Annotated in this window: 46 protein-coding genes, 1 tRNA gene and 2 pseudogenes (1 of these 49 cut by a window edge); 22 read left to right on the top strand and 27 right to left on the bottom strand. The window is 71.0% G+C overall.

Annotated elements, in window-relative coordinates; genetic code table 11:
* On the top strand, nucleotides 1-590 hold the 3' portion of the coding sequence (locus tag PUR26_RS25855) for a 5-formyltetrahydrofolate cyclo-ligase (RefSeq protein WP_329875545.1). 4 nt of this gene lie to the left of the window's left edge; 590 of the gene's 594 nt are visible here — the last part of the coding sequence; the start codon falls outside the window, past its left edge; the stop codon is at nucleotides 588-590.
* A gap of 52 nt (nucleotides 591-642) precedes the next feature.
* Here PUR26_RS25855 and PUR26_RS25850 read toward each other — a convergent pair whose 3' ends face one another.
* Entirely contained in the window at nucleotides 643-3,381 is a 2,739-nt protein-coding gene (locus PUR26_RS25850) for a penicillin acylase family protein (protein WP_329875543.1), read from the bottom strand.
* A 225-nt stretch (nucleotides 3,382-3,606) separates the two neighbouring features.
* Here PUR26_RS25850 and PUR26_RS25845 point away from each other — a divergent pair, with 225 nt between their 5' ends.
* From PUR26_RS25845 to mscL, 6 genes are all read left to right on the top strand, one after another.
* On the top strand, nucleotides 3,607-5,109 hold the full coding sequence (locus PUR26_RS25845) for a potassium/proton antiporter (RefSeq protein WP_329875884.1): 1,503 nt from the start codon (nucleotides 3,607-3,609) through the stop codon (nucleotides 5,107-5,109).
* 316 nt (nucleotides 5,110-5,425) lie between these two features.
* On the top strand, nucleotides 5,426-6,718 hold the full coding sequence (locus tag PUR26_RS25840) for an MFS transporter (RefSeq protein ID WP_329875541.1): 1,293 nt from the start codon (nucleotides 5,426-5,428) through the stop codon (nucleotides 6,716-6,718).
* Between the two features lie 68 nt (nucleotides 6,719-6,786).
* Nucleotides 6,787-7,146: an FmdB family zinc ribbon protein gene (locus tag PUR26_RS25835; RefSeq protein ID WP_329875539.1), complete on the top strand. Its 360-nt coding sequence runs from the start codon at nucleotides 6,787-6,789 to the stop codon at nucleotides 7,144-7,146.
* A 75-nt stretch (nucleotides 7,147-7,221) separates the two neighbouring features.
* On the top strand, nucleotides 7,222-8,091 hold the full coding sequence (locus PUR26_RS25830) for an S-methyl-5'-thioadenosine phosphorylase (protein WP_329875536.1): 870 nt from the start codon (nucleotides 7,222-7,224) through the stop codon (nucleotides 8,089-8,091).
* 521 nt (nucleotides 8,092-8,612) lie between these two features.
* Nucleotides 8,613-9,092, top strand: coding sequence for a hypothetical protein (locus tag PUR26_RS25825; RefSeq protein WP_329875534.1), 480 nt, complete (start codon nucleotides 8,613-8,615; stop codon nucleotides 9,090-9,092).
* A 111-nt stretch (nucleotides 9,093-9,203) separates the two neighbouring features.
* Entirely contained in the window at nucleotides 9,204-9,680 is a 477-nt protein-coding gene (mscL, locus tag PUR26_RS25820) for a large conductance mechanosensitive channel protein MscL (protein ID WP_329875533.1), read from the top strand.
* A 10-nt stretch (nucleotides 9,681-9,690) separates the two neighbouring features.
* Here mscL and PUR26_RS25815 read toward each other — a convergent pair whose 3' ends face one another.
* From PUR26_RS25815 to PUR26_RS25790, 6 genes are read right to left on the bottom strand one after another with little or no spacing between them, the layout of a single operon-like run.
* The gene (locus tag PUR26_RS25815) at nucleotides 9,691-9,933 is read right to left on the bottom strand and encodes a hypothetical protein (RefSeq protein ID WP_329875531.1); all 243 of its coding nucleotides are present in this window, start codon (nucleotides 9,931-9,933) and stop codon (nucleotides 9,691-9,693) included.
* Nucleotides 9,934-9,981: 48 nt separating this feature from the next.
* Nucleotides 9,982-10,350 (bottom strand): hypothetical protein, encoded by a 369-nt coding sequence (locus tag PUR26_RS25810; protein ID WP_329875529.1) that lies wholly within the window; start codon nucleotides 10,348-10,350, stop codon nucleotides 9,982-9,984.
* Entirely contained in the window at nucleotides 10,347-11,036 is a 690-nt protein-coding gene (locus PUR26_RS25805; RefSeq protein WP_329875527.1) for a Rieske (2Fe-2S) protein, read from the bottom strand. The genes PUR26_RS25810 and PUR26_RS25805 overlap by 4 nt, the downstream gene beginning before the upstream one ends.
* Complete coding sequence (locus PUR26_RS25800) at nucleotides 11,033-11,689, bottom strand: 4Fe-4S dicluster domain-containing protein (RefSeq protein WP_329875525.1); 657 nt, start codon at nucleotides 11,687-11,689, stop codon at nucleotides 11,033-11,035. The genes PUR26_RS25805 and PUR26_RS25800 overlap by 4 nt, the downstream gene beginning before the upstream one ends.
* A gap of 7 nt (nucleotides 11,690-11,696) precedes the next feature.
* Nucleotides 11,697-13,994 carry a molybdopterin oxidoreductase family protein gene (locus PUR26_RS25795; RefSeq protein WP_329875523.1) on the bottom strand — a complete coding sequence of 766 codons (2,298 nt, stop codon included), beginning with the start codon at nucleotides 13,992-13,994 and terminating at the stop codon, nucleotides 11,697-11,699.
* Nucleotides 13,994-15,166, bottom strand: a complete 1,173-nt coding sequence (locus PUR26_RS25790) for an MFS transporter (protein WP_329875521.1) — start codon at nucleotides 15,164-15,166, stop codon at nucleotides 13,994-13,996. The genes PUR26_RS25795 and PUR26_RS25790 overlap by 1 nt, the downstream gene beginning before the upstream one ends.
* A gap of 254 nt (nucleotides 15,167-15,420) precedes the next feature.
* On the opposite strand from PUR26_RS25790, the gene PUR26_RS25785 reads away from it, so the two are divergent.
* From PUR26_RS25785 to PUR26_RS25775, 3 genes are all read left to right on the top strand, one after another.
* Nucleotides 15,421-16,665 (top strand): low temperature requirement protein A, encoded by a 1,245-nt coding sequence (locus PUR26_RS25785; RefSeq protein ID WP_329875519.1) that lies wholly within the window; start codon nucleotides 15,421-15,423, stop codon nucleotides 16,663-16,665.
* A 38-nt stretch (nucleotides 16,666-16,703) separates the two neighbouring features.
* Entirely contained in the window at nucleotides 16,704-17,795 is a 1,092-nt protein-coding gene (locus PUR26_RS25780) for a P1 family peptidase (protein ID WP_329875517.1), read from the top strand.
* Nucleotides 17,796-17,966: 171 nt separating this feature from the next.
* A complete protein-coding gene (locus PUR26_RS25775) occupies nucleotides 17,967-18,773 on the top strand; it encodes a DUF6227 family protein (RefSeq protein ID WP_443077179.1) in 807 nt (268 codons plus the stop codon).
* Between the two features lie 236 nt (nucleotides 18,774-19,009).
* Here PUR26_RS25775 and PUR26_RS25770 read toward each other — a convergent pair whose 3' ends face one another.
* From PUR26_RS25770 to PUR26_RS25755, 4 genes are all read right to left on the bottom strand, one after another.
* Complete coding sequence (locus PUR26_RS25770; RefSeq protein WP_329875515.1) at nucleotides 19,010-21,325, bottom strand: PTS fructose transporter subunit IIABC; 2,316 nt, start codon at nucleotides 21,323-21,325, stop codon at nucleotides 19,010-19,012.
* A gap of 11 nt (nucleotides 21,326-21,336) precedes the next feature.
* Nucleotides 21,337-22,275 carry a 1-phosphofructokinase gene (gene pfkB / locus PUR26_RS25765; protein ID WP_329875513.1) on the bottom strand — a complete coding sequence of 313 codons (939 nt, stop codon included), beginning with the start codon at nucleotides 22,273-22,275 and terminating at the stop codon, nucleotides 21,337-21,339.
* On the bottom strand, nucleotides 22,272-23,033 hold the full coding sequence (locus PUR26_RS25760; protein ID WP_329875511.1) for a DeoR/GlpR family DNA-binding transcription regulator: 762 nt from the start codon (nucleotides 23,031-23,033) through the stop codon (nucleotides 22,272-22,274). Before PUR26_RS25760 ends, pfkB begins: the two co-directional genes overlap by 4 nt.
* A gap of 337 nt (nucleotides 23,034-23,370) precedes the next feature.
* A complete protein-coding gene (locus PUR26_RS25755) occupies nucleotides 23,371-24,843 on the bottom strand; it encodes an MFS transporter (protein WP_329875880.1) in 1,473 nt (490 codons plus the stop codon).
* A gap of 277 nt (nucleotides 24,844-25,120) precedes the next feature.
* On the opposite strand from PUR26_RS25755, the gene PUR26_RS25750 reads away from it, so the two are divergent.
* Entirely contained in the window at nucleotides 25,121-26,080 is a 960-nt protein-coding gene (locus PUR26_RS25750; RefSeq protein ID WP_329875509.1) for a helix-turn-helix transcriptional regulator, read from the top strand.
* A gap of 227 nt (nucleotides 26,081-26,307) precedes the next feature.
* Here the strand turns inward: PUR26_RS25750 and PUR26_RS25745 are convergent, their stop codons facing one another.
* Nucleotides 26,308-27,306, bottom strand: a complete 999-nt coding sequence (locus PUR26_RS25745) for a sigma-70 family RNA polymerase sigma factor (protein WP_329875507.1) — start codon at nucleotides 27,304-27,306, stop codon at nucleotides 26,308-26,310.
* Nucleotides 27,307-27,454: 148 nt separating this feature from the next.
* Between PUR26_RS25745 and PUR26_RS25740 the strand changes: the two genes are divergently transcribed.
* Nucleotides 27,455-27,994 carry a GNAT family N-acetyltransferase gene (locus tag PUR26_RS25740; protein WP_329875505.1) on the top strand — a complete coding sequence of 180 codons (540 nt, stop codon included), beginning with the start codon at nucleotides 27,455-27,457 and terminating at the stop codon, nucleotides 27,992-27,994.
* A 171-nt stretch (nucleotides 27,995-28,165) separates the two neighbouring features.
* Here the strand turns inward: PUR26_RS25740 and PUR26_RS25735 are convergent, their stop codons facing one another.
* Nucleotides 28,166-28,927, bottom strand: coding sequence for a dioxygenase family protein (locus PUR26_RS25735; RefSeq protein WP_329875878.1), 762 nt, complete (start codon nucleotides 28,925-28,927; stop codon nucleotides 28,166-28,168).
* Between the two features lie 145 nt (nucleotides 28,928-29,072).
* Here PUR26_RS25735 and PUR26_RS25730 point away from each other — a divergent pair, with 145 nt between their 5' ends.
* Nucleotides 29,073-29,585: a MarR family winged helix-turn-helix transcriptional regulator gene (locus tag PUR26_RS25730; protein WP_329875503.1), complete on the top strand. Its 513-nt coding sequence runs from the start codon at nucleotides 29,073-29,075 to the stop codon at nucleotides 29,583-29,585.
* Nucleotides 29,586-29,713: 128 nt separating this feature from the next.
* Here the strand turns inward: PUR26_RS25730 and PUR26_RS25725 are convergent, their stop codons facing one another.
* The 5 genes from PUR26_RS25725 to PUR26_RS25705 form a co-directional block, all read right to left on the bottom strand.
* Entirely contained in the window at nucleotides 29,714-30,829 is a 1,116-nt protein-coding gene (locus PUR26_RS25725) for a YeiH family protein (protein ID WP_443077163.1), read from the bottom strand.
* Entirely contained in the window at nucleotides 30,829-31,386 is a 558-nt protein-coding gene (locus tag PUR26_RS25720; protein WP_329875501.1) for a cysteine dioxygenase family protein, read from the bottom strand. Before PUR26_RS25720 ends, PUR26_RS25725 begins: the two co-directional genes overlap by 1 nt.
* 100 nt (nucleotides 31,387-31,486) lie before the next feature.
* Nucleotides 31,487-32,392, bottom strand: a complete 906-nt coding sequence (locus tag PUR26_RS25715) for a LysR family transcriptional regulator (RefSeq protein WP_329875499.1) — start codon at nucleotides 32,390-32,392, stop codon at nucleotides 31,487-31,489.
* 348 nt (nucleotides 32,393-32,740) lie between these two features.
* Nucleotides 32,741-34,300 carry an MFS transporter gene (locus PUR26_RS25710; RefSeq protein WP_329875497.1) on the bottom strand — a complete coding sequence of 520 codons (1,560 nt, stop codon included), beginning with the start codon at nucleotides 34,298-34,300 and terminating at the stop codon, nucleotides 32,741-32,743.
* A gap of 307 nt (nucleotides 34,301-34,607) precedes the next feature.
* Nucleotides 34,608-35,261, bottom strand: a complete 654-nt coding sequence (locus PUR26_RS25705; protein ID WP_329875495.1) for a TetR/AcrR family transcriptional regulator — start codon at nucleotides 35,259-35,261, stop codon at nucleotides 34,608-34,610.
* Between the two features lie 408 nt (nucleotides 35,262-35,669).
* Here PUR26_RS25705 and PUR26_RS25700 point away from each other — a divergent pair, with 408 nt between their 5' ends.
* Nucleotides 35,670-36,944: a M6 family metalloprotease domain-containing protein gene (locus PUR26_RS25700; protein WP_329875493.1), complete on the top strand. Its 1,275-nt coding sequence runs from the start codon at nucleotides 35,670-35,672 to the stop codon at nucleotides 36,942-36,944.
* On the opposite strand, the gene PUR26_RS25695 is transcribed toward PUR26_RS25700, so the two are convergent.
* Complete coding sequence (locus PUR26_RS25695) at nucleotides 36,917-38,533, bottom strand: class I adenylate-forming enzyme family protein (RefSeq protein ID WP_329875874.1); 1,617 nt, start codon at nucleotides 38,531-38,533, stop codon at nucleotides 36,917-36,919. The two genes, PUR26_RS25700 and PUR26_RS25695, sit on opposite strands and share 28 nt — an antisense overlap.
* A 262-nt stretch (nucleotides 38,534-38,795) precedes the next feature.
* Here PUR26_RS25695 and PUR26_RS25690 point away from each other — a divergent pair.
* Nucleotides 38,796-38,871 (top strand) — tRNA-Arg (locus PUR26_RS25690).
* A gap of 852 nt (nucleotides 38,872-39,723) precedes the next feature.
* Here PUR26_RS25690 and PUR26_RS25685 read toward each other — a convergent pair.
* Nucleotides 39,724-40,037 (bottom strand): annotated as a pseudogene (locus tag PUR26_RS25685) (tyrosine-type recombinase/integrase); the annotation flags it as partial.
* Between the two features lie 667 nt (nucleotides 40,038-40,704).
* Here PUR26_RS25685 and PUR26_RS25680 point away from each other — a divergent pair.
* Entirely contained in the window at nucleotides 40,705-41,328 is a 624-nt protein-coding gene (locus PUR26_RS25680) for a hypothetical protein (RefSeq protein WP_329875491.1), read from the top strand.
* A gap of 48 nt (nucleotides 41,329-41,376) precedes the next feature.
* Here the strand turns inward: PUR26_RS25680 and PUR26_RS25675 are convergent, their stop codons facing one another.
* Nucleotides 41,377-41,520: a hypothetical protein gene (locus PUR26_RS25675; RefSeq protein WP_329875489.1), complete on the bottom strand. Its 144-nt coding sequence runs from the start codon at nucleotides 41,518-41,520 to the stop codon at nucleotides 41,377-41,379.
* A gap of 389 nt (nucleotides 41,521-41,909) precedes the next feature.
* On the opposite strand from PUR26_RS25675, the gene PUR26_RS25670 reads away from it, so the two are divergent.
* Together PUR26_RS25670 and PUR26_RS25665 are read left to right on the top strand one after the other, a co-directional pair.
* Nucleotides 41,910-43,586 (top strand): Eco57I restriction-modification methylase domain-containing protein, encoded by a 1,677-nt coding sequence (locus PUR26_RS25670; protein WP_329875487.1) that lies wholly within the window; start codon nucleotides 41,910-41,912, stop codon nucleotides 43,584-43,586.
* 12 nt (nucleotides 43,587-43,598) lie between these two features.
* Nucleotides 43,599-44,324, top strand: a complete 726-nt coding sequence (locus PUR26_RS25665; RefSeq protein WP_030219063.1) for a PaeR7I family type II restriction endonuclease — start codon at nucleotides 43,599-43,601, stop codon at nucleotides 44,322-44,324.
* A gap of 1,144 nt (nucleotides 44,325-45,468) precedes the next feature.
* Here PUR26_RS25665 and PUR26_RS25660 read toward each other — a convergent pair.
* A pseudogene (locus tag PUR26_RS25660) lies at nucleotides 45,469-45,753 on the bottom strand (helix-turn-helix domain-containing protein); the annotation flags it as partial.
* 469 nt (nucleotides 45,754-46,222) lie between these two features.
* A complete protein-coding gene (locus tag PUR26_RS25655; RefSeq protein ID WP_329875484.1) occupies nucleotides 46,223-46,972 on the bottom strand; it encodes a dienelactone hydrolase family protein in 750 nt (249 codons plus the stop codon).
* 115 nt (nucleotides 46,973-47,087) lie between these two features.
* Between PUR26_RS25655 and PUR26_RS25650 the strand changes: the two genes are divergently transcribed.
* Nucleotides 47,088-47,822 (top strand): HAD family hydrolase, encoded by a 735-nt coding sequence (locus PUR26_RS25650; protein ID WP_329875482.1) that lies wholly within the window; start codon nucleotides 47,088-47,090, stop codon nucleotides 47,820-47,822.
* Between the two features lie 51 nt (nucleotides 47,823-47,873).
* Here PUR26_RS25650 and PUR26_RS25645 read toward each other — a convergent pair whose 3' ends face one another.
* The 4 genes from PUR26_RS25645 to PUR26_RS25630 all read right to left on the bottom strand — a co-directional run bounded on the left by PUR26_RS25645 (nucleotide 47,874) and on the right by PUR26_RS25630 (nucleotide 54,553).
* Nucleotides 47,874-49,034 carry a hypothetical protein gene (locus PUR26_RS25645; RefSeq protein ID WP_329875480.1) on the bottom strand — a complete coding sequence of 387 codons (1,161 nt, stop codon included), beginning with the start codon at nucleotides 49,032-49,034 and terminating at the stop codon, nucleotides 47,874-47,876.
* 316 nt (nucleotides 49,035-49,350) lie between these two features.
* Nucleotides 49,351-50,064: an adhesin gene (locus tag PUR26_RS25640; RefSeq protein ID WP_329875478.1), complete on the bottom strand. Its 714-nt coding sequence runs from the start codon at nucleotides 50,062-50,064 to the stop codon at nucleotides 49,351-49,353.
* 41 nt (nucleotides 50,065-50,105) lie between these two features.
* Complete coding sequence (locus PUR26_RS25635) at nucleotides 50,106-51,839, bottom strand: MFS transporter (RefSeq protein ID WP_443077178.1); 1,734 nt, start codon at nucleotides 51,837-51,839, stop codon at nucleotides 50,106-50,108.
* A 206-nt stretch (nucleotides 51,840-52,045) separates the two neighbouring features.
* Complete coding sequence (locus tag PUR26_RS25630; protein ID WP_329875476.1) at nucleotides 52,046-54,553, bottom strand: D-alanyl-D-alanine carboxypeptidase; 2,508 nt, start codon at nucleotides 54,551-54,553, stop codon at nucleotides 52,046-52,048.
* A 179-nt stretch (nucleotides 54,554-54,732) separates the two neighbouring features.
* Between PUR26_RS25630 and PUR26_RS25625 the strand changes: the two genes are divergently transcribed.
* The 3 genes from PUR26_RS25625 (at nucleotide 54,733) to PUR26_RS25615 (ending at nucleotide 57,115) form a co-directional block, all read left to right on the top strand.
* The gene (locus PUR26_RS25625) at nucleotides 54,733-55,461 is read left to right on the top strand and encodes a GOLPH3/VPS74 family protein (RefSeq protein WP_329875474.1); all 729 of its coding nucleotides are present in this window, start codon (nucleotides 54,733-54,735) and stop codon (nucleotides 55,459-55,461) included.
* A gap of 320 nt (nucleotides 55,462-55,781) precedes the next feature.
* Nucleotides 55,782-56,639 carry a helix-turn-helix domain-containing protein gene (locus tag PUR26_RS25620; protein ID WP_329875870.1) on the top strand — a complete coding sequence of 286 codons (858 nt, stop codon included), beginning with the start codon at nucleotides 55,782-55,784 and terminating at the stop codon, nucleotides 56,637-56,639.
* Nucleotides 56,640-56,914: 275 nt separating this feature from the next.
* Entirely contained in the window at nucleotides 56,915-57,115 is a 201-nt protein-coding gene (locus tag PUR26_RS25615; RefSeq protein WP_329875472.1) for a DUF397 domain-containing protein, read from the top strand.
* Nucleotides 57,116-57,494 lie beyond the last annotated feature (379 nt).

Genomic DNA, 57,494 nt, shown 5'->3' with positions numbered 1-57,494 from the left:
CTGGCGACATGCCCGAAAAGACTGTTCTGCGCCGCCACTTGCTGGCCGCGCGCACCCTCCTGACCAGTGAGGACGTCCGAAACGCGGCTTCGGTTCTCGCCCAGGGCGCCCTGGGGCTTCCGGAGCTCTCGACGGCCCGCACAGTCGCCGCATATGTGTCGGTCGGGAGCGAACCGGGCACGCGCGCGCTGCTCGACGCCCTGCGGGCGCGGGGCGTGCGTGTACTGCTGCCGGTCCTGCTGCCCGACAACGACCTCGACTGGGCGGCCTACGAGGGCCCCGAACGCCTCGTACGGGCCGGACGGGGCCTGCTGGAGCCCTCGGGACCCCGGCTCGGCGTGGACGCCGTGGTGGGCGCCGACGCGGTGCTGCTGCCCGGCCTCGCGGTGGACGCGCGGGGCATGCGCCTGGGCCGGGGCGGCGGTTCGTACGACCGGGTGCTGGCCCGCCTCGCACGGGCCGGGGCGGACCCGGCCCTGGTGGTGCTGCTCTACGCGGACGAGGTGGTCGAGCGGGTCCCCGAGGAGCCGCACGACCACCCGGTGCACGCGGCGGTGACGCCGAGGGCCACGCTCCGCTTCAGGGCGTGAAGCGGGGCGTGGCCCGGGGCGGACCGCCGCGTACGTCAGCGGCCGGGGCGTCTCACGGCTCCAGCACCAGGGTGTCGACGGTCTTCGCGTCCACCGCCTTGGCGCCGTAGGCCCAGTCCAGCAGCTCGCCCTTGGTCCACTTCTCCGTCTGGTCGGTGTAGTGCGCGCTGTAGGCGTGCCCGGAAGCGCCGCTCAGGTTGATCCAGCGGGACTTGTCCCAGTCGCCGACGTTGACCACCATCCGCATGGACGGGACCCAGATGACGCCGTAATCACTCGCCGCGTTCCAGCCGGTGGCGTTGACCGCCGCCTCGCCGCCGGACAGGTTCCAGGGGCCCCGGTTGAGCATGAGCTGGAGGAAGCCCGGGCCCTCGGTGCCGAGGGTCTGGTTCTTCAGCGTCAGCTGGTGCAGCCGGCCCCAGCTCCAGCTGGAGACGTCCTTGCCGAGCTTGGAGGTCAGCTCCCAGCGGGCGTCCTCCATGGCGCGGGCGAGCAGCTGGTCACGCGTCTCGGTGGCGGCGTCCGTACGGCTCGGGGCGGACGTCCACCACTCGCTCTTCTCGTTCTTCAGCAGCGGGCGGATCACCTCGTACCAGCGGTCGCCGCCGTCCGGCTGCGCCGTGTCGCCGTCACGCTGACCGCACTCCCGTACCAGCCTGTTCTGCTCGTCCACGGGGCCCGTGGAGTCGGCCGGACGGACGTTGAGGCACTCGCCCTCGACGCGCAGCTCCTTGGGGAGCTTGTTGCCGACGGACAGCTTGAGGACGTGGCGCCAGACCGCGTTGAAGTACGCGGCCGCACCGGAGTCCGCGTCCTGGGTGTAGTCCCAGCCCTCCAGGAGCTTCTGCGCCTCACGGACGTACGGGTCGGAGATGTCGATCTTCAGCAGGTAGGGCGTCAGCAGCTTGGCGATCTCGCTGCTGTTGTCCATCTGCATGGTGCGCATGTCATCGGTCGAGATCTTGCCGCCGTCCTTGATCTTCGACTCGATGAGGTCGTTGATCCGCTGGCTGCGCGAGCCGTAGCCCCAGTCCTTGGTCAGCAGGTGCGGATACTTCTCCTGGTCGACGACGGCCTGGTTGGCGGTGACGATGTAGCCGCGCTCCGGGTCCTCCTCGTAGGGAAGCTCGTCGAAGGGGACGGGGTCCTTCTTCCAGCGGAACTTCGGGTCCCAGCCGGGCGCCGGCATGGTGCCGTCGTGCCCGGCCATGCGGACCGGGATCCTGCCCGGTGCCTGGTAACCGATGTGCCCCTCGGCGCCCTTGGAGTCGGCGTAGATCAGGTTCTGCGACGGCACCTCGAAGTCACGGGCGGCCTCGCGGAACTCCTTGAAGTCCTTGGCCCGGTTCAGCTTGAAGACGGCGTCCATGGACTTGCCCGGGTCCAGCGCGGTCCAGCGCAGGGCCACGGCGTAGCCGTCACCGCGGTCCGGGGCGGAGTTGTTGACCGGGGCCTTCTCGCCGACCTTCTCCAGCTCCCCGCTGCGGTCGGAGACCAGGGGGCCGTTGTTGGTGGTGCGCACGGTGATGGTCCGGCTGGCGCCGCCCGCGACCTTGATGACCTCCTGGCGGGTGATGAAGGGCTGCTCCTTGCCACCGAACTGGTAGCCGCTGTCGGAGACCTTCTCCAGGTACAGGTCGCTGACGTCCGCGCCCAGGTTGGTGAAGCCCCAGGCGATGTCCTGGTTGTGGCCGATGACCACGCCCGGCATGCCGGAGAAGCTATAACCGGACACGTCGTAGTTGCAGGTGGCCGACTTCTCCCGGCAGTGCAGACCCATCTGGTACCAGAGCGAGGGCAGCTGCGGCGCCAGGTGCGGGTCGTTGGCCAGCAGAGGCTTGCCGGTGGTCGTGTACTTGCCGGAGACCACCCACGAGTTGGAGCCGATGCCGTTGCCGTTCGGGCCCAGCAGCGCCGGGATCTCGTCCAGGGTGTCCGAGAGCGCGGACAGCTGCGACTGGAGGCCCTGGGCCGCGCCGCCGGGGGTGCTCGACGACGCGTCCTGCGCGTCGGCGGAATCGCCGGACGGGTCGAACTTCCCCGCGCCCTTGTCGACGCCGCCCTGCTCGACGATCGGCCGGTGCAGGTCGTACGGATACGCCGGGTACAGGTCCTTGATCTGCTGGGCGCTGAGCCTGCTGGTCATCAGCGAACGGTCGATCTCGTCCTGCATGTTGCCGCGCAGGTCCCAGGCCATGGCCTTGAGCCAGGCCACCGAGTCGACCGGCGACCAGGGCTCGATCGCGTAGTCGTTGCCGAGGGCGAGGGCGGCGTACTCGACGGAGATGTCACGCCCCTCCTTGCCCTTCAGATAGGCGTTGACGCCGTCCGCGTACGCCTGGAGGTTCTTCTTCGTGGCGGCCGACAGCTTCGTGTCGTACTCCTGCTGGGCCACCCGGTGCCAGCCGAGGGTGCGCAGGAAGGAGTCGGTCTCGACCTGGCCCTTGCCGAACATCTCGGAGAGCCGGCCGGCCGTCATGTGACGGCGGACGTCCATCTCCCAGAAGCGGTCCTGCGCCTGGACATAGCCCTGGGCGCGGAACAGGTCCTCGTCGGTCGACGCGTAGATCTGCGGAATGCCGTAGTCGTCGCGTTTGACGTCGACCGGGGCGGAGAGGCCGTCCAGCTTGAGCTTTCCGCTGGTCTGCGGGAACGACGCGCGGACCGTACTGACGCTCCAGTAGGCCCCGTAGCCGACGCCCGCGACCAGCGCCAGCACCAGCAGGATCACGAGCAGGCGGGCGCGTCGCCCCTTCTTCTTGGTGGAAGCGGCGGTGGTGTTGGCGGGCATCGCTGTCCTTCGAGGCGCAGGCTGGTCCTGGAGTGCTGGAGCAACCATAGGCGCAGCGCTCACCCGGCCCGGACGCGGTGTCAGTAAGGGGGGCCCTTACTGCTCGCTCAGAGGGCCGTCGTACAAATGAACAAGAGCGTCAAGAAAGCGTTAAAGATTAGGTAAGGTAACGAAGTACCGCCAAGCTGGAACGATCCGGCAGCGCGTGAGGGGAAGGATCGGCCACTGACTGTCCACCAGCTCAATGAACTCCTGTTCATCTGCTCGCTCGTGCTGCTCGTCGCTGTCGCGGCGGTGCGCATCTCGTCCCGCAGCGGGCTCCCCAGCCTGCTGCTGTACCTCGGGATCGGGATCGCCATCGGGCAGGACGGCATCGGCAACGTCGCCTTCGACAACGCCGAGCTGACGCAGGTGATCGGCTATGCCGCGCTTGTGGTGATCCTGGCCGAGGGCGGCCTGGGCACCAAGTGGAAGGAGATCAGGCCCGCACTGCCCGCGGCGGCCGTGCTGTCGACCGCGGGGGTCGCGGTGAGCGTGGGCGTCACGGCCATGGCCGCGCACTACCTGGTCGGCCTCGACTGGCGCCAGGCCCTGATCATCGGCGCGGTCGTCTCCTCGACGGACGCCGCCGCCGTCTTCTCCGTCCTGCGCAAGGTGCCGCTGCCCTCCCGGGTGACCGGCGTCCTGGAGGCCGAGTCCGGCTTCAACGACGCGCCCGTCGTGATCCTGGTGGTCGCCTTCTCCACGGCCGGACCGGTCGACAGCTGGTACCTCCTGGTCGGGAAGATCGCCCTGGAGCTCGCCATCGGAGCCGCCATCGGCCTCGCCGTGGGCTTCGTCGGCTCCTTCGGCCTGCGCCATGTGGCACTGCCCGCCTCCGGTCTCTACCCGATCGCCGTCATGGCCATCGCGGTGGTCGCCTACGCGGCCGGCGCCATGGCCCACGGCAGCGGCTTCCTGGCGGTCTACCTCGCCTCGGTCGTCCTCGGCAACGCCAAGCTGCCGCACGCCCCGGCCAACCGCGGATTCGCCGAGGGGCTCGGCTGGATCGCCCAGATCGGCATGTTCGTCCTGCTCGGCCTGCTGGTGACCCCGACCGAGCTGGTCGACGACTTCTGGCCGGCGGTGATGATTGGTCTCGTGCTGACGGTGGTGGCGCGGCCGCTGTCCGTCCTCGTGAGCCTGCTGCCCTTCCGCATCCCCTGGCAGGAGCAGGCCCTGATGTCCTGGGCCGGCCTGCGCGGCGCGGTGCCCATCATCCTGGCGACCATCCCCATGGTGTCCGGCATCGAGGGCAGCGAGAAGCTGTTCAACATCGTCTTCGTGCTGGTCGTCGTCTACACCCTCGTCCAGGGCCCGACGCTGCCCTGGCTGGCGAGGGCGCTGCACCTGGGCGCCTCCGACGAGGCGGCCGACCTGGGCGTCGAGTCGGCGCCGCTGGAGCGGCTGCGGGGCCACCTGCTGTCGGTGGCCATCCCCGACAGGTCCAGGATGCACGGCGTGGAGGTCGGGGAGCTGCGCCTGCCGCCCGGTGCGGCGGTCACCCTGGTCGTACGGGACGACAAGAGCTTCGTGCCGGCGCCGACGACCGTGCTCAGGCGCGGTGACGAGCTGCTGGTGGTGGCGACCGATCCGGTGCGCGACGCGGCCGAGCGAAGGCTGCGGGCGGTCGGGCAGGGCGGCAAGCTGGCCGACTGGCTGGGCACGGGCGGGCAGGCGTCCCGGTGAACAACGCGGTCTCCATCCCGCTCGGGACCCTTGTACAACGTCTTCCGGCCTGGCCAGCCGCTCTCCAGGGGGCGCGAATCCCAGGTACGGGAGGAGCGCGCCGCTCCTTTCGCAGGAATGAGCGGCCTGCCCCCTGTACCATGAAGGCACACTGATCGACCAACTCTGCCTGACGCAGAGCTGGCGCGACCGTATGGCGGCCGTGTCGTCCCCTCGCTGTGGGACCCGGTATCTACCGCAGTTCCGCGCAAGAGGACAGCTCTCGGCGGCTCCCGGCACCCAGGGGAGCGCTACCAGGCGGCAGAAAGGCACGGCCGTGGCATCCACGGTCACTTCTGACGCTGTGAAGACCGGCGCCGAACGGCGCCCCGGTTACGGACAGCTGCTGCGCACCCCCGGCGCATGGACGTTCCTGCTGCCCGGTTTCGCCGCGCGGCAGCCTTTCGCGATGCTCACCATCGGCATCGTCCTGCTGGTGCAGCACACCACCGATTCGTACGGAAACGCCGGCGCCGTCGCGGCGGTCACCGGCGTCTCGATGGCCCTGTTCGCACCGCAGAGCGGCAAGCTCGCGGACCGCTTCGGACAGCGCGCCGTCCTGGTCCCGGGCGTCCTGATCCACACGGCGTCGGTGTCCGCGCTGACCGCGCTGGCCCTGGCGGGGGCGCCCCTGTGGGCGCTCTTCGCGGCGGCCGTCCCCACCGGCGCCTCGGTGCCGCAGGTCGGCCCCATGGTGCGGGCCCGCTGGGCGGCCAAGCTCGACGGCTCGCCCCTGATGCCGACCGCCGCCGCCTTCGAGTCGGTGACCGACGAGTTCACGTTCGTCGTGGGCCCCGTGCTCGCGACGGCGCTCTGCACCGGCGTGCACCCGGCGGCCGGCCTGATCGCCGAGGCCGCGCTGACCCTGGCCGGCGGCCTGTTCTTCGCCGCCCAGCGCGCCACTCAGCCCGCCCACGGGCATTCTGGCGCCCACCCGCGCGAGCGACACGCCTCCGCGCTGTCCGTGCCCGGCGTAAGGGTCCTGGCGGTGGCCTTCCTCGGCATCGGCTCGGTCTTCGGCGGCATGCAGGTCTCGCTGACCGCGTTCACCGAGGAGATCGGCAACCCCGGAGCCAACGGCCTGCTCTACGGCGTCTTCGCCGCGGGCAACATGCTGGCCGGTATCGCGTGCGGCGCGATCGCCTGGAAGTCCGGGCCGCGCCTCCGGCTGATCCTGGGCTACACGGGCCTGACCGTGGCCGCCTCGCTGCTCTGGACGGCGCACTCCATGCTGCTGCTCGGCGCGCTGGGCCTCATCGTCGGTCTGTGCATCGCCCCCGCCCTGATCTCCGGCTACACGCTGGTCGAGCCGCTGGTGCCCGCCACGTCCCGGACCGAGGCGTTCACCTGGCTGACCGGAGCGGTCGCGCTGGGCCAGGCCGCCGCCGTGACGGTGGCCGGTCAGCTGGCGGACGCGCACGGCGCGAGCGCCGGATTCCTGGTACCTCTCGCCGGTACGGTGCTGGCGCTGGCCACCCTGGCCACGCTCCGTTCACGGCTGGCGCCGCCGGTCTCCGGACGCACCGTCGCACGTGGCGTCGGTCACCGCACGCCGGTCACGGTGGACTGATCCCGCGGAATACGTCACTATGGATCGTCGTTAGCACTCATCGAGTGAGAGTGCCAGGAGGAAGACAAGTGCCGACCTACCAGTACCAGTGCACCGCGTGCGGCGAGGGCCTTGAGGCGGTGCAGAAGTTCACCGATGACGCCCTGACCGAGTGCCCCAGCTGCCAGGGACGCCTGAAGAAGGTGTTCTCCGCGGTCGGCATCGTCTTCAAGGGCTCCGGCTTCTACCGCAACGACAGCCGCGGCTCGTCGTCGAGCAGCACGCCCGCGACCAAGAGCTCGTCCTCGACGACGGCGTCCTCGTCGGACTCCTCGTCGTCCGGCTCCTCGTCGGCCTCCGGCTCGTCGTCGTCCGCCTCGTCGTCGAGCTCCTCCGCGAGCTCCAAGCCCGCGGCGTCGAGCTCCGGCGGCTCCAGCTCCGCGGCCTGACCTTCTCTTCCCGAGGACCCCGCTGTTCGCCACAGCGGGGTCCTCGGCGTACCACCGCCCATTAGGGTGATCGGCATGGCTAACGCAGCGCACACAGGACCCGCGAAGAGCGCGGAACGCGCGGAGATCGGCGTGATCGGCGGCTCCGGCTTCTACTCCTTCCTGGAGGACGTGACCGAGGTCGAGGTCTCCACTCCGTACGGCAGCCCCAGCGATTCACTGTTCTTCGGCGAGCTGGCCGGGCGGCGCGTCGCCTTCCTGCCCCGCCACGGGCGCGGGCACCACCTGCCGCCGCACCGCATCAACTACCGGGCCAACCTGTGGGCGCTGAGGTCGGTCGGCGTGCGCCAGATCCTGGGGCCGTGCGCGGTGGGCGGACTGCGCCCGGAGTACGGGCCGGGCACCCTGCTCGTACCGGACCAGCTGGTGGACCGTACGAAGGCGCGCGTCCAGACGTACTTCGACGGGGAACCGCTGCCCGACGGCACGGTGCCGAACGTCGTGCACACCACCTTCGCCGACCCGTACTGTCCCGACGGCCGCAAGGCCGCCCTGGCGGCGGCACAGGGTCGCGGTTGGGAGGCCGTGGACGGCGGCACCATGGTCGTCATAGAGGGCCCCCGCTTCTCCACCCGCGCCGAATCCCAGTGGCACGCGGCCATGGGCTGGTCGGTGGTCGGCATGACCGGGCACCCGGAGGCGCTGCTCGCCCGGGAGCTGGGGCTCTGCTACACGTCGATGGCGCTGGTGACGGACCTGGACGCGGGCGCCGAGACCGGCGAGGGCGTGTCGCACACCGAGGTGCTGCGGGTGTTCGGTGAGAACGTGGGGCGGCTGCGCGAGGTCCTCTTCGACGCGATCGGCGCGCTGCCGGAGACGGAGAACCGTTCCTGCCTGTGCACGCACGCCCACGACGGCTGGGACCTGGGGATCGAGCTGCCCTGACGCGTCGGCCCTGATGGGCCTGCTGAGGGGTCGGCCGGGTCCGGAGCCCTGGGTCAGGACCAGGCCAGGCGCTCCGGGGGCGGGGGCTCGGGCTGCAGGGGGCGGCTCCTTCGCGGGCCGGACGGTCGGAGCCGGGCCGGAGGGCCTGCGGAAGCGGTGGGCGCACCTGCGGGTGACACGGTTTTCCCCAGGACCGCGGTTGTCCACAGGCGCGAGCGGGATCCGCGGGGAGGCGGGATCGTGAGGGGCGTCGGCGCAAGGCCGGCGGAACCGCTCACGACTCCTCACGGCAGGTGGTGGTTGCCATGTCGTCCACGTTCCCGTCCCCGCCCCCGTCCACATCCCGCTCCTTCCCGTACACCCACTCCCCGGCCTCTTCGCCTCCTTCGCCTCCTTCACCTTCTCCGGTTTCTCCGGTTTCTCCGGTTTCTCCGGTTTCTTCACCTCCTTCGGCTGCCTCGCCTTCCGCACCTCCCTCACCTTCTTCGCCTTCCGAGTCGCCGGTCCCCGAGCGGTGCGTGGTGCCTCAGTTCGCTCCTCTGCGGGTGCGCGGCGGGCGGCACCGATTACGGCACGCGGTGCGGCGCGGGCGGCGCGCCCTGGCGGCCGGGCTGGCCGTGACCGCCGCCGTGCTGGCCGCCTCCGGAATGCCGGGTGCCGATGGAGCGGGAGCATCGGCGGGGGCGGGTCCGCGGGCGGCGCCGTCGCGGGCGAGGCCGGTCGAGGTCGTGTCCGCTCCGGTGCGCATCGCGGACGGCGCCACCGTGCGGCTGCTGCGCCCGGGAGACCGGGTCGACGTGATCGCCGCCACCGACTCGCCGACCCGGCATGACGACGGGGTCCGTGTGGTGGTGGCCGGGGCCCGGGTGGCGGCCATTCCGGAGGCCGCCGGGGCCTCGACGGACGGTGGCGCTCTGATCGTCCTGTCCGTCCCGCGCACCACGGCGGCCGAGCTGGCCGGCGCGGGCACCACATCCCGACTGGCGGTGACACTGTGCTGACTCGCACTGGCTTGCTGTCAAGGGACCCGTCCGAGTGTACGGATTGGACGGTTACGCACTGTGCACGGCGTAATGACTGCGCCAACTGCACATGCGACGAAGGGCACTTCGATGAACCAGGAGAAGAAGCAGAGCCTGCTGGAGGGCTTCAAGGCCTTCCTCATGCGAGGAAACGTCATCGATCTGGCGGTCGCCGTCGTGATCGGCGCCGCGTTCACCAACATCGTCAACTCCCTGGTCAAGGGGGTCATCAACCCAGTGGTGGGCGCCTTCGGGACCAAGAACCTGGAGAACTACCGGGCCTGTCTCAGGGAGCCGTGCCGGGTCAGCGGCAGCGGGGACGTCATCAGCGGCGTCCCGATCATGTGGGGGTCGGTCCTCAGTGCGACGCTCAGCTTCCTGATCACCGCGGCGATCGTCTACTTCCTGATGGTGCTGCCCATGGCCAAGTACCTGGCCAGGAAGGCCGCGCACGACAGGGCGAAGGAAAGCGTCCAGGAGACGATGGAGATCAGCGAACTGGAAGTGCTGAAGGAGATCCGGGACGTCCTCGTCGCACAGCGGGGCCCGCAGCGGAGCGCCCCGTAGCGTCACTCGCTCACAGGTGGTGCGGCGGCTTCTCGTCGAGGAACCGCGCGAGGTCGGAGGCGCTGTCGCCACCAGGAGCCCGCTCACCCCACCCACGGTCCGTATCGTCCGCAGACTGCTGGGTCAGCGGATCGTCGAAGATCAGTTTGGGCGTCGTCTTCTTCGTCGCCTCTTCGGGCGTCGGCCTCGGCGACTGCTCCGGCGTCGGCTCGGTCTTCGAATCGCGCGATCCGGGGGCGGGGGCGGTGCTCATACCTTCAGCGTACGCCGGACCTCAGCGGTCCTCCGGGTCGAGCGGACCTCAGCGGTCCTTCGGGTCGAGCAGCCAGAGACCCAGGACGACGAGGAAGGCGAGCACCAGATACCCGGCGCCCCACCACGCCGTGCCCACGTCGCCCCGCATCCACTCGTCGACCACCACGGTCAGGCCCCACAACTGGCCGATGAGCACGGTGAGCGCCAGCGTCAGGCGTGCCGACAGTTTCGCGGAGCGCTCCGGTTCCTGGTCGGTGCCGGCGCCCGGGCCGGGGCCGGTGTGCCGGACGCGGGGGTCGCCGTAACCGCTGGTGGGGCGGATCTGCGGGTAGCGCTCGTGGACGGGCCGGTTCAGCCGCGGCTGGGCGCTGCCCGGCGTGCCGTCGGGCGTGGGGGGAAGACGCTCCTCACTCATGTCCGCCGGGTCCTCTCCTCGGCTCCGCCCGCTCCCGGACAGCCCAGCCCGGCCGCCATGTCCGGGCGCTCGTCGCCGAGCTGTCTGCACAGCGCGTCCTTGACGCTCTCCGCTGAGCGAGTGGTCCCGACCGCCCAGACGCTGCCGTCGCCCTGTTCGACGAGGAGCACCTTGGGCAGGGGGCGGGGCGGAGGGCCGGCCGTGACCTCCCCCGTACGGGCGTCGAAGACGCCTTCGTGGCACGGGCAGTACAGCTCGCCCTCGCTGCCCCGGTCGTTGCGCCAGAGGACGGCGCACGCCAGGTGGGTGCAGACGGCGGAGTAGCCGACCAGGGTGCCGTCGCCGAGCCGGGCGGCGACCGCCCGGTCGTCCTCCTCGGGGTAGCGGAAGGCGATGGACTGGCCCGGTTCCATCCGGTCGGCGATCTTCTGGGCCGGCGGGGCGGTGTCGCTGTCGCCGTGCCGGTGCAGCACGCCCGCGGCGACGGCCACGCCGCCTGCGGCCAGGCCGCCCGAGACGGTGGCGACGATCCGCAGGTAGTCGCGGCGGGTGGTCAGGGAGTCGGCGGAGATCCGGTCGTGCAGCGCTTCCTGGGCGGCGTCCGCGTCCAGCCTTTCGGCGGGCTGCCGGCCAGAGGGCTGGTCGGAGGGCTGGTCGGAGGGCGGCTGCTGGTGGGTGACGGTCATCGGAGGTCCGCTCCGCCCACCGGACGGCCGTCGGTGACCTGGCCCGGTTCCGGCCGGCCCACGTCCCGTCCGTCGATCTCGACGATGGGCAGGCCGCCCGGGACGGGCCACTGGACCTTGTCGGCGGGTACGACCATCGCCACTCCCGTACGGACGGTGGTGGTGCCGAAGGTGAAGGAGTCGGCGACCTCGACACCGGGGCGCTCCGCCCGGAGCTCGTCGACCGTTCCGTAGAAGAGGGCTCCCGTGGGGCAGACCGTGGCGCACATGGGGGCCAGGCCGTAGGCGGTCCGGTCATAGCAGAGGTTGCACTTCATCTGGAGCTTCGCCCGGAGGTCGATCTTCGGGACGCCGAAGGGGCAGGCGTTCACGCAGTTCGCGCAGCCGATGCAGCGCGTCGTGTCCGCCTGCTGCACGACGCCGTCGGCGGTGACCAGGATCGCGTCCGCCGGACACACCTCCGCGCAGGGGGCGACCGGGTCCTCGCAGTGCATACAGACCGTGGGAAGGGAGGCGACCGAGTGGCCCTCGTCGGGATAGTCGAGGTGGATCATCGATTTGCCGCGGTGCGAGTCGCATTCGCGACAGGCGGAGACACAGGCCTGGCATCCGATGCAGCGCCCCGGGTCGATGAAGATCGTTCTGCCCATCATGGCCGTGTCAGCTCCTCTCCGAGGTTCCCCGGCCCTGCGGGGACGTGGGCGGCAGCGGGTCGGTGCGGGATCCCTGCGTCTCGGGGCAGTCCTGGTGGCCGGGGACGTTGGGTGGTGCGGGGACGGTGTCGACCCGGTCGCCGGGCTCGATGCGGGCCGCGCAGACCTTGTACTCCGGAATTCTCGACCGGGGGTCGAGGGCGTCGATGGTGAGGACGTTCGCCGCGGTGGGCGCCGGCCAGTGGTACGGGACGAAGACGGTGTCGGGGCGGATCGCCTCGGTGACCAGGGCGGGGAACGTCTCGCTGCCCCGGCGGGTGACGACCCGGACCGGGTCGCCGTTGCGGAAGCCGTGGGAGGGGTGGACCTCGACCCAGGGCCGGGGGGTCTGCTCGACGAGGGCGCCCAGGCGCCGGGTCTGGTTGCCGGAGAGGAAGTGGGCGACGGTCCGGCCGGTGGTGAGGGAGAGGGGGAACTCGTCGCTGTACGGGTCCATGGGCGGGTGCCATTCGACGACCTGGAGGTGGACCCTGCCGTCGGGGTGGTAGGTCCTGCCGTCCTCGAAGAGGCGGGGCGTGCCCGGGTGGTCGGTGGAGGGGCACGGCCAGGGGATGCCGCCTGTCTCCTCCAGCCGTTCGTAGGTGATGCCGTAGTAGTCGTTCACCGTCCCGGCGGACGCGACGCGCAGCTCCTCGAACACGTCGCGGGACCCGGTGAAAGCGAACTTGTCGCCCACCCCGAGCCGCTCGGCGAGCCGGCACATCACCCAGGTGTCGGTCCGCACACCAGGCGGAGGTTCCTGGGCCTTGTTGTGCTTGACGACCCGCGCTTCGGCGTTGGCCATGACGCCCTCGTCCTCGGCCCAGACCGTGACCGGAAAGACCACATGAGCGTTGGCAGCGGTTTCGGAAAGGAAGAAATCGAATTGAGCATGGAATTCGAGTGTGTCGTAGCCGTTCTTGACCGTGTCGTAGTGAGGGAGGGAGACGAAGGGGTTGTTGCAGATACCGATCAGGCCCCGGATCTCCTGACGCTCCATCTGCCAGACCATTTCCATCATCGAGGTTCCCGCGGCGGGCAGTTCCTCCTCGGGGATGCCCCAGATCTCGCAGATCTGACGGCGGTGCTCGGGGTTGGTGATCGAGCGGCCGCCCGGCAGGAGGTCGGACTTCTGCCCGTGCTCCCGGCCGCCCTGGCCGTTGCCCTGGCCGGTGAGGGTGCCGTAACCGGCGCCGGGCCTGCCGATGTGGCCGGTCGCGGCGCACAGGTTGATGACCGTCAGGCAGTTCTCGACCCCCTGGGAGTGATGCTCGATGCCCCGGGCATGCCAGGCCATGGCCTTGTCCGCGCCGGCGAACATGCGGGCCACCTGGACGATCTGCTCCTGGGGGACTCCGCAGATCCCGGCGCTCCGGGACGGGGGATAGGCCTCGACGGTCCGTTTCACGTCCTCCCAGCCGGTGGTGTGCCCGGCGAGGTACGTCTCGTCGGTGAGGCCCTCGGCGACGACCACGTTCAGTACGGCGTTGAAGAAGGCCGAGTCGGTTCCCGGTCTGAGCGCCACGTGCACGTCGGCGGTGCGGGCGATCGCCGTCTCCCGGGGGTCGATGACGATGAGCGTGGCACCTCGGTCCCTGGCTCCCCACACGTACTGCGTCATCACCGGGAAGCACTCACCGACATTGGATCCCGCGATCAGCAGGCAGTCGGTGAGGAGGATGTCGGAGAAGGGGTTCCCGGCCCGGTCGATACCGAAGGCGAGTTTGTTGGCGCCCGCGGCGGAGACCATGCACAGTCGCCCGTTGTAGTCGACGTGCCGGCTCTTGAGCGCGACCCTGGCGAACTTGCCCACGAGATAGGTCTTCTCGGTGTACAGGCTGGCCCCGCCCAGGAGGCCGAAGGAGTCATGGCCGTGGGCGGACTGGATACGGCGGATCTCCTCCACCGTATGGTCCAGCGCCTCGTCCCAGCCGACGGTCCGGAACGGCTCGTCACGGGAGCGGCGCAGGAGCGGGGCGGTGAGGCGGTCGGGGTGGTTGACCTGCTGGTAGGCGTTGATGCCCTTGGGACACAGCCGCATCCGGTTGATGTCGTGGTTGCGCGGCTCCACGCCGAAGACCTTGCCCGCGTGGTCCACCCGCAGATACATCCCGCACTGGACTCCGCAGAAGCAGCAGTGGGTGGGGACGAGCGTCTCGCCGGTCTGGTTCGCGTGCCACCGGTCGGCGGGCAGGCTCCCCGCGTCACGGAAGTTCCTGGACCCGGGCGGTGCGATGGAGGGGTCCAGCGGGACGTGCTGCCTCATCACTGGAAACCCTTCTTGACCTCGGTGAGATAGGCGTTGCCGCGCAGCACCCGCTTGCAGCGCGGGCAGTACTCCGCCCACGCGTCGAAGCCGAGCCTCAGGTCGCGCATGGTGCCCCGGAGGTTCTCGACGTAGGGGGCTGTGTCGATGGGCCGGCCGCACCGGCGGCAGGCGAAGATCTGGTCGCCGTCCCCACGGGACGTGTACTTGAACAGCTGCATTCCGACGGCTGCGGGCCGCTGGACGATATGGAAGAACTTCCCGAACGGGATGTAGATGAGCGTGAAGACCACCGACACCATGTGGAGGATCGCCAGGAACTGGTAGCCGCCGCCGTGCAGGAAGATCGACGAGAAGGTGAGCAGGAGACCTGTCACCGAGATGACGATCAGGGCGATCAGCGGGACGAGGTCATAGGCGAAACGCTGACCGGTACTGGCCCCGCGGTCCCGCATGCGCCGCCACAGGAAGTAGGACGCGCCGGGGATGACGAGCACGGCCGCGATGTCCAGGCCGTGGAACATGAGCCAGCCGACGATGTTCAGCGCGTCGAAGCCGAGCACCTCGATGCCCCAGATCCGCATCTCGTACCCGGGTCCCGGACCGGTGGCGGAGGTGAAGGTGAACCAGCCCCAGGTCAGCGGGAAGGTGATCAGCGCAGCCAGGACGCACCCCCAGAAGACGAGCTGATGGGCAGCCCAGCGCGCGTGGGAGCGGGCCCCGAGGAACTTCTGGAAGCCCAGGTAGGTGGCGATCATCCGCGGGAGCGCGGTGGGCGCCCGGCGGAAGTTGGCCGCCGAGAAGAAGCTGCGCCACCCCTCGGAGAAGAGGCGGCGCGCCGCCGGGGCCGAGATCCACACCGTGTAGCGGTGGGCGACGCCGAAGGCGAGGAAGACCGAGGCGACGGCGTAGGGAAGGAGAGCGGAGTCGAAGTCCCGCAGCAGTCTGCTGCCGAGGACGATCGCGAGGATGAGGAGGGCGGAGACGGCAGCACCGACGAGCGAGGCGCGGCGGCGTACGGCGGCCGGAGCGATGGTGCGCCCCGGCGGGGACGGGGGCGGGGGCGCAGGAGCGTCGGCCGGTGAGGAGGAGGGCGGTGCGGCGGGCCGCCGCGCGGACTCGGAGGGCCGTCCGGGAGGCGGATCCCCGGGGCTTCGCGGTGGCTCGGTCACCCAGCCACCGTAGGACCACGCGATACCGATACGCCCCTTTTGGGAATGTCGGGGGTGACGGCTTCCCCCGGATGGCGTTCACGCGGCGTCCGGGCGGCCCCGAGCGGCCCCACCGGCACGGACCGGCGGGATCGCCCCCCTTGCCCCCGGACCGTCACCTGCGGACCCGCGCCCCGAGGCGGCGGGATGGTGTCGCGCCGGCCCCCGGGGCGCGTCACGGTGCCCGTCCCCGATCGCTCTGCTGTGCTGGAGCCATGACCCCCACACCGAGCCGGCGGCCCGAGCGGTCCTCCGGTCCTCCCAGTCGTCCAGGACCTCCAGGGGGGCCGCCGCCCCTGCGGCCCCTGGTGGCGCGGAGCCGCGACGAGGCCCACCGCACCGCCACGCCCCTGGAGCTCTTCTTCGACCTCTGCTTCGTCGTCGCGGTGGCCCAGGCGGGCGCGGAGCTCGTGCACGCCATCGCCGAAGGACATGCCGGCGACGGCATCCTCAACTACGCCATGGTCTTCTTCGCCATCTGGTGGGCGTGGATGAACTTCACCTGGTTCGCGTCGGCGTACGACAACGACGACGTGCTCTACCGGGTGGTGACGCTGGTCCAGATCGCCGGTGTACTGATCCTGGCCGCCGGGGTGTCCACGGCATTCGCACACCATGACTTCCTGCTCGTGTGGCTGGGCTATCTGGTGATGCGACTGGCGCTGGCCTCGCAGTGGCTGCGCGCCGCGCGGGCGGCGCTGGGCCCCGAGCGGAGCGCGGCTCTGCGGTACGCGGGCGGCGTGATGGCCTGCCAGGTCGGTTGGACGGCGCTGCTGTTCGTGCCGGAGGCGGCCCGGGGATGGGTCTTCCTGCTGATGGCGATCGCCGAGATGGCCGTCCCGCCGTTCGCCGAGAAGCACTTCAGCACCAGTTGGCACGCGCACCACATCGCCGAGCGGTACGGCCTTTTCACGATCATCGTCCTGGGCGAGACGATCGCGGCGGCGACGGTCGCGGTGAAGTCCGGCATCGACGAGAACGACGCGCTGGGCGAGTTGCTGCCGATCGCGGCCGGCGGGCTCCTGGTGGTGTTCGCCGCCTGGTGGATCTACTTCGTCGTTCCGGCGCACCACCGGCTGATCACCAACAAGCAGGGCTTCCTCTGGGGTTACGGCCACTATCTGATCTTCGCCTCGGCGGCGGCGATCGGCGCGGGGATCGAGGTCGCCGTCGAGCAGGCGGTCGGCGAGGCCCATCTGTCACCCGCCTCGGCGGCGGCCGCCGTCACCCTGCCCTCGGCGCTCTTCATGCTGTTGGTGTGGGCGCTGCACTCCCGCTACTTCAAGGTGGGCATCGCACAGCAGCTGGTGCTGCCGTGTGCCGCGCTGGCCATGGTGCTCTGTACGTTCGCGGGACGCTGGGCCGTGCTGGCGGCCGGGCTGGTGGCGGCCGCTGCGGTGGGCGTGGGGGTGGCTCTGACCGCGCGGGCGGCCACGGACGCGGTGAACCCGGCACGATGACCGGGCGCGCGTCCGGACCGCCGTGGTACGCAGGGTTCATGGCAACCAATGACGCACAGGTGGACGCATCGGCGGACGGGCTCACGGACACGGCCGCTGACGGGCTGACGGATGTGACGGGCCTGCGGGTCGGTCATGCGCGCGTGCCGGGCGGCGACGCGCTGAGCGGCACCACCGTCGTCCTCGCGCCCGAGGGGGGCGTGATCGCGGCTGTGGACGTACGGGGCGGCGGCCCCGGCACCCGCGAGACCGACGCCCTCGACCCGCGCAACCTGGTCCAGCGGATCGATGCGGTGGTGCTGACGGGAGGCAGTGCGTACGGGCTGGACTCCGCGGCGGGCGTGATGGCCTGGCTGGAGGAGCGGGGGCGAGGAGTGCGGGTGGGACCCGAACCGACGCATGTGGTACCGGTCGTTCCGGCGGCCTGCGTGTTCGACCTGGGCCGGGGCGGTGACTGGAAGGCCCGCCCGGACGCCGCCACGGGCCGTGCGGCGGTGGAGGCGGCGGCCGCCACGGCGGAGGGCGCCCCGGTGGAGTGCGGCAGCGTGGGCGCCGGCACGGGCGCGGTGATCGGCGGGATGAAGGGCGGGGTGGGTACGGCCAGTACGGTGCTGGCGTCCGGAATCACGGTCGCCGCTCTGGTGGTGGTGAACGCCATAGGCTCGGCGATCGATCCGGCAACGGGCGTTTTGTACGGGGCGTACGCGGGCGCACGCCCCCTGTACCCGGATGCGGAGGTACACGCGGCGGCGTCGCGCCGGTTGGCCGAGGCACGGGAGCGCAGCGGTTGGCCGCCGTTGAACACGACGCTCGCGGTGGTCGGGACCGACGCCGGACTGACCCGGGCACAGGCGCAGAAGCTCGCGGGCACGGCGCACGACGGCATCGCTCGCGCCGTGCGTCCGGTGCACCTGATGAACGACGGGGACACCGTGTTCGCCCTGGCGACGGGTGCGCGGACGCTGGACGGCGGGGCACCGCTCGCGCTGAACGGCGTACTGGCGGCCGGCGCCGACGTGGTGACCAGGGCCATCGTGCGGGCCGTGCTGGCCGCCGATCCGGTGTCCGGCCCCGGTGGCGACTTCCCGTCGTACCGCTCCCTGTACGGCGCCGGGCGCCGGACGGGGTAGCCGTCCCGTAAGGGGGCGCGCGGGAACCAGGCCCGTGCGCCCTACGTTTTGTCGAAGCAGGTCGCGTTGTCAGACCCAGGCACTACCTTAAGCAAGCATCAAGTGACACCCGGCGACGGCCTGGAGACCCTCTTGAACGAGCCGAACGATCCGATCCGCGCGAACGATCCGATCCGCGCGAACGATCCGGTCCGCGCGAACGATCCGGTCCGCGCGATCGATTCTCCCGATCCGTACGAGACGCCCGAGTCGCACCTCGAGCGGCTCCTGGGTCGGGCGCTCAACTCCTTCGACCTGCCGGACGCCCTGATAGAGCGTCTGGACTCGGCGCTGGCGCACGCCAGTTCCCTGCATTCCTCGCAGCACAGCGCGGCGCTGCACCGGGCGACGTACCGGCATACGTATCTGCTCATGGACGGCGCCTCGCTGACCCTGTGGGAGCTGGTGCACAACACCGGCCGGGACGGCAGCGAGCAGCACGAGCTGTATGCCGAGGAGGCGGAGGTCCGGCTGGCGGCCTCACGGCTGCCGGTCGGCTTCGCGCGCTTCGGCGGCCCTGACGGCCCCGAGGGGACACGGGACGGGCTGGACATGGATCTGGAGCTGCTGAGCTCGCTGCTGTCCCGCCCTTCGGCGCCGCCGCCCCGCCGCTACGTGCCGGACAACTCCGCCGACCACGCCCGCCGGGTGCTGCGCCGCGCGGAGAACGCGGACCGGCCGGGCGAGGCGGTCGCGGCGCGGCTGCGGGAGTCGTTCGCGCACGACATCAAGCAGGTCTTCGGCAGGCAGTGCAGCGTGGCGGGGAAGGACGCCGGTTTCACCCTGTACGAGCACGCGTTCCTGCTGCTGGACGGGAGTGAGGTGAGCGTGTGGGAGGTCGAGCACACGGCGACGCCGGACGGCCGGCACATGTGCGAGGTGTACGAGCAGGAGCACGCCGCGCGCGAGGCGATGGAACTGCGCGCGCGGGTGCGCTGACACGGGGCCGTCCGTTGGGCCGGCGCCCGGCCCGACCGTCGCGGGCCCCAACCCGACCGTCGCGGGCCCTGGCCCTGCCGTCGCGCGGGACGGCATCGGCCGTCGCGGGCGATGCCGTCGGCCGCCACCCCGGGACTGCCCCGCGGGATGGCGGCCGGTGGAGGGCGCGGTGACCGACGGGCGTGCGTCGCGGCCCTCCGGGCCCCGGCGCCACGCCACGGCGGCGACCCCGCGGTTCACGCCACCACGGCGACCTGCCGCGCGGTCTCCGGCTCCGCCGGAGCGGCCTCGACGGGCGTCCTGCGAGCGCTCTTGAGCAGGACGACGAGAGCGGTGCTCACCAGCGTGCCGGCGAGGATCGCCACCAGGTAAAGGAACGGGTTGCCGATCAGCGGGACCACGAAGATGCCTCCGTGCGGGGCGCGCAGCGTGCACTCGAAGGCCATCGACAGAGCGCCGGTCACCGCACCGCCCGCCATCGCCGAGGGGATGACCCGCAGTGGATCGGCGGCGGCGAAGGGGATCGCGCCCTCGGTGATGAACGAGGCGCCGAGCACCCAGGCGGCCTTGCCGTTCTCCCGCTCGGTCCTGCTGAACAGCCTGCCGCGCACGGTCGTCGCCAGCGCCATCGCGAGCGGCGGCACCATTCCGGCGGCCATGACGGCGGCCATGACCTTGAGGGACCCCTCGTTGGGGCTGGCGAGGCCGCCGACCGCGAAGGCGTACGCCACCTTGTTGAGCGGGCCGCCCAGGTCGAAGCACATCATCAGGCCGAGGATCGCGCCGAGCAGGATCGCGTTCGCGCCTGTCAGGCCGGACAGCCAGTCGGTGAGTGCCTTCTGGAGCGAGGCGATGGGCTTGCCGATCACCAGGAACATCAGGAACCCGACGATCGCCGACGAGATCAGCGGGATGACCACGACCGGCATGATCCCGCGCAGTGGCGCGGGCACCTTGACCCGCTGGATCGCCAGCACCACCGCGCCCGCGATCAGACCGGCGGCGAGGCCGCCCAGGAAGCCGGCGTCGATGGTGAGCGCGACGGCGCCGCCGACGAAGCCGGGAACGAGTCCGGGCCGGTCGGCCATGCCGTACGAGATGTAGCCGGCCAGGACCGGTACGAGGAAGCCGAACGCGAGCCCGCCGATCTGGAAGAGCAGCGCGGCCCAGCTGGTCTGGTCGGTCCAGATGAACTGCTCGGCGACGGAGGGCACCTTGTCGATGGTGTAACCGCCGATGGCGAACCCGAGGGCGATGAGCAGACCACCGGCCGCGACGAACGGGACCATGTAACTGACGCCCGACATCAGCCACTTGCGCAGCTTGGTGCCGTAGCCCTCACCCTGGTCCCCGGCCCGGTCGACGGGCGTGCCGGGACCGGCGGGCTCGGTGGTCTCACCGCGTTCGGCCTTGCCGCGCACCTCGGCGATCAGCTCGGCAGGGCGGTTGATCCCGGCCTTCACCCCGACATCCACGGTGGGCTTTCCAGCGAATCGTTCCTTCTCCCGGACGGGTACGTCATGGGCGAAGATCACGCCGTCGGCGGCCGCGATGACGGCGGGGTCGAGCCGGGTGAACCCGGCGGACCCCTGCGTCTCGACCGCCACCTGGGCCCCGGCGGCCGTACCGGCCTTCTCCAGGGACTCGGCGGCCATATAGGTGTGGGCGATCCCGGTGGGGCAGGAGGTGACGGCGACGATCCGGAACGCGGGTCGCTCGCCCTCGCCGCTCGCGACAGGGTGCTCGGGGCCGCCGGACGACGGGACGGCACCCGCGGAACCCGCGGAGTCAGCCGAACCCGCAGAACCCGCAGAACCGGCGGAACCCGCAGAACCGGCCGAACCCGCAGGACCCGCAGGACCCGCAGGACCCGCAGGACCCGCAGGACCCGCAGGACCCGCAGGACCCGCAGGACGATCGGCACCCGCAGGACGATCGGCACCCGCGGTACCGGAGCTCTCAGTGGCCTCCGTGCCTCCTGCGGCGCCCGTGCTCCGAGTGCCGGATGCGCCGGAGGCGGCCCCAGCGGCAGGTGCCGCCTCCGGCGCGGACGGCGGCAACGTCGACGTCGACGACTCGGGCGCGGTCGCCTCCGGTGCCTGTGCGGGCAGGGTGTCGCCGCGGATCAGGGAGGCCGCTTCCGGTGCGGACGTCAGGGACCGCAGCGCCGATGTGAAGTCGTCGTTCATCAGGCGGCGGGCGAGCGAGGAGAGGATCGTCAGATGGGCGTCGTCCGCGCCCGCCGGAGCCGCGATGAGGAAGATCAGGTCCGCCGGCCCGTCGGGCGCGCCGAAGTCGATGCCCCGGGCCGCGCGCCCGAAGGCGAGGGTGGGCTCGGTGACATGCGCGCTACGGCAGTGCGGGATGCCGATGCCGCCGTCCAGGCCCGTCGGCATCTGGGCCTCGCGGGCCGCCACGTCGGCCAGGAAGCCGTCCAGGTCGGTCACCCGCCGCAGCGCGACCATGCGCTCGGCGAGCGAACGGGCCGCCTCTTCCTTGTTGTCGGCGGCCAGGTCGAGATCGACCAGGTCCGCGGTGATCATGTCGCTCATCGCGGGCTCCCTTACTCGCTCAGTGCTCGGTCGAGGGGTACGTCGGCGGTCACCGTGACCGCCGACGGGTTCAGGTCGGCGGGCGTCGGCATCTCGCTGCCCGGCAGCTGGACGGCCGCCGCGCCGTGCGCGACCGCGGCCGCCAGCGCGCCGGGCCCTTCACCGCCCGCCGCGAGGAAGCCGGCCAGGGAGGCGTCACCCGCACCGACGTTGCTGCGTACGGCGGCGACGGCCGCGTAGCCGTGGAGGACACCCGCCTTGGAGACGAGCAGCTGGCCGTCCGCGCCGAGACTGGCCAGTACGGCGCCGGCGCCCGCGGCGCGCAGCTCCTCGGCCGCCTTGACCGCGTCGCCCACCGTGGCGAGGGGGCGGCCGACGGCCTCGGCGAGCTCCTCGACGTTCGGCTTGACCACGTCGGGCCGGGCGGACAGCGCGGCCAGCAGTGAGGGGCCCGAGGTGTCCAGGGCGATCCGGGAACCGTGGCCGTGGGCTCGGGCGACCAGCTCGGCGTACCACTCGGGCGCCAGTCCGCGCGGCAGGCTGCCGCAGCAGGCGACCCAGTCGGCGGTGGGCGCGTGCACGCCGACGGAGCGCAGGATGGCCTCCGCCTCGTCGGCCGTCAGCTCGGGGCCGGGCGCGTTGATCTTCGTCAGGGTGCCGTCCGGCTCGGCGACGGCGATGTTGGAGCGGGTGTGCCCGGCGACCCGTACCGGGGCGACCTCGATGCCCTGCCCGGCGAGCAGCTCCGCGACGAGCGCGCCGGGCGCGCCGCCCAGGGGCACCACCGCGACGGTGCGATGCCCGGCGGCGGCCACGGCCCGGGAGACGTTGACCCCCTTGCCGCCGGGGTCCGTCCGCTCTCCCGTGGCGCGCAGCACCTCGCCGCGCTCCAGGGCCGGGACCTCGTACGTCCGGTCCAGGGAGGGGTTGGGGGTGACGGTGAGGATCATGCGCGTACGACCTCCGTACCGGCGGCCTCGATGGCCTCGGCGGCCTCCTGACTGAGTCCGGTGTCCGTGATGAGCAGATCCACGTCGGCCAGGTCGCCGAACCGGGCGAACTGCTCCGTGCCGAACTTGCCGGAGTCGGCCAGCAGCACCACGCGCCGCGCGGCGGAGATGAGGGCCTGTTTGACGGCCGCCTCCGCGAGGTCCGGGGTGGTCAGCCCGTGCTGGGCGGAGAAGCCGTTGGCCCCCAGGAAGACGACGTCGGCCCGGATCTGCCCGTAGGCGCGCAGGGCCCAGGCGTCGACGGCGGCGCGCGTACGGTGCCGGACCCGGCCGCCCACCAGGTGCAGGGCGATGCCCGGGTGGTCGGCGAGCCTGAAGGCGACCGGCAGGGCGTGGGTGACGACGGTGAGGTCGCAGGCCGGCGGCAGTCCGGCGGCGAGCCGGGCGACGGTGGAGCCGGCGTCGAGGATGACGCTGCCCCGCTCGGGAAGCTCGGCGAGGGCGGCCCGTGCGATGCGGTCCTTCTCGTCGGCGGCGGTGCTCTCGCGCTCGGCGAGGTCGGGCTCGAAGTCGAGGCGCCCGGCGGGGATGGCCCCGCCGTGCACCCGGCGGACGAGTCCGGCGCGGTCGAGCGCCTTGAGGTCGCGCCGAACCGTCTCGGCGGTGACCTGGAACTCCTCGGCGAGGGAGAGCACTTCGACCCGGCCGCCCTCACGGGCGAGGCGCAGGATCTCCTGCTGGCGCTCCGGTGCGTACATGTGGTTTTACATCCGTTCCATGCCCGAACCTGTTGTTTCACTTGCAGGCTACGACCCGTTCTCGGGGAAGTAAACAGGTTCGGGCATGGAAAACGCGCGAAACGGGCACCCTGCGGCATCGGGCCGGGGCCGCCCGGGCAAGCGGAGGGCCCGGCCCCCGGGGTTCACACCCCCCGGGGGCCGGGCCCTCTCACTCCTGCGCGGCCCTTCCGCACGCCGCCCCCACACCACCCGAACACGCCCGGGCCCGCCCGGACCGCGCCGCCCGGACCGCGCCGCGCCCCGCCGTCAGAGACAGGGCGCAGCGGCAGTCAGCGGCAGGAGCGGCGGCAGGGCGTCAGCGGCTGAGGACGGCGTCCCGGTCCGCGTCCGCCTTCCGGAGCGGCACGTCCTGGCCGTCACCCTCGGCCTCCAGCGCCGCGCCCTCCATGTTGTGCTTCGGACGCGCCGGCAGCGCGAACATCACCGCGAAGATCACCGCCAGCACCCCCACGACCCACCACAGGGAGTTCTGGAACGCGTCCGCGAACGCCGTGCCGACAGCGCCCGGCGCCGGCCGCTCCTCGTCGATGGTGCCGAAGAAGACCACGGACACGAGTCCGAGACCGAGCGCCGTGCCCATCTGCCCGGTGGTGTTGATCAGCCCGGACGCCGACCCTGCGTGCTCCCGCGGCACCTCCGACAGCACGGCGTCGGTGAGCGGGGCGACTATCAGGCCCATTCCCGCACCCATGACGATCAGCGGGAGGCTCATCTGCCACGAGGTGATCGCCGTGCCGTACCGATCGACCTCCCAGATGTAGAGCAGCAGACCCACGGCCTTCGTCAACGCACCCGCCTGGAGCACCTTCCGCCCGAAGCGGGGCACCAGCTTCTGCACGGACAGGCCCGCCGCCACGGAGACGGCGATCGAGAACGGCACACCGGTGAGTCCGGCCCGCAGCGCGGACCAGCCCAGCCCGACCTGCATATAGAGCGTCCAGACCAGGAAGAAGATGCCCAGCACGACGCCGAAGGTCAGCTGTACGGCGATACCGGCCGCGAAGCTCTTCACCCTGAACAGCGACAGCTCGACGAGCGGCGAACCGTCCTTGCGCGTCTTGTACTTCTCGTACGCCACGAACACGGCGAACACGACCGGGCTGCCCGCCATGCACAGGTGCCCCCACAGCGGCCAGTCCAGCTCACGGCCGCGCGTGAGCGGGTAGATCAGCATCAGCAGGCCGAGCGTGACCAGCGCGACGCCGACCAGGTCGAGGCGGAGCGCCTTTTCGGCGCGGGACTCGGTGATGAACTTCCGGCCCAGGATCAGGCCGGCGATACCGACCGGGAGGTTGATCAGGAAGATCGGCCGCCATTCCAGGCCGAACAGGTTCCACTGGGTGAGCAGCGCGCCCAGCAGCGGGCCGGAGACGGCCCCCAGGCCCACGATCGCGCCGAACATCCCGAAGACCTTGCCGCGCTCATGGGCCGGGAAGGTGACGTGGACGATCGCCAGCACCTGCGGCACCATCATCGCGGCCATACCGCCCTGGAGCAGGCGGGACGCGACCAGCATCTCCGGATCGGCGGCGAAGCCGCAGAGCGCGGAGGCGACGGTGAAGCCCGCCATGCCGATCAGGAAGAGCCGCTTGCGGCCGTAGATGTCACCGAGCCGCCCGCCCGTGACGAGCCCGGCCGCGAAGGCGAGCGCGTACCCGGCGGTGATCCACTGGATGGCGCCGAAGGAGGCGGACAGGTCCTGCTCGATGCTCGGGATCGCTATGTTGACGATCGTCACATCGACGAGGTCCATGAACGCGGCGGTCATCACGATGGCGAGCGCGAGCCACCGGCGCCGGTCCGAGGCGACCGGGTCCGGGCCTGCCGGGCCCGGGGCGACCGGGCTCCCGGAGGCGGAGGACACGGCGGGGCCGGCGGAGGGAACCAGGGAATCCGGAGCCGGGGAGGCGGAGGCCGGGGACGCCCCGGAAGCCTTGGGGTCGGAAACGCCCGAGGAGGGCGCGGGGCCGTTCGAGGAGGTCATGACGGAAAACTAATCCGGATATAGGTCGGATGACGTCCTAGTTCACACGCATCCTGAAGGTATGACGGACACACCGGCACGGCTTCTGCATCTGTTGTCGCTCCTTCAGACCCCTCGCGAGTGGCCGGGCAGCGAGCTGGCCGCACGACTCGACGTCAGCCCGCGGACCATCCGCCGCTACATCGACCGGCTGCGTGACCTCGGCTATCCCGTCGAGGCGACGAAGGGGGTGATCGGCGGATACCGGCTGGTGGCCGGCGCGGCGATGCCCCCACTGCTCCTCGACGACGAAGAGGCCGTGGCGATCGCCGTCGGGCTGCGCGCGGGGGCCGGACACGCCATCGAGGGCGTCGAGGAGGCTTCCGTACGCGCCCTGGCCAAACTGGAGCAGGTTCTGCCGTCCCGGCTGAGGCACCGGGTCTCCTCGCTGCAGAACGCCACGATCCCGCTGGCGCGCGGGGACGGCGCGCTCGTCGCCCCGCAGACGCTGACGTCCCTCGCGGCCGCCGTGACCGGCCACGAGCGGCTCCGCTTCGGGTACCGGGCCGGCGACGGCACCGAGACCAGGAGGCAGGTGGAGCCGTACCGCCTGGTGTCGACCGGTCACCGGTGGTACCTCGTGGCGTACGACCTCGGGCGGGAGGACTGGCGCACGTTCCGCGTCGACCGGGTCAGCGACCCCTTCGCCACGGGCGCCCGCTTCACGCCCCGGGAGCTGCCGACCGGGGACGCGGCGCAGCTGCTCGCACGCACGGTGTCCCGGCAGCAGCCGGAGCACGACGTGGACGTGACGTTCTCGGCACCCGCGCAGTTCGTGGCGGCCCGGCTGCCGGGCCATCTGGCGCCCACGGCGGCGGGCGACGACACCTGTCGGCTGCGGGTCCGTTCGGCGGACTCGCTGGAGTGGCTGGCACTGCGACTGGCGCTGGTGGACTGCGAGTTCACGGTGCACGGGCCCCCGGCGCTGGTGTCCTGCGTGGGAGAGCTCGGCGCACGCCTGACGCGCTCGGCGCACGCCTGACCCGCTCGCCGGGATGAGGCGGCGCATCCCAGGACCGGGGCTCCGGGGCGAGGGCGGCCGGTCGTGCTCCCGCCCGACGGCGGAATCCGCCCGCGCGGGACAGACCCGCGGGGCAGACCCGTGGGACATAACCATGGGGCAGAAGCGACCCGGGGCGCGGTGGGCGCGCCCCGGGCGGCGGGTGACGCGGGTCGGGCGGACAGGGCGGGTCAGGCGGACGGGGCGGGTCAGGCGGCGGCGTCGAAGCCCGTGTCGTGGGCCATGCGCTTGAGCTCCAGAAGGGCGTGCTTCTCGATCTGACGGATGCGCTCGCGGGTCAGACCGTGCTCCTTGCCCACCTCCGTCAGGGTCCGCTCCCTGCCGTCCTCGATGCCGTACCGCATACGGATGATCGAGGCCGTGCGATTGTCGAGCTTGCCGATCAGGTCGCCCAGCTCCTCGCTGCGCAGCAGGGTCATCACCGACTGCTCGGGCGAGACCGCGGAGGTGTCCTCCAGCAGGTCGCCGAACTGCGTCTCACCGGCGTCGTCCACGGACATGTTCAGCGAGACGGGGTCGCGCGCCCAGTCGAGCACGTCCGTGACCCGCTCCGGGGTCGAGCCGAGCTCGGTGGCGACCTCGGCGGCCTCCGGCTCCCGGCCGTTCTCACGGTTGAACTCGCGCTGCACACGGCGGATGCGGCCCAGCTCCTCCACCAGGTGGACGGGGAGCCGGATCGTGCGCGACTGGTCGGCGATCGACCGGGTGATGGCCTGGCGGATCCACCACGTCGCATACGTCGAGAACTTGAAGCCCTTGGCGTAGTCGAACTTCTCGACCGCGCGCACCAGGCCCGCGTTGCCTTCCTGGATCAGGTCGAGCAGGGGCAGCCCGCTGCGCGGGTAGCGGCGGGCGACCGCCACCACGAGCCGCAGGTTGGAGCGGATGAAGACGTCCTTGGCGCGCTCGCCCTCGGCGGCCAGGCGTGCGAGCTCCTCGCGGGACGCACCACCCGCGTCGGACTCGACCTCGCCGTCCAGGATCTGCTGGGCGTACACGCCCGCCTCGATGGTCTGGGACAGCTCGACCTCCTTGGCGGCGTCGAGCAGGGGTGTGCGTGCGATCTCGTCGAGGTACATGCCGACCAGGTCGCGGTCGGCGATCTCCCCGCCCACGGCGCGAACGCTGCTTGCCCGATCTGCCCCACTGGCGGAGGACTGACGACGGGCGACGGCACGGGTTGCCATGCGAGCTCCCTTACTGAGTAGGTCGCGACACCCTTCCGGGTGCCCTGCATCCGACGGAAACAACGACTGGAATCCGGACAGAATTCCCCCGCCACTCATTGATTTTGGCGATCATGCAGTACCCTGTCCGGCTACCCCAGGAGGCCGAATGTCACACGGATACACAGAGGTGCAGGTCAGAGCGGGCGTCGAGGCCGATCTCGCGGCCCTCACCGAGCTCTACAACCACTACATCCGTGAGACCGCCATCACATTCGACACGTCGCCCCTCACCGTTGAGGATCGGCGGCCCTGGCTGCGCTCCCACTCCGAAGACGGCCCCCACCGCCTTCTGGTTGCTCAGGATGTCCGGAATGCCGGGACGATACTCGGGTACGCGACGACCAGCCCGTTCCGGCCGAAGGCCGCGTACTCGACCTCCGTGGAGGCGAGCGTCTACCTGTCCCCGGACGCCGGCGGACGGGGCGTCGGGACGCTGTTGTACAAGCACCTCTTCGAAGCGCTCGCGGACGAGGACGTGCACCGCGCCTACGCCGGGATCACGGTGCCCAACGAGGCGTCGATCCGCCTCCACACCCGCTTCGGCTTCCGTCCGGTCGGGCAGTTCGGTGAGGTGGGGCGGAAGTTCGGCCGGTACTGGGACGTCGCCTGGTACGAGAAGCGGCTGGGCCTCGACGGGGACACGTAGGAGCGCGGCGGCCTCCCGGGCAGGACACGCCCCCCGCCGGGAGCGGCGGGCCGGGCACCCCGGCGACCGCCCCGGCGCGCCACCGACGACCACACCCGGGCGACCGCTCCCGACGACCGCCGTCGGCGCTCCGGGCGACCGCTCCCCGGGGACGTGCAACCCGCCCCCGCCTCAGCCGAATTGGACCGAGCGCTTCGCCATCCCCATCCAGAACCCGTCGATGACGCTCCGCCCGTCACCGAGGTCGCCCGCGGCGTCGGCCGCGCCCAGCGTGACGAACAGCGGCGCGAAGTGCTCCGTACGCGGATGCGCGAGCTTCCCCGCCGGGGACCTGTGCTCGAAGTCCAGCAGCGCGTCCACATCTCCGGCCGCCAGTGCCCGCCGTCCCCAGTCGTCGAACTCGGACGACCACGCGGGGATGCCGGCATGACGCAGGGCGGCCAGGTTGTGGGTGAAGAAACCGCTGCCCACGATCAGTACGCCCTCGTCGCGCAGGGGCGCGAGCCTGCGGCCGATCTCCATCAGCCGGCGTGGGTCGAGCGTCGGGAGCGAGATCTGCAGGACGGGGATGTCGGCGTCCGGGTACATCTCGACCAGCGGGACGTACGCCCCGTGGTCCAGCCCCCGGTCCGGGATGTCCTGCACGGGCATCCCGGGCGCACGCAGCAGCCCGCGGACCGACGCGGCGAGCCGGGGGGCACCCGGAGCGGCGTACCGGACCCCGTAGTAGCGCTCGGGGAAGCCCCAGAAGTCGTGGACGAGGGGGACGGGCTCGGTGGCGCCGAGGGCGAGCGGCGCCTCTTCCCAGTGGGCGGAGACCATCAGGATCGCGGCCGGCCGGGGCAGACCGGCGGACCAGGCGGCCAGCTCGGCCGGCCAGACGGGGTCGTCGGCGAGCGGCGGGGCGCCGTGGGAGAGGTAGAGGGCGGGCATCCGCTCCTTGAGGTCGGTCATGGACGTCTCCCGGTGGTGTGCACAGCCGTACGGCCGCGAGCAGCTGCTTGAACCTTCAAGCTTCTTGCCCGCCCACCGTACCGCCCATCTAGTTCAACTTTCAAGAAGCCTTAGAGTGGGATACATGAACACGGCATCGAACGGCGGGACGGACGAACCGCGCTGGCTCAGCGACGAGGAGCAGCGCGTCTGGCGCGCGTATCTCCACGCCACCACGCTGCTGGAGGACCATCTGGACCGGCAGCTCCAGCGCGACGCCGGGATGCCGCACATCTACTACGGACTGCTCGTCCAGCTCTCCCAGGCGCCCCGCCGCCGCATGCGGATGACGGAGCTCGCCAAGGACGCCAAGATCACGCGGTCCCGGCTCTCGCACGCCATAGCCCGGCTGGAGAAGAACGGCTGGGTACGCCGTGAGGACTGTCCGTCCGACAAGCGCGGGCAGAACGCGTATCTGACGGACGAGGGCTACGACGTGCTCAGGCGGAGTGCTCCGGGCCACGTCACGGCCGTACGCCAGGCCATCTTCGACCGGCTCTCCGCCGAGCAGGTGGAGCAGCTCGGGGAGATCATGCGGGTGATGTCCGAGGGGCTCCAGCCCCAGGACCCCAAAGCAGATCTCCCCTGGCTCCGCTGAGCGGCCCGAGCCCCGCCCCGCCCCCTCGCCCCCTCTCGATCCCCTCGCCCCCGGCGGCGCCGTCGGCACCGGCGCCCCCGCCGCCGGCACCGTCCTGCGGACGGACGCCGGTACTCTCCGGGCACTCCCTAGACGGTGAGCAGCACGCCCGCGACGGAGGCCGCCGCGATCAGGATCCAGGCGGTGAGGCCGAGGGCGGCCACCCGTACCCCGGTCCGGGAGAGCGTCGGCAGGTGCACCGCGCTGCCGAGGCCGAACAGGGCCGCGGCGAGCAGGAGTTCCTGTGCCGTCCCGGCGGCGGTCAGGACGGGTGCGGGCAGCAGTCCGGTGGAGCGCACCGCCACCATGACCAGGAACCCTGCGACGAAGAGCGGCACCAGCGGGGGCCTGCTTCCGTTCGCCGAAGCCCCGCCCCGGCGGCGGGCCGTCAGGACCAGCACCGCGACCAGCGGAGCCAGCAGCGCCACCCGCACCAGTTTGACCAGGACCGCCTCGCCGAGCGCGCCGGAGCCCGCGGTCTGGGCGGCCGCCACCACCTGGCCCACGTCGTGGACGCTCGCGCCCACCCATCGCCCGAACTCCACGTCCGTCAGCCCCAGCGGGCCGTGCAGCAGCGGCAGTACGGCCATGGCGAGGGTGCCGCACAGGGTCACCAGCGCCACCGAGGCGGCGGCATCGTCGTCGTCGCTGTCCCGCACGGCGCCCACCGCCCCGATGGCGGACGCGCCGCAGATGGCGTAGCCGGCGGCGATGAGCAGGGGCTGGTCGCCCGGCAGCCCGAGCCGGCGCCCCAGCCACCAGGTACCGCCGAGGGTGGCGGCGACGACGCCGACGACCATGACGACCGACTGCCAGCCGAGGCCGAGGACGTCCGACAGGCTCAGCTTGAGGCCGAGGAGGACGACACCGACGCGCATCAGCCGTTTGGCGGCCAGGGTGAGGCCCGGGCGGCAGCGGCCGCGCACCCGGGCGCGCAGCCACGGCGTGTGCGCGGCGGCGATGCCCAGGACGACGGCGGCGGTCAGCATGGGCACGGCCGGAAGCAGCAGATGCGCCAGCCATGCCGCGCCGGCCCCGGCGGCCCCCAGCGCAAGCCCGGGTGCCGGCCCGCGCCGGACGGCGGACGGAAGGGTCCGGGCCGCGGACGCAGAGGTCCGGGCGGTGGACGGAGGGGTCCGGACGGCGGTGGGTGAGGCGGCGGCCCGCGGGGTTCCGTTCCCCGCGCGTGAGCCCGTGAGGGCCATCAGCAGTCGGCCGGCGCGCTGTACACGCGCCGGATGCTGGTGCCGAGCCGGGAGATGTCGGCCCCGTAGACGTGCAGGGACAGCGCTGTGCCGGTGCCGCCGTTGCGTACGAGATGGATGTCGCCGGGTGGGGCGAAGGCGCTGACCGCGCCCACCGGGTTCACCACGTCCTCCGTGGCGACCAGCCGGGCGGACCCGCCGTACGGGACGAGCCGGTACCGGCGCTCGTGCTCCTCGCCCTGATGGACGCCGGTCACGCACCAGGAGACGTGGTCGTGGATGGGAGTGACCTGGCCGGGCAGCCAGACCAGGGCCACGACGGAGAAGCTGCCGTCGCTCTCGGCGTGCAGGACGTGCTGGCGGTAGTGGTCGGGGTCGCCCTCGCACTGCGCGTCGGTGAGCAGGTCGGGGGCGCACAGGTGTGGTGCCAGGTTCTTCGCGACGAGCCGGGCGGTCGGGCCGGGAGCGAGCCCCCGGCCGACGGTCTCGCGTATCTCCGCGACGAGGTCGCGCAGGCGGGTGGTGGTCGGGGCTGCGGACGCGGTCGGAGTGGTCATGCGGGCAGCGTCCGGCCGCCGGGTCCTCCGCGTCCAAGGAGGGTTGTTTGCCCAACCCCCAACACACGCTTATGCGTGCGGTCGCCCGGTCAGGTTCGGCTCAGCAGCCCGTCCGCCGCTCGGCCGCCGCGACGAGCTCCTCCAGCATCAGGGCCGTGGCGGGGATCCGGAGGTGATCCTGGAGCACGTACGCGTACACCTGACGCCGGGTGTGGGGCTCCACGATGCGTCCGGTGACCTTCTTGTGGCAGAGGAACGACAGGACCAGCGACGGAACCATCGCGATGCCGACGCCCGCCGCCACGAGGCTCTGCATCATGAGGTTGTCGTCCGTGGTGCACGCGATGTCGGGGGTGAACCCCTCCTCGGCGCAGGCGTGCAGGAAGTTCGCGCGGCAACGCGCGCAGCCGGCGATCCACCGCTCGTTCGCCAGATCCCCCAGGTGCACGGCACGGCGTCTGGCCAGCCGGTGCCCGGTGGGCAGCAGCACCGTCACGGGGTCCTCCAGCAGCCGGATCTCCTCAAGTCCGTCCGGGACCTCGACCCGCAGTCCGGGATAGCTGAAGGCCAGCGTGATGTCGCACTCGCCGCGCGCGACCAGCCGCAGCGACTCGGGCGGCTCGCACTCCACCAGCTCCACCCTGATGCCGGGGTGCTCGGCGGCCATCCGGGCCATCGCCTCGGGGAGGATCGTCGCCCCGGCGCTGGGGAAGGCGCATACGCGCACCCGGCCCGACCGCAGCCGCGCTATGGCGTCGATCTGCTGCTGCGCGGCCGCGAGGCTGTCGAGGATCGTCACGGTGTGCCTGGTCAGGGTCTCCCCCGCCTCGGTCAGGCGCAGCCCGCGCCCGACCCGGCTGAACAGGGGCGTGCCGACGTCCCGTTCCAGGGCCTTCATCTGCTGGCTGACGGCCGGCTGGGTGTATCCCAGGGAACGGGCCGCCGCCGAGTAGGAACCGGTCCTGACCACTTCGTGGAAGGTCTTTATGTACCGGGAATCGAACACGCCAGAAGCATAAGGAGAAATTGGGGTGCGGAAAGGTCCTGTTGTCGGCCCCATTTTGAGCCACGCCCAAGGCATCCGGCCATGGGCCGCGTCCGGATGCCGTACCGCTCGGATGCCGTACCGCCCGCCGGACCAACGATCCGCCACACGCCCAACCTTGGCGCTGCACCCACCGCGCCCACCGCACCACCCTTGGCGCCGCGTCCCCCTTCGCACCGCGCCCGGTTGCGCGCGAGTCCCCGCCGGGTTCCGGAGGAAGCCCGACGGGGACGGTTCGGTGGCGGCGGGCCCGGGGGGACCCGGGGCCGCCGGAACCGGGGGGACCCGGCGGGACCCCCGGACGACGCCTCAGTGCGCGATGACGGGGATCTTGATCTCGTCCGCGATGTCGCCGTCGCTGCTCGCGCGGCCTTCCGCGGCGGGAGTCGTGGCCCCGGGGCGCCCGGTGTTGATGAACGTGACCGCGATGGCGGCGGCCGCCGCGAGGATGCCGACGGCCCACCAGATGGCGGCCGCGTACCCCTCGACCATGCCCTGGAGCTGGAGGAGCTTCTGCGCCTGCGGGGTCGTCGCCGCGGCCGCGTGGTCGGTGACGTACGCGGTGGTGGCCGAGGCCGCGATGGTGTTGAGCAGCGCCGTACCGATGGCCCCGCCCACCTGCTGCGAGGTGTTCACCATCGCGGAGGCCACTCCGGAGTCGCGTGCCTCGACGCCGTGCGTCGACAGGGACATGGCCGGCATGAAGGCCGTACCCATGCCCAGGCCGAGCAGCAGCTGCGCGGGCAGGATCAGACCGGCGTACGACGTGTCGATCTCCAGCTGCGTCAGCAGCAGCATGCCGACGGCGGCCGTGAGGAAACCGGGGCCCATGAGCAGCCGCGGCGGGACCCGGGTCATCAGCCGGGCACCGATCTGGGTGGAGCCCGTGATCATGCCCGCGATCATCGGCAGGAACGCGAAGCCCGTCTTGACCGGGGAGTACCCCTTCACGACCTGGAGGTAGTACGTCAGGAAGAGGAAGAGCCCGAACATCGCGATGATGGCGAGGCCCAGGGAGAGGTAGACGCCACCGCGGTTGCGCTCGGTCATCACACGCAGCGGCAGCAGCGGCGACGTGACCCGCGCCTCGACGGCGACGAACGCGGCGAGCAGGACGACGGAGCCGATGAACAGGCCGACGGTGCCGGCGTCCGACCAGCCCTGGGACTCGGCGCGGGTGAAGCCGTATACGAGGGCGACCAGGCCGAGGGTCGACAGGACGACGCCGGGGATGTCCAGCGGGGAGCGGTTGCGGCCGCCCGCGGGCTCGCGGATCACGAAGTACGCGCCGGCCGCGGCGACGACGGCGAAGGGGATGTTGACGTAGAACGTCCAGCGCCAGTCGAGGTACTCGGTGAGGAAACCGCCGAGGATCAGGCCCACGGCGCCGCCGCCACCGGCGATCGCACCGTAGATGCCGAACGCCTTGGCCCGCTCACGGGCGTCGGTGAACATCACCGCGAGCAGGGACAGCGCCGCCGGGGCGAGCAGCGCGCCGAAGGCACCCTGGAGGGCCCGGGAGCCGAGGAGCATGGCCTCGCCGGTGGCCGCGCCACCGAGGGCGGAAGCGGCGGCGAAGCCGAGCAGGCCGACGACGAAGGTGCGCTTACGGCCCCACAGGTCGGCGATGCGGCCGCCGAAGAGGAGGAGACCGCCGAAGGCGAGTGCGTACGCGGTGATGACCCACTGCCGGTTGGCGTCCGAGATCCCCAGATCCTGCTGGGCGGAGGGCAGCGCGATGTTCACGATCGTCGCGTCGAGCACGACCATCAGCTGGGCCAGGGCTATGAAGACGAGGGCTTTCCAGCGGCTGGGGTCCGGAAGGGAGGCATCGGCCGGAGAGAGCGCCGGGGAGGGCGTTTTTGACATGGGGGTAGCCACCTAGTGGTACGTAAGCGAAAAAGCGGATGTAAAGACGTGCGGAAGTACGGACGGACTGGCGGGCGGGCCCGCGGACGTATCGACGAGGGGAAGGAAGAGGAAGGAAGCAGAGGAAGAAGAGGGCGCAGAGGGCGGAGACAGGGCGGGGCGGCCGGCCGGCTCAGCCGGCCTGGTTCCGGGCAGCGCGGAGCGGACCACCCGGCCTTCGGGGTCGTCCGTGACGGGTGGGCGTGCGAGGTGAGCGGCCCACGAGGCTTACGGTGCCCACGCCCCGGGACCTGTCGGACTCAGGACTTCACGAGCGGCGGTCCCGGAGGTCTCCCAGGGTCGCGGCCGATCCCGGCAGCGCGGAGCGCCCGGGGGCCTCCATGCCGTCGAGGAAGAGCGTGAGGTGACGGTGGACGAAGCGGTCGTTGTCCAGACAGCCGGTACCGGGCAGGGGCCTGGTCAGCTGGGACACGGCGACCATCAGGTCTCCGACGGCGACGTCGGCGCGGAGACGACCTGCCTTCTGCGCCCGGTCGACGAGGCCCTGGACGGCCTCCTCCAGCCGGGTGCGCTCGGCGAGCAGTGCGGGGTGGTCGATGTCGACGTCGCCGGAGAGCATCGGGCACAGGGCCCCGATCCGCTCGTCGGCGGCGGCGTGGGTGAAGCGACGCAGCGCCTCGAAGGTGTCGGCCTCCTCGGCGGCTGCCTCCTCGGCCCGCTGGGTGGTGCGGGACATGACGGAGAGGACGACCGCGTGCACGAGCGCGGTGCGGTCCGGGAAGTGCCGGTAGAGCGTGGCGTTGCCGACCGAGGCCCGGCGGGCGATCTCGTCGAACGGCACCTCGGGGCCGGACTCGACGAACATCTCGCGGGCCGCCGTGACGATCCGCTCCCGGTTGCGCAACGCGTCGGCCCGAGGCCGGGCGACACGACGCGCGCTGGTCTCGGCAGGGCTGCTCACGGGCTCCACGACCTTTCTCGGAGGGCTCTTGGACGCCAACCGGGGAGGTCTTCCCCGGTTGCTCGCTGACACGGGTGCAAACGGGGAAGCCATCCCCACTTATTTCCCGCCAGGGATGTGACCCGCATCACTCTCCGGAGCCCGCCCCGCTCGCCTCCCCCGTACGAGCCGCACGAGCCGCACGAGCCCCCGCCCCCAGGCCCCCGGGCCGGCGACGCTCCCCCGCCGCTTCCCGATCGGCGCCCCTGCCCACGCCCCTCCCATGCCTCCCGGCCCCACCCCTCCCGCTCCTGACGGAGAAACCCACGATCGGGCCACCCGGCGCGCGAGCACGCACCGCCCGTCACAGGCTGATCGGACGGAGCGCAGCACGGATCCGGCCGGCTGCCGCCGACCGAAGGCGTTCGCATGCAGCAGATCCGTGGGCGGATACGCAGACCGGTCGCGCTCGGCGCCGTCGCGGCACTCGGCCTCGCCGCCCTGGTCACGGCGAGCTCCGCCCTCCCGGACCGGACCCGCGCCTCGGCCGGCCCGATCGCGGCCGAGGCCGCCGACGAGCTGGGCCTCACCCCGTGCCGCATCGCGACCACCATGGGCGTGCAGATGTCCGAGGGCCTGCCCACCTCCCCCGGCTACTCCCGCTCCACCGGTGAGGTCCGCGCCCTCAACCTGATGGTCGACTTCTCCGACGCGCCGGGAGAGGGCCTGGCGATGAGCCGGTACGCCGAGTTCTTCCCCCAGACCGCGGACTGGTTCCGCACCAGCTCGTACGGGCGGCTCACCTACCGCGCCGAGGCCCCGCTGCCGGACTGGCTGCGGATGCCGATGCCGTTCGCCTCGTACGGGATAGAACGCGGCGCGCCGTACGAGCCGGGCTACCGGGGGCTCGTCGAGGACATCGTGACGGCGGCCGACCCGAAGGTGGACTTCAGCGCGTACGACCTGATCAACGTGCTCGTCACGCCCAACGCGGGTCCGTCGGCGCTGGACACCGTGCTGTCGGTGACGTTCTCCGGCAACACGGAGGCGCCGCACGCGGACGGGGTGCCGCTCGCCAACACGTCGTTCGTCTACAGCCGCCAGGACGACGGCTCCGGTTCGTACCACGAGACGGGCTACCGGGTCCTGCCCCACGAGAACGGCCATGTCTTCGGGCTGCCCGACCTGTACACCACGGAGGGCGGCGGCTCCGTCGGGCACTGGGACATCATGTCCGAGGACTGGGGCGCCAACAACGACATGCTCGGCTGGCACAAGTGGAAGCTCGGCTGGCTCGACAACGACCAGGTCCGCTGCGCCTCGGCGTCCGGCAGCCGCGACTACACGCTGACGCCCCTGGCCGAGAAGGGCGGGCCGAAGCTGGCCTTCGTGCCCCTGACGGCGGAGAGCGGGTACGCGGTGGAGGTGCGCACCCGGGACGGCAACGACGAGGCGGTGTGCGAGCCGGGGGTCCTGATCTACCGCGTGGCGTCGGACGTGAACACGGGGCAGGGGCCCGTCACCGTCGCGGACAGCGACGAGGACAGCGGCGGCTGCACCCGGCGGCCCAATGTGCACGCGGAGCTCTCGGACGCGCCGTACCGGCCGGGCGAGTCCTTCGAGGACACCGAGAGCGGCATCACCATCACCGTGCTGACCGAGGAGCCGTCCGGCGCCTACCGGGTGCGCGTCACCCGCGCCTGAACGTCGGCCCGCAGGTCCCGCTTCAGCACCTTGCCCGTGGCGTTGCGCGGCAACGGGCCGTCCTGGACCAGGACATGGGCCGGCACCTTGAACGCCGCGAGCCCCCTTCCGGCATGCGCCCGCAGTTCCCCGGCGTCCGCCGTGGCGCCGTCGCGCAGCCGGACCACGGCGGCGACCTCCTCGCCCAGTACGGGATGGGGCACACCGAGGACGGCCGCCTCCAGCACGTCGGGGTGCTCGAACAGGGCCGCCTCGACCTCCACGCAGTAGACGTTCTCGCCGCCCCGGATGACCATGTCCTTCAGCCGGTCGACGACGCTGATCCGCCCGTCGCGCACGGTGGCGAGGTCGCCGGTCCTGAACCAGCCGTCGGGGGTGAAGGCCGCCTCGGTGGCCGCCGGGTCCTCCCAGTAGCCGCGCACCAGGGACTGCCCGCGCAGCCAGAGCTCGCCGACCTCGCCCTCGGGGAGGGCCCGGCCGTCCGGCCCGGCGATCCGGGTCTCGGTGACGGGGGTGGGGCGGCCGACGCTGCCGGGGAAGCGCCGGTAGGCGGCGCCGAAGTTGGCCAGTACGCCGCCACCGGTCTCGGTGAGGCCGTAGCCGTTGCGGGGCTCGATGCCCTCCCCGTACCGCGCCGCGAGGCGGCCGACGAGCTCCGGCGGCGCGGCGGCCCCGCCCGTGTTGAGGTGGGTGAGCGTGCCCAGGCCCCGGTCGGCGGCGGCGTCCAGCAGTTGCAGTGCGGTGGTGGGGACGCCCGCGTAGTGGGTCACGCCGTGCTCATGAATGAGGTCCAGCGCCTTCCCGGCGTCCCACTTGCGCATGAGGACGAGCGTTCCGCCGACCGCCATCACCGAGTAGAACGAGGTGAAGGCGGCGACATGGAAGAACGGGAACGTCGTCAGGGACACCGGGGCCGGGCCCTGCCCGGGGATCAGCCCGGCGTCCAGGGCGGCCACTGCGGCGTGGAAGCGGGGGTTCATCGCGGCCCCGGCCTGCGCGAGATGCGTGGCGACGGCGCCCTTGGGGCGGCCGGTGGTGCCGGAGGTGTAGATGATGGTGGCGTCGTCCTCGGGCCGGACCTCGACATCGGGCGGCCCGAGCGCGGGATCGGCGGCGGGCAGGTCCTCGTACCGCTCGAACCCTTCCTCGGCCGCCCCGGGTTCACCGTGGAAGACCACCCCCGGCACTCCGGCCGCACGGGCCCACCCGCGCACGCGCGCCACCCGCTCGCCGTCGACGAGCAGCACGCCCGGCCGGCTGTCGTCGAGGGCGTACGTGAACTCGTCCTCGGTCCACCAGGCGTTGAGCGGCACGGCGACGAGCCCGGCAAGTTGGGCCGCCCAGAAGGCGATCTGCCACTCGGGGTGATTGCGCATCGCGACGACGGCCCGGTCCCCCGGCCGCAGCCCGTACACCTCGACGAACCGCCGCGCGAGCGCGCTGGCCGCAGCGAAGAACTCCCCGTACGTCCAGCGGCGCCCCTCGGCGACGAGGAACACGCGCTCCCCGTGGGCCCAGGTGGCCTCGACGAACTCCCGCAGGGTGCGCGGCCCGCCGGCGTACACGACGCTCCCGTCCCCGCCGTCCATGACGGCGAACGGAGCCCCCGGCGCGGTCAGCGCGGCGATCGGATCGGTGTGCGGCACGAGACCCTCTTCCTAAGCGCTTGCTCAGTCCCTCGGCCGACGCTATGCCTCACGCGCCGAGCCGTCAAGATTCATGTATCAGCCATCCATCACACCCTCCCCGCTGCACCCGCGACACCCGCGCCGCCCCGCATGCCCCGACCCACCGGATGCGCAGCGCACACATCCGCTACCCTGTCCTGGGCTGCCCAGCACGACGGCCCACGCCTCCGTAGCTCAGGGGATAGAGCACCGCTCTCCTAAAGCGGGTGTCGCAGGTTCGAATCCTGCCGGGGGCACCAGGCAAAACGGCCCGGACCCATCATGGTCCGGGCCTTTTTGACGGCATCATTTGACGGCAGTCGCCTCTCAGGCCGTGTCCTGGCGGAGGGTGCCAGATCATGCTTGGCTGTGGGCGGGCGCGGCGGCGCGTGGCTGTTCGCTGCTGGGCATACAGGTCGGCGTACCGCTTGGAGCTATGACCTGACGGCAGCCCGAGCACTATCGCATGAGCCAACCAGGCCCTTCCCCCGCATGCGTGCGTCAGCGAATCACGCGGCCCTGAATCCCACATTCCTCCACTTGCCTCACCTTCAGCAACACTCTGCACCCAATGAGAACTGTGCGGTGATTTCGATCATAAGGTGCCGATGTGAGGCGGCTCTAGATATGCGCAGCCGCCAGCCGGAGAAGGCGGGAGAAAGTTGATGGCCAACGACTATCCAGTTTCAAATGTGGTGCAACTGGCGGGCCCTGGAGTCCCTGGGATGGAAGGAGACGCCCCCCTCTTCCATTACGACGTTCCCCCCGAGGACCTGGCCGCGCTGGTTGCAGATCCCGTCAAGTACCTGGAGCAGCGCGGGATGGGGCGCGAACAAGGCATCGCCCCAGACGGAAAAATGGACATCATTTTCACCTCTCCGACTCACGCGTGGGACGGTTCCCAGTGGGTTGAGGCGGAAGGCGGGCCCGAACCGAGGCACCAGTGCTGCTACACCACTGACAGTAAGTCTGTCTGCGTGGCTCATGAGCACTAGATGAGCAGAGCGCAGCAGCCCGCCCGGTTCAACCCGGGCGGGCTGCTGCTAGGTTACTGGGAGAGTCAGAATCGGGCGGAGTCCAAAACCGCAATAACGGCCGCTGAATTGCCGTCGTTAGGCGGCCGGTCGGCGGCGCCTGAGCAGGCGGTCCATGTGGCTGATCGCCTCCCGCTGGGTGTCGTGTACGACGTGCGTGTACACGTCCATCGTGATGCTGATCTGGCTGTGGCCGAGGATCTCCATGATGACCCGGGGAGCGACGCCGGCGGCGGTCAGCAAGGTGGCGCACCCGTGCCGCACCCGTGCCGGGCATCGTGCAGCCGGACCACACGAAGTCCGGCGTCGGCCGCGACGCGGGTGAACGCTAGGTAGACGTTCCGCGGCTCCACCGTCCGGCCGTTCCTGGTGGCGAAGACTGGGCCGTCCTCGGAGCAGGCGACGCCGACCGCCGCGAACATCTCGCGCTGCTTAAAAGCACCACCTCCTGTTGCTCCCCTGAATCGATTGCCCTGCACATGATCAACGGTGTCCTTGAATGCTTTGTCGGCTCCAGACAGTTTTGCTGAATGAATGCACACGTACCGTCGCTGAGATCGAGCACGACGTCGTCGACGTGAAGATCTGCTTCCATGCGCAGCGTCGTCGGTACAGAGGGGGACTCCAGCCAGGGCACCGGCTCTCCGAGCAGCCCGTATGTGACGAGCAACGCCGCAATGCCGGCCCGGTGGGTGGCACCTGCCTCATTCTTCGCGCCGCCCAGTGCGCCCCGTCTCGCCGACTGCATTAGCAGCTCCATGGCCCCCCGGTGCTCTCGCTTGTGATGCTATGTGAAGGGACTGCCCTCCACCCTCCCGCCCGGGGGCACAAGGCCATGAGCGCCACGACTCGGATGCTTGGAGACCTCGGGCAGGCGGCCACTCCACGTGTGAGCGGACGAGGCAGCACCAGGCGTCACGCGCAGGATCAGGCGCCGAGCCGCGCGGCGCTGATCAGGCAGAACAGCACCGCACGGCATGGTCTGGAACCGCCTGGCACGGATTCGATCCCACTCACAGTGCGAAGGACGACGGCTTTGGCGCCTTCATCCTGGCCGAGATGGGGGTCCGCATCTCCGACTCGGGCGACACGGCCGCGCGCGTGAAGCTGATCGACAACGCCATCGGCAACGCTCCGTCGGCCATCGCGCCTGCGGCGACCTCGTACCTCTATCTCCACCAGGCCGAAGCCCTGTCCCGAGACACCCAGCATGAGGCGGCCGGCAAGTCCCTCAACCGAGCGTACGACCTGTGGGGCACCCACCGCGAAGGCGACCGCCCCGACTGGCTCGGCTGGTACGGCGGGGCCCAGCTGAAGTCGACCGAGGGCAAGATCATGCTGCGTTCCGGCTTCCCCGAGCGAGCCACCAGCGCCCTCGCGGTCGCGGTGGATCAGGCACTCCCGCGCGACCGGGCGGTGCGTTCCGGTCTCCTCGTGACGGCACGGCTGGCCGCTCGGGAGCTGGACGGCGCTCTGGACGCTGCCAACGTCGGCCTGGAGCTGCTGGAGAACCGCGTCCAGTCCGACCGGGCGTACGTCCGGCTGACGAAGTTCAGCAACTACCTCGAACCTCACTCTCCACGGTGCCGGCCGTGGGCGAATTTCGCGACCGCCTCCGGGCTCTGCCTGATGCGGTCTGACAGCACCGAAGACTGCATGCCCTCGCCTCAGTCCAGCCGCTGACTGGACTGAGGCGCCTGGCGAGGCGATCACGTTTCCGGCGCTCCGCTGCTACTGCTGGCGCCTCCGGGAGCCGGTCGGCTTGATGCTGGTGAGCGGGTGGGTCCCCTGCGGGAGAGTGGGAACCACGGGCACAGCAGGTTGGGGGTGAAACATCGCGTCGATCGAGTCGAGATCGGCCTCGGAGAACGTCACGGTGATGCCCTTCCTTGAATGCGGAAGTCGCTTGATGTTCTCCCGAAGCCACCGTTCCTTGACTCGAAGGATCTCCGCCGCCTCGGGGTACGTGTAGCGCCGCCTCGGCCCATTCCCCGATCCGATCATTTCTGGTTCATTTCCCACTTGAATGATGGTTCTCCAGGCGGCACAGGCGCGCGGGCGAAAGGCAGCCGGTCACCCTTTAGTGGGAGGAGCTGATCTTTGCTGTCCGCGCCGAATCGCCGGACCTGCACGGTCCCCATCGGCCCCTACAGACCCGACGCCCTCGTGATCCGACGAACACAGGTTGTCGGATCTGTTATTACCTAACTACACCCTGTGGATAGAGGTCGGGCTTGAGGAGGGCCGGGCGGTACTGTCCTTGCGTGGCAACTATCGCGCTGTTCAGCACCGACGACCTCTCCCTTCCCGAGTCTCTGCAGGAGGCCGTGGAGCACGGTGAGGTATTCACGCGCGCCTGGGTGGTCGAGCTCATCCTGGACCTTCTCGGCTATACGGCAGATAGGGACCTCTGCGATTTGAGGCTCGTGGAGCCGGCCTGCGGCGGTGGCGCGTTCCTGACCGTGATCGCGTCTCGGATCAGTGCGTCATGCCATGCGCATCAGCGCCCCATCATCGATGCGATCGACGCCGTTCGCGCCTTCGACCTGCTGGGCTGCAACGTGGAGCAAAGCCAGGCTCTGGTCACGGCAGCGCTGCAAGAAGAGGGCTGGGCGGCGGAGGACGCAAGGAAGATCGCCACCGCGTGGGTGAAGCAGGGCGACTACCTTCTCCAGTCGGACGCCGAGCATCGCGCCGACTACGTCGTGGGTAACCCTCCGTACATCCGGCTCGAAGACGTTCCCGACGACCGGATGGCCGCCTACCGGTCTGCCTGCTCCACGATGGGTGGCCGAGCCGACATCTACATCGGCTTCTACGAGGTGGCCTTGCGGAGCCTCAACCGAGGCGGCCAGCTGGGCTTCATCTGCGCCGACCGCTGGATGCGGAACCAGTACGGCCGACGGCTGAGGCAGCTGGTGACCAAGCACTTCAGCATGGACCTCGCCCTCGTGATGCACGATGTCGACGCCTTCGACGAGCAGGTTTCGGCCTATCCCGCGATCACGCTCATCTCGAACAAGCCCCAAGGTGCGGCGGTGGCCGCAGACACGAACCGGTCCTTCGGAGCGAAAGAGGCGCGGATCTTTGCCGACTGGTACCTGGAGGGCGAGCCGTCGACGGTCGTCACGGCTTCCCATCAAGCTGCTCGCATGCCTCATTGGTTCCCGGAGGAGGATTCGTGGCCGGCCGCTTCACCGGCCAGGCTCGCCGTCCTTGAAGACCTCACCGAGCGGTTCCGGCTCCTTGAGGACGCCGAGACGGGAACGAAGGTTGGGATCGGCATCGCGACCGGCGCAGACAAGATCTTTCTCACCAAGGAGAAGGACCTGGTCGAAGAGGAACGATTGCTCCCCATGGCCATGGTCCGCGACACCACCAGCGGCACGATCGACTGGGACGGTATGTACCTGGTCAATCCCTGGACGGCCAGCGGCGACCTGGTCGACCTCGACGCCTATCCGCGCCTCGCCTCCTACTTCGAGAAGCACGGCGAGGCCCTGCGCAAGCGATACGTCGCGGTCAAGCAGCCTCAGCGCTGGTACAAGACCATCGACAAGGTCGACCACCAGCTCACCCGTCGCCAGAAGCTGCTGTTTCCGGACATGAAGCTGCGGATCCACCCTGTCCTTGATCAAGGCGGCCTGTACCCTCACCACAACCTGTACTTCATCGTCTCGGACGTCTGGGACATGCGCGTACTCGGTGGCCTGCTGCTGTCCAAGGTCGCGGAAGCGTTCGTGGAGGCATACGCGGTCAAGATGCGCGGGGGAACCCTCCGCTTCCAAGCCCAGTACCTCCGGAAGATCCGCGTTCCAGACCCGGCGACGATCAGCGAAAGCGACCAGGCCGCTCTCGCCGAAGCCTTCAACAAGCGGGATGTGGAGGCCGCCACCGAGGCCGCTTTGCGTGTCTACGGGCTCGCCGAGCTGCCTGACTAGGAGGAACGAATCTTGACGGTCACCCGCCAAGACTTCGAAGACGCCATCGCGGCGTACTGGGGCGCCAAGGAACTTCAGAGAGAGCAGTCGGCGATCAAGGCCGCTGTGGGAGCGGGCACGGCAGGTGCCGTACGAGGCGGCAAGCACTTCGACGCCATCGCCGTGCTGCTCTCAAAGTTCTTCCTCGACGCTGGGTACCCGCCAGAGAGTATCCGCGTCACCAAGTCACAGGGCCTTGAACTGCCCGGCTACTACCGGCCGCAGAAACAGTGGGATCTCGTGGTCGTCCACAAGAACGTTCTCGTGGCGGCGTTCGAGCTGAAGGCACTGGGCGGGCCGTCGTACGGCAACAACTACAACAACAGGGTCGAGGAGGCGCTGGGTAGCGCCGTAGACCTGCGCCGGGCAGCCCTTGCCGAGCTGTACCCGAAGGAGAAGCCCTGGCTGGGCTACTTCTTCATCATGCAGGATGGTGAAGGATCCCGGAGGCCGGTCAAGACGGCCAAGGGCGCCCTTCCCGCAGATGAGATCTGGCACAACACGTCGTATCAGGACCGGTTCGGGATCTTCTGCGAGAGGCTCATGGGCGAACAGCTCTACGACGCCGCGTGCTACGTCACGTCCTCGGCTGAGAACCCGAAGCCGATCGAACTGGTCGAGAGCCTCGACTGGCGTCACTTCTCCGCAGCAATAAACGCCCGCCTCACGTACCTGAAGGACCTCGACATCCCCGGGTAAGTGCGGTGCCCGAGGACGTTGGCGACGCGGTCCGGCCTGGGCATCGCCAGCCTGGCCGCGCTGTGTACCGAGCACCCTGGCCTGTTCTGACACACCTTGTGGCAGGCACCTCAGAGAAACGAGAGCGTTCGGGTCTGCCGGCAGCCTGGATGTACCCGTCGGCTACCAGCAGCGCCGCTCTGCCCTCAGGTCGACGCAGGCGGGTGAACGAGCGGTACAGACCAGGGTTCAGCGGGTGAGTCCCGCATGTGCTGACCGGCCCGCGCCTGCAACCTCGTCGATACGGTCTCCGAAACGGCTAGTAGGCAAGGTGCCGTGCGTGCGCAGTGCGTGAGGCGGACGGGCCAGCCCAGGCATCAACTTCAGGACGCGGCACCGTGCCGCACAATGCCGATGAGGGAGAACAGCACCCCGCGGCACTATTTGGACCGCCCAGCACGGATCCGATTTCCCTGCCCTGCCCATACACCTCCCGCCAAGCCCCCGCCGTTTACGCACCCAACGGCCCCAAAGATGCTGGCCGTTTCGTCAACTGGATCACCGCCAAAGCTTCGATTGTGTCAGCGGGGCTTGCGACACTGGCGGCATGACTAATCGTTCGTCTTCCGGCGGTGCGGGGGCCGCGCGTGGAGTAGGGGTAGAGCCCTGGCTGTTCGCGTGGCTGGCAGCGCATGCCTTGGCACGGGAACCCCTGCCGAAGGAAGACTGGGTCCCGAAGGCCCGCGTCTCAGCCGTCGGCCTGCAGACGGCTGAGCAGATGGACGATGTCGGCGTGCTGACCGACGCGGGCGGCCGTGTCTTCATCCAGTCGAAGAACGGCCTGGAGCTACGCGCAGCGGCGAACACGGACCTCGGGGCCGCCGTGGACCAGGCTGTCGCACAGTACCTGGCCGGGACGGGTGACCGAGGAATCGAGGAAGCGCGAGACAGGCTGGTGATCGTGACAGACGGGAGTGCGTCGCGTCTGGTCCGCTCCGCACTCACCAGCGTCGTAGACCGGCTCGCAACGCTGCCGACGTCTCTGGCGGCTGCGGGGACCTGGCGCAAGGTGGACGAGGAAAAGGCGCTGAAGGTGCTGCTTTCTCACGTCGAGCGTGCGTGGGCCGCGCAAACAGGACGCAAGCCATCGGAGGACGATCTTCGCTTCGTCGATGGTCAGGTGCGATGTGCCCTCCAGGACCTTGGCCAGGCGCCGCAGCAGCGGGAGGGTCGGAACGGTGTCGTCGCCCTCCATCCGGGAGACCTGGGGCTGAGTCATTCCAGCCCGCTCTGCCGGCTCCGCCTGGGAAAGTCCGAGTTCGATCCGACGGCGGTGGACCGCCTGCCCGAGATCGCCGGCCAGCCGCGCATCGACGTATTCCTGGTCGTGCTCCACCGTCCCACCCGCAAGCTGTCGGGCCCGGCGCGTCCTCCACGCGCTGTGATTCATCAGCTTTCCTTGCGCTCGCCGCTCGTACGTGTCTGGGCATGGCCATGCTCGGCCTCGCAGACGTTCTGAGCCTGGTGTGCCCGCTCGACTTCCGCAGCTTCACGCATCCTCGTCCTGCGGAAGTCCGTCAGCAGCGCGATCCGCTGTCCTGGCGCGAGCCAGTACGGGATACGCACGGCATCGCCGTCCCATTCGAAGCGGAGTTCCCGAGCGCGGGTTGGCCGACCGCCTCGAAGAGGAGCACGGCGCCGTGCGGGACGACGAACAGCACGCGGCGGTGGACCGTATCAGCGCCGTTGACGGCCGGCACGACGAGCAGCGATCGAGCCGGACGAGGCCGCGTGAGCCGCACCGCTGAGCGACAGCACCGAACAGCACCAAACCGAGCCCCCCTCCCGACAGGCGGACGGGGGGAGGCCCCCCGGGCGCCGTACCTCAGGTGCGGTTCGCGGGCCGGGGGGCCGGGGTCTCAGCGGTCGGCCAGGGTGCGGTCGAGGAGGGGGATCAGGCGGTCCCAGTGGCGCTGCAGGCCCGAGGGGTCGAAGGCGTCGGTGTCGGCCATGGTGAAGCCGTGGACGGTACCGGGGTAGATCTCGGCGGTGTGGCCGACACCCGCGGCGTCCAGGGCCCGGCTGAGCTCGCTGCTGCTCTCGGGCGTCATGTCGCCTTCGGCGAGGCCGAGGTGCACCTGTGCGGTGATCCTGGGGAAGACGCGGTGCGGGCTGTCGGGAGCGTCGGTGACCAGCGTACTGGGGTGGAATCCGGCGACGGCGGCCACCTTGTCGGGGTGGGCCGCCGCGGTGCGCATCGCCAGGGCCCCGCCCATGCAGTAGCCGGTCACGGCGACCGGTCCGGCGCCGACCTCGGGCTGGGCGGTGAGGAACCCGAGGTAGGCGTCGGCGTCGCGCAGGGCACGTTCGGTGGTGTGCGCCGTGAACAGGGGCATCAGCCGGTCGAAGACCGCGGGCCGGATCTCTTCTCCGATGTGCTCGGGGAGTTCGATCACCGGCTCCGGGCCGTGCCGGTAGTAGAGGTTGGGGACGAGCACGTAGTACCCGTGCCGGGCCAGTTCGCGGGCCATCTCCCGCAGCACGGGCCGCGTACCGAAGGCGTCCATGTACATCAGCACCCCGGGGTGCCGCCCGCCACCGTCGGGGAAGGCGGCGAACGCGTCGGCCTGGCCGTCCGGGGTGGGTATCCGCAGTGTCTTGGTGGGCATGGCGGGAACCGTAACAGCGGGGATCGACGCGCCACCGTGATCGATCAGGGCGCCGGCTCGCGGACAACCCGCGCGGAGGAGGTCTGAGCAGCCGCGGGACGGGCACCTGATCGGAATGGGCACTGACAACCTGGCCGGCACCCCGGCCGACACCCCGGCCGGCTCCCTGGCCGATGTCCTGGCCGGCGCGGCCGCCGTGCTGTTCGACTTCGACGGGCCTCTCTGCGACGTCTTCGCCGCGCACCCCGCACCGCGGGTCGCCCGGGCGCTCGCACGGGTCTCGGCGGAGAGGCGTCCGGCGCTCGGTACCGAGCTGACCGGGGTGGACGACCCCCTCGAAGTCCTGCGCCTCGTCCACGCCGCCGACCCGGAACTCGGGCTGGAGGCGGAGCGGGCCCTCACCGCCGCCGAGGTCGAGGCGGTAGGGGCGGCGGGCGGGCCGACGCCGGGCGCGGTCGCGGCGCTGGAGGCGGTACGGGCGGCGGGGCTGAAGATCGCGGTGGTGAGCGACCACTCCGCCGACTGCGTCCACGCGTTCCTCGACCGGTACGACCTGTCCCCGCATGTGCTGGAGGTGGTGGGACGGGTGGCCCGCCAGCCCGACCTGATGCGGCCCAATCCGTACGCGCTCATCACGGCCGCGGGGCTCCTCGGCGTCGACGTCACCCTGTGCGCGCTGGTCGGCGCCTCCGTGGCGGACGTCGAGGCCGCCCACGCGGTCGGCAGCGCCGCCATCGGTTTCGCCGACGAGCCGCGCAAGCTCGAAGCCCTGACCTCAGCGGGGGCGGAATCGGTCACGGCCTCCATGGCCGCCCTCGCGGACGCGGTCCGGCCCCGGCACCCCGGCTGACCCGGCCCCGCGGGCACGTCCCCGGGCCCGTGTCTCAGAGGAGCCCGTGTCTCAGAGGAGCGCGGAGGGCCTCGGGTCGCCGCCCGCGGCCGCCCCGAGGTGGCGCAGGTACTCGGGCAGGGGCTCGGCGCCCGGCTCGGGCGCGGCCTTCCCCCTCTTCCTCGCGTCCTCCTCGATCGCTCCGGCCGCCCTCTCCAGATCGGCCGACAGTCTGCGCATCGCCGCCGGGGAGGCCAGGACCGACGGGTCCGTGGCACCGATGACGAGGTTCTGGCGCAGCGACTGGCCGGCGTAGCCCAGCAGGAGCACGGCTCCGGCCACCCCCAGCAGGGTCAGCCCCCGGTCCTCGAAGCCGCCCAGGTCCAGACTCCGGGCCCCGCCGACGATCACGGCCAGCTGGCCTCCCGTGGCCGACAGGGTCACGAGTGCGCCCAGCCCCAGGCCCAGTGGGGTGACGAACCCGTTCCTGCGGGTGAACTGGACGAGGAGGGGCGCGGCCCCCGTCAGGCCCAGCGAGATGGCGCCCGCGACGGTCACCAGTGAGAGGACCGCGCCGCCGCTGTCGCCCAGGGCGTTCAGCACGCCGGTGGCACCGAAGACGCCGGAGAAGCCCGCCGCGACCACGGTGACGTTGCTGGCCCACGAGTCCTTGAAGGACCAGCCGTCCTTGATGTACCGCAGTTCGGTCCGCCAGTCGAGCTGGGATCCGCCCTCCCACCGGGCGAACGCGTAGACGACCGGGAGGAGTGCGGCGAAGGGCGCCCAGAAGAAGGCCCACAGCAGGTCCCACTGCGGCTGGACGCCGGACTGCGGCGGGGGCTGGGCGGCGACGGACGCGGTCACGACGGTCACGTCGAACGCCGCCGATCCCGCCTTGACCTTCACCATGAAGGTGTCCTGTGCGTCGGCCGCGCGGCAGCCCCGCATCCCGATCTGGAAGCTCTGCTGCCGCAGGCCCTTCAGAATGTTCGGCGGCCCTCCCACCGTCCCGCACCCGGCGGCCGAGGCCGGGGGTTCGATGGTCACGTTGATGGGCTCGTCGGTCAGGTTGAGGAGCACGACCGAGAACGTCGTCGTGCCGTTCTCGCTGCGCGCGGCCACCACGTCGTTCGACACGAGGATGACCTCCGCCGGCAGTGCCACGGCGGTGCCGGGGCCGCGCAGGAACGCGAGGAAGAGGATGGCCGTCACGACCAGCGCCTTGTGCAGCACTCCGCCTCCGTGGTGGCTCGGGAGCTGTGGTCCCTGCCCGTGACGGCATGGGTCGGACGCCGGTTCCACGGACTGACGTGTCCAGTGTGGTGGGAGCGGAATGCCGCACGGATCAACCGCGTGTCACCGGCGTGTTCCCCGCCCTCCTCCGCTCCCCCGCTCTGGGCTCCTTCTCTCTCCGCCGCCGGTCCCGCCGGGCCCCGTCCTCTCCCTCCCCGGTCCCTCCGCTCTCCCTCCCCGGTCCCTCCGCTCACCCTCCCCGGTCCCTCCGCTCTCCCTCCCCGGTCCCTCCGCTCACCCTCCCCGGTCCTTCCGCTCACCCCTCCCCCGGTTCGCAGGACAGCCGCAGCTGGGCCGCCGCGTGGTGGGCGCCCGACAGGGAGGAGTCGCCCCAGTCGCGGCCCCGGTCGACGAGCCGGACCGTGAAGACGGCGGAGCGGACCGGATAGGTGCCGACCTCGACCAGGGTGCCGCGATGGGCGGGCTGGCGGACGCCGAAGGTGGCGTACGCCGAGGCGGGGTCCTTCGGGTCGGACAGGATCCGGTAGACCGTCGGGTTGCCCGCGACATCGATGTCGCGCGGGCCCTTCGGCACGAAAACCGCCAGCGCGCAGCGGTCGTAGTCCTCGCCGACCGACCAGGACCAGGTGGCGCTGTTCCGGCCGTCCCGGTCCGGGCTGCCGGACATCGGGACGGCCGTGTAGCTTCCGTCGCAGGACGTGTCCCGGAACCCTCCGGACCTGACGGTGTACCAGCCGGCGAAGCCGTTCCTGAAGCGGTTCTGCTCGCTGTAGCGGCCGCTCGTGCAGCCGGGGCCGGCCCACACCGTGAACGAGGGCGCCCCGGGGGCGGCCGTGGGGGCGATGCGGGACGGGAGCCCCCGTGGCGGCCCGTCGTCCTCGTCCTGCGCGGCCGGCGTCCCGCCGGAACCGCCGACCAGGGACAGGGCCGCCGTCAGGCAGCCCAGGGCCGCCACGACTCCGGCCACCAGCACGGTCCTTCGCGTACGAGGAAGTCGCTCGCTTGCCATAGCGGACCACTATGCAGGGATACTCCCGGTAGCAGGGAGGGTCAGCGCAGTTCCTCGGGACAGGTGGTACCGCGCGGGAAGATCTTGTACGGCGCGGCGAGCCGGTACACGCCCGCCTTCGGCGCGAGGAGCTCCGTCCACTCGTCGCCCTCCGCGTCCGCCTCGGCCTTCAGCAGGCAGCCCTGTGCGTTCGTGAAGTCCTTCGGGCCCTCGTCCCGCTCCTTGGACGCCTCCGTCTCCTGGGGCGGCTCCACCTTCTTGCCCTCGTCGTCCAGGAGCGCCAGCCAGGGGGAGTACGGCACGCGGATCAGGACCCGGCCCGCCGTCCGTACCCGGATCCGCACCTCGCCCGCGCCCGCGCGGTCCACCGTCGCCGGCGGATCGGCCAGGGGCGTCGGGTCGACCACCGACATGAGCCGCCAGTTGGCGTCGGACCAGACGGGCTTGAGGTAGGGCTGGCCGTCGCGGACGAGCTCCGCCTCCTGCTCGGCGCCGGTGTCCGGTTCGCCCTGGGGCAGCACCACGTAGTGGACGGCCCAGCGGTTGAGCCAGTCGCGGTAGTTGGCGGCGTTGAGGGTGTCGTCGTAGAAGAGGGGGTTGCGCTCCATGTCCGCCTGGCGGTTCCAGCCGCGGGCCAGGTTGATGTAGGGCGCGAGCGCCGAGGCCTCCCGGTGGCTGCGTGCCGGGACGACCTCGACCCGGGCCTTCTCGGCGCCGAGCTGCTGGAGCTGGTTGATCAGCGGCGCGGCCTCCCGCGCCCAGGAGGCGTCCGGCGCGGTACGGATGATGTCGTCGGCGCTCTTGAAGCCGATCCAGCCGTTCAGCGACACGAACGCGATGAGGACGGCGTACCACTTGAGCGAGCGCGGCACGGTGTACGGCAGCGCCGCGAGCAGCACCACTCCGGCGAACAGCATCGGCAGCCGTGACACGTTCGACCCGATCTGCGAGTCGATCAGCCAGGTCAGCAGCGTTCCGAGGGAGTACACGGCCGCGCCGGTGCGGACCGTGCGCCAGTCCCGCGGTACGAGGACGAGGACGGCGACGCCGAAGAGGAACGGCAGCGTCGTCGAGGCCAGCGACATCGGCTGTGTACCCGAGAAGGGGAACAGCCAGGACGACAGGGCCACGACGAGGACCGGCGCGAGGCCGAGGGCGTAGGCGCCTGGCCGGCGCCGGTTGAGGAAGAGGGCGGCCGCCGCGACGCCGAGGAACAGTCCGGCCACGGGACTGGCGGCGGTGGCGAGTCCGGCGAGCGGCGCGGCGACCGCCGCCTTGGCCCTGCGGTGGGCACGCCAGCGGCGCGGCCAGCAGAACACGGCCGCCACCGCGCCCAGGGCGAACATCATGCCGAGGCCGAAGGTGACCCGGCCGGACAGCGCGTTGCACAGGAACGCGAACACGCCGGCGAGCGAGCAGGCCAGCGGATTGCGGACGGCCCGGACCCGGACGAGGATCAGCGCGGTCAGCGCGGCCGACACCGTACCGGCGATCATCATCGTCGTCCGCACGCCGAGCAGCGACATCAGATACGGCGAGACGACGCTGTACGACACCGGGTGCATGCCGCCGTACCAGGCGAGGTTGTACGCGGAGTCTGGGTGACGGCCGACGAACTCCGCCCAGGCGTCCTGTGCGGCGAGGTCGCCGCCGCTGTTGGCGAAGAACAGGAACCAGACGATGTGCGTGAGCGCGGCGACCAGGGTCGCCAGGGTGACCGGATGCCGGAGCGGGACCGCCCGGCGGAGGAGGACGAGTCCGGGCGGCTGGGACAGCCCTATTCGCTTCCCCGTGCCGGGGTCGCATTCGGCGCGTGTCGGCTCAGCGGTGGTCACTGCGGCTCTCTGCTCTCTGCGTCGTCCCCCATGCTCCTTGCCGGCTGCGAAGACGCGTCCCGGCGTCCGGCAGTTGCCCGGACGCTAACACGAGGGCGCCCCGGGGTTCCGGGGCGCCCGTGGTGGCCGCGGTGTCTTTCCGGCCGTCAGCCGAGGCGGGTCAGCTTGTCGCCGAGGCCCGGCTCCGCCAGCTCCGTCCGGAGCGCGACGGGCACGCTCACCTTGCCCGTGCCGATGCCGACCGAGGCCTCACCGACCACCGTTCCCGCGGGCGCGGAGTGGGGGACGGACTTGCCACCTGCCGCGATGTGCAGATCGACCTTGAGGCCGGGCCAGCCGACCGCCTTGAGGTCCCGGGTGGCCACGACCGGCGTCAGACCGCCGAGGCCGTCGTCGACGTGTCCGACGACATCGCCCTTCTTGACGACCGTGGCGGAGGTGACGCCGTCCTGCGCCGACTTGATCAGGCCATAGCTGTACGTCTCGACGGCCAGCCTCAGCTTCTCCCGCACCATTGGGGCGTCCTGGGCGCCCATGACGATGCCGACGATCCGCCGTACCTCACCGTCGACCTTGGTGTTGGCGGCCCAGAGCAGATTGCCGCCGGCCGGGGTGGACGAGCCGGTCTTGATCCCGGTGACCCCGTCCCTCATGAGGATGGTGTTGCCGTTCTCCATGCGCTTCGCGATGCCGGGCAACGTCAGGTTCGGCCGGTCGACGATGTCGCGGAAGACGTCGTACTGCATGACCGCCTTGGCCAGCTTCAGCTGGTCGGTGGGCGTGGAGACGGTGGTCTTCTCGAAGCCGCTGGGGTCGGTGTAGGTGGAGTTCGTCATGCCCAGGTCCTTGGCGGCGTCGTTCATCTTCTTGAGGAACGCCTCCTCGGAGCCCGCGTCCCAGCGGGCGAGCTGGTGGGCGACATTGTTGGCCGACGGGATCATCAGCATCTGGAGCATCTGCTCCAGGGTGTACTTCTGCCCCTCCTTGACGGGCGCCACCGACCAGTCGGGATTGCTCGCCTGCTCGGCGGTCAGCTTCTCGATCGTGAGCTGCGGGGCCTTGGCACCCACCTTGATCGGGTGGTTCTTGAGGATCACGTAGGCGGTCATCGTCTTGGCGACGCTCGCGAGCGGGGCGGGCTTCTGCGCGCCGTACGTCCCGATCGACCCGACGCCCTCGACCTCGACGGCGCCCTGGCCCTCCTTGGGCCACGGCATCGACAGCGGCCCGCCCTGGAAGGTGTACGAGGGGGACGCCGAGAGCGTCAGCACCGGCGCGGGCAGCGGCCGCACGAACTGCACGGTCGCAAAGACGATCAACAGCAGGACGACGAGCGGGGTCCAGATCTTCACGCGCCGGACGGCCGTGCGGACCGGGGTCTGCGGCGGGGGAGGCGTGTTGGTCAGCTCGGCGAGCAGGTCGAGCGGCGGAAGCGGCGGCACGGGCTGCTGCTTGGTCCGCTCGGCCTCGGTGAGGGAGGGCGGCGGGGTGGGCGCGGCCGGGGCGGCGGCCACCGGCTCGGGCCCGGGCGCGGGCTTGGGCGTCGCCTTGGGGGCCGGCGCCGGCACCGACGGGCCGGGCTGGGGCCGCTTGACGGCAGGGCGTACGTCGTCCGCGCGCAGCGGTACGAACTTGCTGGTCCGCTCGGCGGGCGCCTCGGGGGCGGGAGTCCTGCCCGCGGGCGTCCCGGTGGACGACGAGCCGGTCGATGACGGGCCGGTCGACGGCTCGGCGGCCGACGGGCCGGTCGATGACGGGCCGGCCGACGACTCGGCGGCGGAACCCTTGGGCGCGACGAACTTGAGCGCCGTCGTCGGCTGGTCGACCGGGGTGCGCTGGATGGCCTTGAAGACGGCGGTGGGCTGGTCCACGGGCCGCTCGGAGGCGTCGGCCGGCTCCTCGGCGGGCTCGTCAGCGGTGTCCTGCCCGGCCGTGTCGTCCGCGTCGTCAGCCGCTGCGGGCGCGCCCGGCTCCTCGGCCTCACCGGCCTCGCGGGACATCCCGTCCTCGCCGGACCTGTCGCCGTCATCACGCTTGTCCGACGCGTCCGGCCCATCCGACGCGTCCGACGCGTCCGGCTCGGCAGCCTCGCCGGCCGCGTCATCCGAAGCGGCGGAAGCTGCGGAGACACCGGAGGCGTCCGCTTCGGTGGAATCGAGCACCTTGTCCGACACGTCATCAGACTTGCCGGAATTGCCCGACTTGTCGCCCTTATCGCCGGATACGTCCTTCGGCGTGTCGGCATCCGCCGTCACGGGGGACCCGGACGCCGTCCCGGACCTGGGCCTGGGAGCGGAGGCGGACCGGGGCTCGGAAGCGGACCCGGGCCCGGGCCCGGACTCCGGAGCGGAAGAAACGTCACGCCCGGACGCCTCGCCGGCCTCGCCCTCACCGTCGCCCTCGTTGGCCACCCAGGCCGCCACAGCGGCCCGCAGGCGGGCGTCGCCCTCCGGCGGGGCCGAATCGCCCTCGTCCCGCTCCGAGGCGCGCTGAACCGTCTTGAAGACGGCCGTGGGCTGGTCCACGCGCACGGCGCCGCCCCCGTCCGACGACCGCTCGTCACCGAACACGGCAAGCCGCGGATCGCGATCGCCCGAAGCCGTCTCCCCCGGCGTCTTCTGCTGCTCCGAGTTGTCGGGGGACTCGCCCGCCACCGTGCCTCCTTCAAACAAAGCGTTGTCCGAACCATCTACCAGTGTCCTGTGTGAGCACGTGGCTCCCGTGCTAGACGAGAACGACATACCTGCCGGTTCCCGTACGAAGCACCCAGGCGCTCTCGACAGATGAATGTGAGAGGGGTCACCCTGTCATTCATCCACGCGGGGAGGCATGGATGGGCAGGAGCCGCAGAACTATTCCGGAGGAGCTTCTGCTGCTCGCTCTGGACCCGACCACGGGTACCACAGCGCAGCCGCAGTCGCTCGACCTCGGCCTGGCCGGAGCACAGCTAGTGGAGCTGGCTCTGGCAGGACGGATAGCCCCAGACGGGGATCGTATCGCCGTGGTGATGCCACGGCCGACCGGAGATCCGACATTGGACTCCGCGCTGGAACTGCTGCGCAGACGCGGCAGCCCGGTGCGGGCCGTCCACTGGATCGGCGGGCCCCGCCTGGGGCTGCGCCAGACGTATCTCTCGCATCTGGAACGGTGCGGCATGGTGCATGCCGTCGAGGGCCAGATGTGCGGAGTGCTGCCGACGACTCGCTACCAGGCGACGGACACGGCCATCAGCCGGGAGATCAGGGCCCGGCTGGACAGTGCGATCCGCACCGGCGTACCGCCGGACCCGCGGACCGCGGCGCTCGCCGCCCTGGCCCACGCGGTCGGTCTCGGCAAGCACCTCTACCCCGGCAACGAGGGGCGTTCATCGCGCTCCCGGCTCCGGGACCTGATCAGGCACGACCCCATGGGCGGCCTCGTGGCGCACGCCGTGATGGACGTCCAGAACGGTGTGGGCGCACAGCCCCGCCGCAACCCGGCACCGGGCGGCGGCCGCCAGGCGCCCGCACCGATGCAGTCCGCGTCGCACAGCGGGGCCATGGCCCGCGTCGCCGCGCACTGAGGACAAAAGCACCGAGCACCGAGCACCGAGCACCACCGAACAGCACCACGGGCACACACCCGGCACCACACGCGCGGGGAGTACCGGTCGGCGACCAGCGCCCCCGGTACGGCCGCGCGTCCGCCGCACCGACGTCCCCCAGACCCGGTTCGGGAGCCGCGTGGACGCGCGGGGCAGGCCCCATGGGCCGCCCCGCGCGTTCGCACGTATGCACGCGTGTGGCCGTTTTCCAGCGCGGTCGGCGCTTTGGTGGCAGTCTGCTGAGCAGTAGATACGCAGAGCAACGAGCTACCGCTACGCAGCCGGAGGTGCAGTTTCCCGTGGCGTCCAACGTCAACCCCACCGTCAGGCGACGCAGATTGGGCCAGGAGCTGCGCCGGCTGCGCGAGCTCAAGGGCATGACGGCGGAGGAGGTGGCGGAGCGCCTGCTCGTCTCGCAGTCGAAGATCAGTCGGCTGGAGAACGGCCGCCGCTCCATCAGCCAACGCGATGTGCGCGATCTGTGCGGGGTGTACGAGGTCGAGGACCACCGCATCGTCGATTCGCTGATGCAGATGGCCAAGGACTCCCGTCAGCAGGGCTGGTGGCACGCGTTCGGCGACATCCCGTACAGCGTCTACATCGGACTGGAGACGGACGCCGCCTCGCTGCGGGTCTACGAACCGCAGGTGGTGCCCGGCCTCCTCCAGACGCGGCAGTACGCGGAGGCGCTGATCTCCGGCGCCCTGCCGGAGTCCTCGCCGGCCGACATCGAGAAGCGCGTGAGCGTCCGTGCCCGCCGCCAGGAGCGCATCAAGGACACCGAGCGGCCGCTGCGCCTGTGGGCCGTCATCGACGAATCGGCACTGCGCCGCGTCGTCGGGGACAAGCGGCTGATGGTCGAGCAGCTTGAGCACCTGATCGAGCAGTCGCAGCTGCCGCACGTCACGGTCCAGGTGCTGCCGTTCGACATGGGCGCCCATCCGGGCATCAGCGGGCACTACGCGGTGCTGGAGTTCCCCGACACCTCCGACTCGTCGGTCGTCTACATCGAGGGCGTCACGAGCGACCTCTATCTGGAGAAGGCCCACGACGTCCAGCGGTACAGCGTGATGTACGAGCATCTGCGCGCCCAGGCGCTGAACGTGGATCAGACCCGGCAGTTCGTCGCGGACATCGCCAAGGAGTACGCGCGCTGAGCCGACGGTGGATCCGCGGCCGTTTCCGCCCCTGCTTCGCGCCCCTATCCCAATGGCCGAATTTGCCCTGAGAGGCAGGCATTCGGCCGTGCCTTGAAAGGAAAGGCCGGGACGATACACCGGGGCCCGCTTACAGCGGAAGGGCCGCATGGAATATGCCATCCGGTCGAGTGAACGCCCGTCCCGCGCGCCGATGCCGACGAGTAGCGTCGATCACGCCAGCCTGCAGGACAGGTTGGTGCGACTCCCTACTGGCAGAACCGGAGCGAAAAACGATGGCAATTATTCAGGGTGGCACCGACACCTGGACCAAGTCCTCCTATTCCGGAGGCAACGGCGCGTGCGTCGAAGTCAAGTCGCCGGTCGTCCAGGCGATCTCGGTCCGCGACTCGAAGGTTCCCTCGGGGCCGTCGATCACGTTCGTGCCCGGGTCGTGGAGCGCGTTCGTGCGTGAAGTGAGCACGGGGTCCCTCTGAGCTTGCCCCCGCTTCACCGATGAGCCCTCTCGACTGGTCCGCCGTCCCGGCCGAGAGGGCTCGGCCCTTTCTCCACCCCGGCCTCTCTCGGCCTCCTCGGCCGCCTTCTCGACCTTCTCGGCCGCCTTCTCGGCAGCCTGCGGCCCTCTGAGCCGTCTCGGTCCTCTTCCTTCTTCGCATGTCCTCGACCGCACGGGACCCGCATCCCGTGCGGTCGCTTCCGTATGCCGGGAGCCTGACGAAGTGCCCTCCCCCAGCCTCCGGCGGGGGACTTCCACATCGTGTGGCCGCCGTCCGGCCACAACAACGCCCCGGAGGGTCAAGAACAGGTAAAAACGTTCGCCTTGCTGACCTGCGTTCACATCTATGACCAAGAAGG

Origin of the sequence: Streptomyces sp. SP18CS02 (assembly GCF_036322365.1) — a bacterium.
Classification (GTDB): Bacteria; Actinomycetota; Actinomycetes; order Streptomycetales; family Streptomycetaceae; genus Streptomyces.
The sequence above is the reverse complement of the archived record's forward strand: the minus strand, read 5'-3'. Positions and strand labels throughout refer to the sequence as shown.

Bases quoted from the DNA above. Each gene is read 5' to 3' on its own strand.
- PUR26_RS25750 (WP_329875509.1), top strand. From the start codon at position 25,121: ATGACGGACACACCGGCACGGCTTCTGCATCTGTTGTCGCTCCTTCAG.
- PUR26_RS25755 (WP_329875880.1), bottom strand. From the start codon at position 24,843: ATGACCGCCGCGTTCATGGACCTCGTCGATGTGACGATCGTCAACATA.
- PUR26_RS25800 (WP_329875525.1), bottom strand. From the start codon at position 11,689: ATGATGGGCAGAACGATCTTCATCGACCCGGGGCGCTGCATCGGATGC.
- PUR26_RS25615 (WP_329875472.1), top strand. From the start codon at position 56,915: ATGGCAATTATTCAGGGTGGCACCGACACCTGGACCAAGTCCTCCTAT.
- PUR26_RS25730 (WP_329875503.1), top strand. From the start codon at position 29,073: ATGAACACGGCATCGAACGGCGGGACGGACGAACCGCGCTGGCTCAGC.
- PUR26_RS25770 (WP_329875515.1), bottom strand. From the start codon at position 21,325: ATGAGCGACATGATCACCGCGGACCTGGTCGATCTCGACCTGGCCGCC.
- PUR26_RS25625 (WP_329875474.1), top strand. From the start codon at position 54,733: ATGGGCAGGAGCCGCAGAACTATTCCGGAGGAGCTTCTGCTGCTCGCT.
- PUR26_RS25700 (WP_329875493.1), top strand. From the start codon at position 35,670: ATGCAGCAGATCCGTGGGCGGATACGCAGACCGGTCGCGCTCGGCGCC.
- PUR26_RS25815 (WP_329875531.1), bottom strand. From the start codon at position 9,933: ATGAGCACCGCCCCCGCCCCCGGATCGCGCGATTCGAAGACCGAGCCG.
- PUR26_RS25735 (WP_329875878.1), bottom strand. From the start codon at position 28,927: ATGCCCGCCCTCTACCTCTCCCACGGCGCCCCGCCGCTCGCCGACGAC.
- PUR26_RS25640 (WP_329875478.1), bottom strand. From the start codon at position 50,064: ATGGCAAGCGAGCGACTTCCTCGTACGCGAAGGACCGTGCTGGTGGCC.
- PUR26_RS25785 (WP_329875519.1), top strand. From the start codon at position 15,421: ATGACCCCCACACCGAGCCGGCGGCCCGAGCGGTCCTCCGGTCCTCCC.
- pfkB (WP_329875513.1), bottom strand. From the start codon at position 22,275: ATGATCCTCACCGTCACCCCCAACCCCTCCCTGGACCGGACGTACGAG.
- PUR26_RS25655 (WP_329875484.1), bottom strand. From the start codon at position 46,972: ATGCCCACCAAGACACTGCGGATACCCACCCCGGACGGCCAGGCCGAC.
- PUR26_RS25680 (WP_329875491.1), top strand. From the start codon at position 40,705: ATGGGGGTCCGCATCTCCGACTCGGGCGACACGGCCGCGCGCGTGAAG.
- PUR26_RS25760 (WP_329875511.1), bottom strand. From the start codon at position 23,033: ATGTACGCACCGGAGCGCCAGCAGGAGATCCTGCGCCTCGCCCGTGAG.
- PUR26_RS25830 (WP_329875536.1), top strand. From the start codon at position 7,222: ATGGCTAACGCAGCGCACACAGGACCCGCGAAGAGCGCGGAACGCGCG.
- PUR26_RS25780 (WP_329875517.1), top strand. From the start codon at position 16,704: ATGGCAACCAATGACGCACAGGTGGACGCATCGGCGGACGGGCTCACG.
- PUR26_RS25850 (WP_329875543.1), bottom strand. From the start codon at position 3,381: ATGCCCGCCAACACCACCGCCGCTTCCACCAAGAAGAAGGGGCGACGC.
- PUR26_RS25810 (WP_329875529.1), bottom strand. From the start codon at position 10,350: ATGAGTGAGGAGCGTCTTCCCCCCACGCCCGACGGCACGCCGGGCAGC.
- PUR26_RS25720 (WP_329875501.1), bottom strand. From the start codon at position 31,386: ATGACCACTCCGACCGCGTCCGCAGCCCCGACCACCACCCGCCTGCGC.
- mscL (WP_329875533.1), top strand. From the start codon at position 9,204: ATGAACCAGGAGAAGAAGCAGAGCCTGCTGGAGGGCTTCAAGGCCTTC.
- PUR26_RS25805 (WP_329875527.1), bottom strand. From the start codon at position 11,036: ATGACCGTCACCCACCAGCAGCCGCCCTCCGACCAGCCCTCCGACCAG.
- PUR26_RS25650 (WP_329875482.1), top strand. From the start codon at position 47,088: ATGGGCACTGACAACCTGGCCGGCACCCCGGCCGACACCCCGGCCGGC.
- PUR26_RS25740 (WP_329875505.1), top strand. From the start codon at position 27,455: ATGTCACACGGATACACAGAGGTGCAGGTCAGAGCGGGCGTCGAGGCC.
- PUR26_RS25695 (WP_329875874.1), bottom strand. From the start codon at position 38,533: ATGGACGGCGGGGACGGGAGCGTCGTGTACGCCGGCGGGCCGCGCACC.
- PUR26_RS25710 (WP_329875497.1), bottom strand. From the start codon at position 34,300: ATGTCAAAAACGCCCTCCCCGGCGCTCTCTCCGGCCGATGCCTCCCTT.
- PUR26_RS25745 (WP_329875507.1), bottom strand. From the start codon at position 27,306: ATGGCAACCCGTGCCGTCGCCCGTCGTCAGTCCTCCGCCAGTGGGGCA.
- PUR26_RS25725 (WP_443077163.1), bottom strand. From the start codon at position 30,829: ATGGCCCTCACGGGCTCACGCGCGGGGAACGGAACCCCGCGGGCCGCC.
- PUR26_RS25795 (WP_329875523.1), bottom strand. From the start codon at position 13,994: ATGAGGCAGCACGTCCCGCTGGACCCCTCCATCGCACCGCCCGGGTCC.